The sequence below is a fragment of the Lapillicoccus sp. genome, assembly GCF_046595215.1.
GTDB lineage: Bacteria > Actinomycetota > Actinomycetes > Actinomycetales > Dermatophilaceae > Lapillicoccus.
Map to the genome: position 1 here is coordinate 1 of NZ_JBKJPP010000187.1, position 49,648 is coordinate 49,648.

The following is a 49,648-nucleotide window of genomic DNA, read 5'->3' on the forward strand; positions in this document are numbered from 1 at the left end:
GTCACGGTGGTCCAGCTCGGAGTTGGCGGCCGAGGCCACCGTTCGTGGGCTGGTCGAGGCGCTCGCCGGCCACGGTCCGTCCCCAACGACTACCAGAACCTCGACCACCTCGCCGAATGCGTCCTGGCCTTCCAAGACCGCTACAACCACGCAGCCCAGCCGTTCGACTGGACCCACACCAGAGACGACCTCAACGCCTTCCTGCGCCGACTCGACAACGACGCCGCATGACCCCCAACGAACTTACGACCACGACCACCAGTGAGGGGCTTCGCCTCTGACCGCCGAGGTGGGCGGCCGAGGATGCCTTGAGCCTCTCGTCAGGCGCTGTTTGTGAGCGGTCCGCGCCTGCATCAGGGCAAGCACCACCCGCCGCGCTCGAAGCCGGCCGGTCACTGATCTGGCTGGCACCCGCGCCTCTGTTATTAGGGCCACCTTCGCTTCGCTGAAATCCCGACCCGGAAGGCCTCGCCGGTCTCCCTACGCGACGTGGATCCCAACGCATCAGGGGTTGGAGCCAAACGCGGTCCTCTTGCCATGCTGCGCCGCGGACTTCCGAACGTCAATCAAAACTCAAGCTCAACGCCTCAGTTTGCGCCCCAAGGATCCCTAGCTTTCGCTCTCGGCCGCAGGGGACTACGATGTCGAATAGTAGGTCCGTCGTTGGTGAAGGAGAGAGGGACGAACGGGTGGCGGTTGTATGCGCTACCCGCCCATTTCGCCCTGATCAGCCCGGATGGAGCGCTTGACGAAAGACGAACCCGTAGCCGGGGCGCCACGCTTCTTGGCCCCATGATCGATGACCACCGGCTTGAGCACGGAAGCCGGGCCCATGTCACCCAACAAAAAGGACTCTTCCAGAATGAGAACCTCACTACGACTGATCGCCGTCGCTTCTGCCGCTGCGGTCGGGATCGTCATGGCTCCGGGGGCAGCCTCCGCCGACACGCTGAATGGAGCGCTTTTGGCGAGAAAGATGCAGGGGCACTCCAGCATGGCCGCTGCGATGCGCGCTCACCCCGAGATGGCCCGCATGATGGCCGCGGATGCGTCGATGGCCGAGGCGCGTCCGACGAGAGGTGCGTAACGGCTTAACCCGGCCCGGCCCAGTCCGGTGGTCTCCTTGAGCGTGGGATCTGAGGCCATCTGGCGCTCATAGGCTCGGCCACTGTGCGGCGGCGGGCCAGCGTTCCCGCCGTGAACATCGTCCTCTGTCGAACCCCGGCCGACGGCTGGGCACTCAGCCAAAATTTTCGGCGCGGACGAGTTGCGGTCATTGGTTGCCGAGCTCGCCGCCGCAGCACACTGAGCTAGGAGAACGTGATGTCGAGCGTGCGGTCGGTGCTGTTCGGGTTGCCTGACGCACGGCGGCTGGTCGCTGCCGTCAGGTTTGGCTTGGGGTGGTGTTGATGCAGCGGGCTGCGGTCCATCCGATGCCCGCCGCGAGCAGGAGTAGCGCGCCACCGAGGTAGTAGACGGCCTGGATCCCGAAGGCCGCAGCGAGCACCCCGCCGATGAGCAGGGAGATCAGCCGGCCGAGCTGCCACAACACGTCGAAGCTGGCGAAGATCCGGCCGCGGGCCTGTTCGGGGGTGTGGGCCTGTAACAGGGAGTTGAAGGTCACTGCTCCGCTGGAGGTGCCCAGGCCGTAGGCGGCGAGGGCGATCAGGGCCAGCGGGAGGGCGGTGAACGATGCCAGGAGGAGGTCCACCAGGCCCCGTAGGACGTACGGGCCGAACACGAACACCGGCCGTCGCGGGTCGCTGATTAGTCGGGTCAGCAAGAACGGCCCGAGCACGGCGCCGACACCGATCGCCCCGAGCAGTAGTCCGTAGCCGCTGGGGGCGAGCGCGAGGCGGTCGCGGGCGAGCACCACCAGCAGGGCGCTGGTCGCGCCCGCGGACAGGGCGGCGAGGAGCTGCCCGGCACCCAGTGCCCGCAGCAGCCGATCGGCGAGCAGAAGCCGGACCCCGGCGGCGGCGTCGGCGAAGAATCCCCGCCGTTTCGTCGGTAGTGGCGACGTGGGCAGCCGCAGTCCGGCCAGCAGGGCGGCGCTGAGCAGGAAGCTGGCGGCGTTGATTCCGAATGCTGGGCCGGCACCAAACCGGGCGTAGAGGATGCCCGCGATCGGTGCCAACACGATCTGGCTCAACACCGCGGCGGTCCAGATCCCGCTGTTGGCCGCGACCAGTTCTTCGTCCTTGACGAGGGCGGGCAGCGCGCTGCTGGCCGCGGGGTTGAACAGCACCGCCCCGGCCGAGAGCCCGAAGGCGATCACGTAGACCGCGATCAGGTGATGCCCGGCCAGCATCAGCGCGGCGGCCAGCACAGCGCGCCACAGGTCCGCCGCGATCATGACCGTCACTCGCGGCAGCCGGTCGACCAGGGTGCCCGCAACCGGGGCGAGCAGCAGCACCGGGACGATCTCGGCGACCACCACCGCGCTGACGCCGAGCGGGGACCCGGTCAGGTCGAACACCAGCAGCGCCAGCGCCACCGTTGCGAATACGTCGCCCCATTGCGACACGGTCCGCGCCGACCACAGTCGCCGGTAGCCGGGGCGGGTGAGGACCTGGGTCAGCCCGACCCGGCGGGAAGGAGCGCGGGTCATCCGCGGGTGACCTCTGCCGGTGCGGCGGGGTCGGCCCTCTTGCCTGTCGTGGATTCGATGATCTGGCAGATGACGGCGTCGTTGCCACCGCGGCGGGCGTCGGTGGCGGCCCGCCGCGCCGTCAGCAGGGACTGGCGCAGCCGCCGCAGGTTGGTGATTTTCTGGTCGATCTCGGCGAGGTGCCCGTCGAGGATCGCGGCGACCCGCTGGCAGGGCTGCTCCCCGCAGCGTTGCAGGTCGAGGATGTCCCTGATCTCGTCCAGGCCCAGATCCAAGGCCTTGGCGCGGCGAATGAAGTGCAGGACCGCGACGTCGTCGGTGGTGAATAGTCGGTATCCGGAGTCGGTGCGCTCGGCCTCGGGCAACAGTCCCCGACGTTCGTACAGCCGGATGGCTTTGGCGCTCAACCCGGTCAGCGCTGCTGCTCGCCCGACGGTCACCAACTGCATCAAAGCCCCTTCGCGTGGTCTGGCCATCGGCGCTTGACCTTACCCCGGGGGCAAGGTTGCAGAGTCGTTCCCGGGGCCACGCCAGCCGATCAGATCAGATCAATCAACCCGATCCACCGAGATGGCGCGCCCGGGACGGGTTGTCGCGTCCCCGCGGTGCCCGCAGACCTACGTTGCACCGCACCATCGAACGGCCCATCGGTAATGCGCCAAAGGAGAGTCGCGACGTGTCCAAGCCCGGGCTGCGGCCCACTTCACCGCGTGGGCTGCTGGCGCTGCTCACTGCGGCCGGGTTCTTGATCTTCGTTCAGGCATTCATGATCGCCCCGGTCCTGCCCCGTCTGGCGGAGGTGCTCGGGACCACCACCGGGATGGTGGGCTTGGCGGTGCCCGCGTACCTGGTGCCCTACGGGGGGATGACCTTGGCGTGGGGCCGTTGTCGGACCGGCTCGGGCGCGGCCCGATCATCCTCGGGTCCATGGTGGCGTTCATCGTGTTGACCGCCGCGACATCGGTGGTCGACAGCGCCGCCGGGTTCATCCGGATGCGGGTGGCCACCGCTGTCGGCGCGAGCGGAGTAGTGCCGATCGCGCTGGCCCTGATCGGTGACCTGTTCCCGTTCCACCAACGAGAGCGTGCCTTGGGGTGGTTGTTCGGGGGCATGGCCGGCGAGATCGCTGGGGGCTCGACAGCCGGTGCGCTGGCCGAATCGCCTTCGGCCGGCCGGGGCTGTTTCTCGCCGTCGCGGCCGGCGGCCTGCTGCTCCTGCTGCTGCTGCTCGGGTCCCGGGCGCCGGTAACGCGCCCTGCTGAGCAGTCGCCGCGGTCGACGCACCTCCAGCTACGTGCTGATCAACGCGGTGCTGCATTCCGGGGTCTACACATGATTGGGCCTGTACCCGAAGCAACGTTTCGGGCTCGGTGAGGTTGCGATGGGGCTGGCACTACAGGGCTACGGCATCCCCGGGTTCGTGCTCGGTCCGGTCATCGGTCGCGCCGCCGATCGGTCCGGGCGCGCCCGGATCATCCCCGGCCGGGGTCTTCGTGGGCGCACTGTTTGTGCTGCTGATGGCCCTCCCACTCCCGCTGCACGTCGGCAGCGCTGCGCCCGTTGCCGAGCCAGTAGTGAAGCGTCCGCGGTCGCTGGCCCGTAGGCACGGAAGTGCGCGACCAACGCGTGCGGCCCCGCATCGTCGAGATCCCACACCCCCGCCCAGCGCGCGTTCTCTTCGAGTCGCTGGAAGGTGTGCTGCCCGTTCCGGGGTGGACCGAAGCTCATGTCGCCCTGCCAGGTCAAGGGCTTGATCAGCGTGTCCGCGCCTTCGTCGAAGACGTGTCGCAGGTGCCGGTATGCCGCCGTGCGCGTCACCGCCGCACCCAGCTCGCGCGACGGTCAGCGGACCGTTCGCAAGTGCCTGGCGGACCGTCTCACGGAACGCCGGCCAGTCACCCGCCCCCAACTCGTAGTACTCCTGCCAGCTCGGCTGCTCCCACTGGCGACCGGCCGACCGCAGCGCGAGGTGGGCCCCGCCGTCCTCGGGTGAGAGGTAGGGCATCGCGCCCCGGAGCGCGAACGCCTGGATGAGCCTCCCGTCTTCGAGGGCACGGACGACCTCTCCGGCTCGCGAGTGGGCCCGCCGCATGCGGACGGCGAGCTCGGCCGCGCTGTCGTCCACCGCCAGGACCGCCCCGAGCCGGCGCACTACGTCGGCGACCGACTCACGTCCGACGGGCTCGAGCAGCTGCCGCTGCCTCACCCAGGCGAGGGCCTGCGACCAGGTGATCGACATCCGGGGCACGATGGTGAAACCCACCGACAGCCACCAGCGCCCTGGTCGCTTTGGGTCTCGCCCGCCGCCCGAGCCCGTCGCGACAGAGGTCCTGAGGCGCATCGGCCCGGAGCCGATGCCCGTTGGTCGCGTCGGGCCGACCGTTCGGCGCACCGCGGGACCCCGTTGCACAACAGTTACCCCTGAGGCCCCGGTGATCCGTGCGTCGCGTGGGTAGTGTCGCCCCACGGATGGCCGCGACGACGCGACAACGAGGGGAGACCGAGGTGCTGGAGCTCGACGGGGTGTCCGTGAGGTACGGACGCTCGGTGCAGGCCCTGCGTGGCGTCGGCTTCGAGGTGGCGGACGGAGAGGTGCTGGCCGTCCTCGGCAGCAACGGGGCCGGGAAGTCGACGCTCCTCCGGGCGATCTCCGGGACCCTCCCGCTGCACGGCGGGGCGCTCACGGCTGGCTCGATCACGTTCCGTGGCAGGCCGATCCACTCCCTCGACCCGGCATCCATCGTGCGCCTTCGACTGCTGCAGGTACCGGAGGGGCGACAGATCTTCGGCCGGATGAGCGTCGATGAGAACCTCCGCGTCGGCGGGCTCTCGGCCGACCCCAAGCGCCGGGAGGCCGCCCGGGGCCGCGTCTTTGAGCTCTTTCCCCGGCTGGAGGAGCGGGTCGACCAGCCCGGCGGCCTGCTCTCGGGCGGGGAGCAGCAGATGCTCGCCATCGGTCGCGCCCTCATGTGCGACCCCGCGATCCTCCTGCTCGACGAGCCGTCCCTCGGACTGGCCCCCCAGATGATCGACAGGATCGGCTCGATCGTCACCGAGATCAACGCCAGCGGCACCGCGGTCGTCCTCGTCGAGCAGAACGCGACGATGGCTCTGCGGGTGGCCCACCGGGCCGTCGTGCTCGAGGTGGGCGAGGTCGCCCTCAGCGGCACCGCCGAGGAGCTCGCCGCCTCCGAGGACGTGCAACTGCTCTACCTCGGCGGGCACGCCGAAAGCGCTGCCACCGCGCAGGCCGATCTCGAACGGGTGCGGCACACGTCGCGCCGTACGCTCTCGCTCTGGAGGGGCTGATGGCCACCGCCGCCCCCGCGCACGTCACGCCCGACGCCGGCCGTGACGTGCGCCCGCTGTCCGTCGAGGGGCTCACCATCCGCTTTGGCGGCATCGTCGCGCTGCAGGACGTCTCGTTCACCGTGCGACCGGGCACTATCCACGCCCTCATCGGCCCCAACGGCGCGGGCAAGTCGACCTGCTTCAACGCCATCACGGGCATCTACCCGCCCACCGAGGGTCGGATCCTGTTGGGGGACAAGGTCCTCACTGACACGCCGGCCCACCGGATCGCCGCGCTCGGCGTCGGCCGCGCCTTCCAGAACCTCGCCCTCGTCGGAAGCTCGAGCGTCCTCGACAACGTCATGCTCGGGAGGTACTCCCTTACCTCCGGGGGGTTCCTCGCCTACGGCCTGCGGTTGCCGTGGACCATGCGGGCCGAGCGCCGGCATCAGGAGCGCGCCGCCGAGATCTGCGACTTCATCGGCATCGCGGCGCACCTGCACAAGCCGGCCGGCGTGCTGTCGTACGGCGACCAGAAGCGCGTCGACATCGCCCGAGCCCTGGCCGTGGAGCCCACCATACTGATGCTCGACGAGCCCGCGGCGGGGATGAACTCCTCCGAGACTGCTGAGATGGCAGGACTGATCCACGACATCCGCGAGGGGCTTGGGATCTCGATCCTGTTGGTGGAGCATGACATGAGCCTCGTCATGGGCATCGCCGACCAGGTCACGGTGCTCGACTTCGGACGGCTCATCGCCGACGACGTGCCCGCGGTCGTGCAGAAGGACCCCTCCGTCATCCGGGCCTATCTCGGGGCCGAGGGCAGCCAGACGCACGATGCCCCCGCCGCGCCCGCATCGGCACCCCACCCCCAGCCCGACGAGAAGGAGACCCCCGCATGAGCACCCTCGTCCAGGTACTGCTTAACGGCACCGGTCGGGGCGCGATCTTCGCGCTGCTGGCCCTCGGTTTCGTCGTCATCTACAAGGCGACCGAGGTGATCAACTTCGCCCACGGGTCGCTCGCGTTGTTCGGTGGCTACCTCACCTTCGAGCTCAAGTCGCAGATCGGCTGGTTCGCCGGCGCGCTCTGCGGGGTGCTCGGCGCCGCGCTGCTGGGGTTCCTCCTCGAGCGGATCCTCCTCGCGCGCGCCCGGATGGCGTCCGAGGACTCGTTGGCCATCCTCACGATCGGGGTCGACATCTTCATCCTCACAGAGATCAGCCGCCGCCTCGGCACGGCGGCCGCCCCGTTCCTCGGCGACCCGTACCAGGAGATCCGCTTCACCGTCCTCGGAGCCAGCGTTGAGGGTCCGCAGATCGTCGCGCTGCTCACCGCCCTCGTCCTCATCGCGGTATTCTTCGCCGCGTTCCGCTGGTCGTCGTGGGGCCTGGCGATGCGCGCGCAGTCCGAGAACAAGGAGGCGGCGGCCCTCATGGGCATCCGCAGCTCGCGGGTGACCGCCAGCGCGTGGGCGGTGGGAGGTGCCCTCGCGGGCATCGCCATCCTCTTCATCGCGACCCTGCCCATCGCCGGAGGAGCGGGCCTGACGGCCGCACACACGATCGCCTTCGCGGCGTTCCCCGCGGCCATCCTCGGGGGGCTCACCTCGCCCGGTGGCGCCGTCGTCGGCGGCCTGGTCGTCGGTCTGGCCGAGGCATTCTCGCAGCAGTACATCAGCCAGGACTTCGCCAAGGTCGCGGTCTACCTCGTTATGCTCGTGGTCCTCGTCGCCCGCCCCTCGGGCCTGTTCGGGCAGGTGGAGCAGCGTCGTGTCTGACACCAGCGCACCCGCGACCGCATCCCCGACCCCGACATCCACCGCAATCGATTTCGGTGGCGCCCGCCGCGCCCGGCCCCTGCGCTGGGCCGGCTTCCTCCTGCTGGCCGTCGTGATGTTCCTCGCCCCGATCTACCTCCCGGGGCAGTACCTCACGGTCGGCACCTGGGTGATGACCGGCGCCGTCGGCGCGATGGGGCTGACCATGCTCATCGGGCAGGCCGGCCAGCTCTCCCTCGCCCACTCATTCTTCCTCCTCGTCGGGGGAGTGAGCTACGCCGTGCTCTCCGGCGACGGCTCCGACGGCTTCGTCGGCCTGCACCTGCCGACCTTCCTCGCGCTTGTGCTGGCCGTCGCGATCAGCGGCCTCGTGGGGGCGGCGTTCGCCCCGGTCTCCGGCCGGCTCAGCGGCATCTACCTCGGGGTCGCCTCGCTCAGCCTCGTCTTTCTCGGGTGGTGGCTGGCCCGCTCGCTCCCGAGCCTCGTCGGCCCGACGTCCAGCGGTCGCCAGGCGAACGACCTGCACCTCTTCGGGTTCAACTTCGGCGAGAAGTCGCCGAGCCTCTACATCCTCGACGTGCCGATCGGCCAGAACGAGCGCCTCTGGTGGCTCTACGCTGTCCTCGCCGCCATCGCGTATGCTGTCGCGCGCGGCGCCCTCCGGGGGCGCATCGGCCGTGCCTGGCGGGCCGTGCGCGACAACGAGGCCGCCGCGACGGTGATGGGTGTCTCGGTGGTGCGGCAGAAGGCGGTCGCCTTCGCCGTCTCGTCGGCGTATGCCGGGCTCGCCGGCGTCATGGTCGTCTGGTGGTACGACGGACTGCTCAAGCCCGACGAGGCCGCGGACGCCGGCACCTACAGCACGACCGTCGCCATCGCCTATCTGGCGATGGTCGTCATCGGCGGTCGTGGCTCCCTCGGCGGCGCCATCCTCGGATCGGGGATCGTCTTCGGCTTGCCTCTGGTCATCCCGCTGCTCACTCAGGGCGACGGCAGCGCGACCGCGGTCAGCGGCACCGACTTCTCCCCGGTCGTCGTGACAAACCTCGTCTACGGCGCCCTCGTCGTCCTCATTATCCTCTTCGAGCCCGGTGGCTTCGCCGGGATCGGCCGCAAGCTCGTCGCCCGGCTGCACCGCAGCTGATGGCGTCCGTCGGGCCCGCGCGCGGGCCCGATATCCCCCACCCCCCGGACACCGGTGTCCGGGGCACCAGAAAGGACAGCACCATGGGCAGTTCGAAGATCGCGAGATCGGTCGTCGTCTCGGCAGTGGCGGTCTCGGTGGCCCTCGCGGGCTGCAGCACCAAGGCCACGGTCGGCAGCGGCAGCGCCTCCGGCGGGCCGGGCGGGGTGAAGACCGACGTCGGGGTGACCGACAAGGAGATCACCCTCGGCAACCTCACCGACCTCTCAGGGGTCTTCAAGATCCTCGGCCTCGGCATCACCCAGGGCACCCAGATGTGGGCCGAGGACGTCAACGCCAAGGGCGGCATCTGCGGCCGGCAGATCAAGATCACCACCCAGGACCACGGCTACTCGGCCGAGAAGGCCGTCCCGCTCTACCAGCAGAGCAAGGGCCAGGTGCTCGGCTACGTCCAGCTCCTCGGCTCGCCGATCCTCGCCGCCCTGAAGAAGCCGATCACCGACGACAACATCGCCGCGGTGCCGTCGTCGTGGGCCTCGACCAACCTCGACGTCCCCGAGGTCGTCATGGTCGGCGCAACGTACGACGTCGAGATGGTCGACGGTCTGGCTTACCTCCTCAGCAAGGGGAAGATCATGGAGGGCGACACCCTCGGACACATCTACGTCGACTCGGAGTACGGCAAGAACGGCCTCAAGGGTTCCACCTACTTCGCCGACGCCCACAAGATGAAGGTCGTCCAGGCCGCGGTCACCTCGACCGACTCGGACCTGACGAGCGCCATCACCCAGCTCAAGAGCGCCGGGGTGAAGGCCATCCTCCTCACGACGACACCGGCCCAGACCGCCTCCGCAGTCGGCCAGGCGGCGGCCCAGGGTCTGGACGTGCCGGTGTTCGGCAACAACCCCACCTTCGCGCCCCAGCTGCTCGCCACCCCGGCCGCGGCCGCCCTCACGAGTGGCCAGTTCATCACCGTCGCGGGCATCCAGCCGTTCGCCTCCGATGCGCCCGTTGTCAAGGCCCTGGCCGCGAAGTACAAGGCAAAGTACACCGACACCCCGACCTTCGGGCCGCTCGTCGGCTACACCTTCGGCGAGACGTGGGGCCAGATCCTCAAGACGGCGTGCGACGCGGGCGACCTCACCCGCCAGGGGATCCTTAACGCCCGGGCCAAGACGATGGTCGACACCGGTGGTCTCGCGCCGGGGGTGCTCGACTTCACGAGCCTCGGCTCTCCGTCGACCCGCGCGGTGTGGATCATGAAGCCGGCCAAGGTCGAGGGCGGCCTTGAGCTCGTCGAGAAGCAGCCCTATACCGCCCCCGAGGCCGCGTCGTACAAAACGCCGTTCCAGAAGTGACGGCTCCCGTCCACCTCCCGTGACGTGAACGGGGGGGTGGGTCATCTTTCCCACCCCACCCCCTGCGCGGGAGACTCGCGGGGTGAGCTCCCAGCCTGGGTGGGCGGCTGCAGCGCATGTCGAATGGCTCCGTCGCGTCATCGACCGACAGACCATCGGTGCCTTGGCGCGCGGCCCGGTCCCTGGCCCACCAGTTGCCCAGCGTGCCCACGTTGACACCCAGCTCGCGGGCGACCTGGGCGATCGTTTTGCTGGACTCCCGGACGAACCGGACCGCGCCCTCGCGGAACTCCTTGTCGAGCTTCCGTCTCTTCTCTGGCATGGCATCTCCTCATAGCCGATGCCTCCACGATCCAGGGGGAACCTCACTCGATCACGAGTCTGGTAGCCGGTTGTGCGCCCAGAGGCGGACCAGCGCAACGGGTGTCCCCGATGGAGTGGTGTCAGTCCGCTCCCCGCGGGGACGTATCGATCTCGATCTCGATCCCGTTCCAGAACGCGACCCTGCCCTTGATACGACGGGCAAGCGGTGAGGGATGGCGGTAGGTGAAAGCTCCGTCTGGGACATCCTGTCCGTCGACGTGCACGTCGCAGTAGCTCGCGACGCCCTTCCAGGGGGGCAGACGGTCGTGGTACTGCTGGGTTGCAGGACTCCCTCGTGGACGCTGTGCATGGGGAAGTAGGCGATTCCCTCGACCGTGACAATGTCATCCGACGTGGCGACTTGACTGGACCCCAGCAGCGCTGAGGCGCTGGTCGTGCGGCGGATGGCGCGAGCCAGTCCCACGGTCGTTGCGATGGCGGCGCCGACAACGGAAAGGAGGAGCGCCTCGGCCACAGGGGTGCTCGATCCTTTCCACGTGGGTCCGTCCAGTCGACCAGAGGCCGACAGCACCCCGGTGAGTGCCAGGGCGGCGCTGAGCCCGGCCGCGCCGGAGAGGATGATGCGAGACCGCGCCGAATGGTCACCGGGTGCGCTGTCCTGGCCTACGATCCAAGGCCAAGCGGCGCCGAGGATCAGCGGCGCGAGGTGCCATGTGGTCGTGGGTCGCCAAGCGGCGAGCACGGACCAGACCACCGCGACAACCAGCGTCCAGGTGAGTCCCGGGTTGAGAATCGACCTCGTGCCGTCGCCCCCTTCGCGACCAGTCGCTGGTGTCGAGACGGACTCAAAGTCGGGTTCGGCGGCCCTGATCGCGTCGACCACCTCACGCACGGAGGGGTTCACCAGTGCCCGGTCGCCCACGAAGACGGTGGGCACCGTCTCGTCGCCACGCGTGGCCCCGCGCACCCGAGCCGCCGCGTCTGCCGAGGACCAGATGTCGTGCTCGATGGTCGCCACGCCCGCGCGGCTCAGGCCACGACGCAGGGAGGCGCAGGAGGGGCAGCCGGGCCGCCACATCACCTCGATGACGGTGGCGGTCGGGCTGGTCTCGGTCATTGCTCGTCCTCGACTGCGGGAGGTTGGTGTTCAGTGCGCGCGCTTGGCGCCCATGAGGAGGATGAGGCCCAGGAAGAGCCCGAAGATCAGGTGCTCGACGAAGAAGGTGCCGTAGCCGACGAGCACGGCCATGTTGGTGATCTGGTCCCCACTGTTGAAGATCGCGGCGGCCAGGGGGAGCCCCACGAAGGAGCTGACCACGAAGACGAGGCCGCCCCAGACGATGGCGGCGGCGACCAGAGCCATCCCGCGGATCCGGGTCAGGCTAGCGAGGACGCCGAAGCCGACGCCGTACATCGCGCCGACCATCATGTGGATGAGTGCTCCCAGGAGGGCAGGGCCGGCGAAGAACTCGAAGTTCGAGTCACCCATGGTGGCGCTCTTCATCGAGAACATCATGTCGGCCGGAGAGATGAAGACTGAAGCGATGTGGTAAAGCGGTGTGAAGAAGCCGGAGCCCTGGTAGGTCGCGGCGGCGATCATCGCGTAGGCGGCCATCATGAGCGACGCGATGACGCCCGCGACCGCGCCGATCAACGCGGCACGGGCGATGCGGGTTCCGGTGGTGGGGGCCTGGGTGTCGGTGCTCATGGTGTCCTCCGGGTGAAGTCGTGTCGATGGGCCGATCTGCCATGGGAACCCGGTGACCTAACTGTCAGCATCCCGGAGCTCCAGCGTGTGTCTGTAAACCGACCACGCTGCTTGGCCGATTGCGGGTCAGAGCGTCCGGACCCGCACCTGGACGTGGCCACCGCGCAAGCTCCAGGACTGCACGTCGTGTGCTGTTCGCTCGAGCAGAGTCCACGGACGCGCGTTGATGTCGGCGCCGCCCAGCCAACAGGCCAGACGAGCAGCCGGATCGAGAAACCGGGCCCAACCGTGGGGCGGCTCCATGTCGACGATTGCAGCGCGACCACCAAGGCGGGCCAAGGAGGTGGCCTGCCGCCACGCCTGGTCCCAGCTGGTCATCAGCGACAGCGAGAAGGTGAAGAGCACCGCGTCGGATGGCGCGCCGGGGGGCGTCCAGTCCGGTGGCACTTGATCGTCTTGCGTCGTGCCACCTCGAGCATCTCGCCGCTGTGGTCCACGCCGACAACTTGTCCGCTCCGACCGACGGCGGCGAGCAGGCGTGGGAAGTTGAGCCCGGTCCCGCAGCCGATGTCCAGCACCCGGGATCCCTCCCGCAGGTGCAGGGCAGGAATGGCACGCTCGCGACCGACTCCGTAGATCGGCGCCGCCGACACGGGCAAGTCCCGTGGAGTGATGTGACTCGTCACCGTGATTCTCTACGGGTTGTCAGTCAGTGCGGTCGGCGCGTCGGTCACCTCCTGAGCCGGTGTGTCGAGGGCGGTGGGTGCCGGCGGGGTGAGTTGGGCCATCGATTCCTCGGAGAGGTAGCGGCGCTCGGCGACCTGCCATTCGTCGTGGGCCTCGATCAGGACGCAGGTCGCCAGCCGGGTCAGGGCCTGGGGGTTGGGGAAGATCCCGACGACGTCGGTGCGGCGCTTGACCTCGCGGTTGAGGCGCTCCAGCGGGTTGGTCGACCAGATCTCGCGCCAGTGCGCCTCGGGGAAGTCCGCGAACGCGCTGATCTGCTCCTTCGCGTCGCGCAGCATCGTGGCGACAGCGGGGAACTGGGGTGACAGCATGGTCGCGACGATCTCGACGTGCTCGCGCACCAGCGGCCCGGTGGGTTGGGCGAAGATGGTCCGGATCGCCGCCGCGACCATCTCGGAGTGTCCCTTGGGCACCCGGGTCAGGACGTTCCTCATGAAGTGGACCCGGCAGCGCTGCCACCCTGCGCCGATCATCGTCGCGTCGATGGCGTTCATCAAGCCGCGGTGGTGATCGGAGATCACCAACTGCACCCCGGTCAGGCCCCGCTCCCGCAGCGAGCCCGCGCCTTGCCGTAGGTCGCGTCGAGGAAGACGAACGGGAAGGCCTGCTCGGACAGGTCCCGGCCGTTGAACGTCGCGACCTCCTCGTCCAGCTCCCCGCAGATCCTCGAGACCTCGGACTTGGAGATCCCCGACTCCGCCCCGAGAGCGGCGACCAGATCGTCGACCTTACGGGTCGAGACGCCGCGCACGTAGGCCTCCATCACCACCGCGTGCAACGCCACGTCGATCCGCCGCCGCGGGTGCAGCAGCGAGGGGAAGAAAGACCCGGTCCGGGTCCGGGGGATCTTGACCGTCAGGTCCCCGCTGGTGGTCGCGATCGTTTTCTCGCGGCTGCCGTTTCGCTGAGTCGTGCGGGCCTCGCTGCGCTGGTGCGGGGCCGCGCCGATGTGGGCCTGCGCCTCGGCGTCGATCAACGCCTGCAGGATCGTGTGCAGCAGGGTCCGCATCAGCGAACCGTCATCGGCGCTGCGCATCGCCTCGGTCAGCTCGAGCAGGGCAGACTCGTTCAGGGCCATCGGGTGATACCTCTTTCGTGAGTTCCTTGGTCGGTACTCACAGAGCCTCACGCGGTGGCCCCCTCAACGTCATGAGCGACACACACTCACCACCGATCAAGGACCCGAGTTACACCACTCCAGGGGACTTGATCCGCCGACACCGTGTCATACCACGAGGCCGGGTGCGTGTAGCGCGACATGGGACCCTTGCGTTTCGGATAGACGATGGGGCCGGCACTGAGCACCGGACCAGTAGGAGTGCCAGAACGGTGTCGGATCCGATGGTCTCAGCACCGCAAAGCGACGCGGGAAGCATTACCCGTGCTCAGCGGGTTTCCCAGTCGTGACGGCCCCTCGACCCCCCGATGACGCTACCCAGAAGTCGTCCTTCCGAGAGCTGGTGGAGCCCGAGATCGAGGTCCTGTTAAGGGTGGCACTCACCATCACCTCGAACCAGGCCGATGCCGAAGACCTCGTGCAGGAAACCCTGCTGCGCGCCTACCGGGCGATCGATCGCTTCGACGGCCGGCATCCGCGGGCCTGGCTGCTGACCATCCTGCGCAACACGAACGCCAACATGCACCGCCGCCAGCGGCCGGGCACGATCGGCGACTGGGAACTCATCCGGACCGCCAGGCCGGCCTTCGGCAGGGTAGAGCTGCCGAGCGCCGAGGACAGCTTCGTGGACCACGAGATGCACGCGGACCTCGACGCAGCCGTCCGCGCCCTCGACCCCCGCTTCCGGGCTGCTCTCATCCTCGTAGACGTTCACGACCTGAGCTACGCCGAGGCAGCCGCGGTCATGGGGGTCCCCGTCGGCACGGTGATGTCGCGACTAAGTCGCGCACGTGACCGCGTCCGCACGTCGCTCCGATTCAGCCCACTCACCCGAGGAGACCTGTCATGACTGGGACTCTGCGTCAGATGCTGACCTGCAAATGGTCCGCGCGCCGCATCCAGCGCTATCTCGACGCTGACCCTGCTGCCCGGCTGACGCCCGGAGAGATCTCGCGACTCGAGGGGCATCTCGCGACGTGCGAGAAGTGCACCCAGGTCGCCACTGAACACCGTGCCCTGCACCGGGCGCTCTCGCTGTGGTCAGGCGGAACGGGCGTCGACCCTCGATCGGTCGACCGGGTCCGACACTTCCTGTCCACCATCAACGACGAGGACACCGCGTGACCATCGGCCAGCCGACCATTGCCGCCTCGCAGGACGAGCCGTGGGACCTTCTGGTCGTCGGGGGCGGGACAGCCGGGATCGTCGGTGCGAAGACCGCCGCGCGGCTCGGTGCCCGGGTCCTCCTTGTGGAACGCGAGCGCACCGGGGGTGACTGTCTGTGGACCGGCTGCGTCCCGTCCAAGGCGCTCTTGGCCGCCGCGGGCGTCGCCGCCAGCGCTCGCACGGGGCATAAATTCGGCATCGGGGTCGCGGCGGTCTCCGTCGACTTTGCGAAGGTGATGGAGCATGTGCGAGCGACGATCCAGCACATCGCGCCGGTCGATTCTGTCGAAGCACTCGAGAAGGCGTCGGTCTCTATCCGCACCGCAACAGCCCGGTTCACCGGGCCGGACTCGGCCGAGATCGACGGGACGCCCCTGAGGTTTCGTCAGGCACTCGTCGCCACCGGTGCCTCACCGGCGCTTCCTTCCATCCCCGGCCTGAGCGACGTCGACTACCTGACCAGTGCCACTGTCTGGGGGCTGAGCGAGCTCCCCGCTGAGCTGGTGGTTCTCGGCGGCGGGAGCATCGGCTGCGAGCTGGGCCAGGCCTTCGCCCGCCTCGGCAGCAAGGTCTCTGTGGTCGAGGGCGCACCCCGGATCCTGCCTCGCGAGGACCCTCTCGCGGCAGCGGAGCTCGCCCGCGCCCTGGTCGACGACGGCGTCGACCTCCACACCGGCTCAGGAGTCGCCAGGATCGAGCCCACCGCCTCAGGGTGCGGGGTGCTCCACCTCGAGAGCGGGCAGCAGGTGCCGTTCTCGTGCCTCCTGGTCGCTGTCGGACGAGCGCCATGCACCGGCGACGTCGGGCTGGCTGCCGCGGGTGTCGAGGTCGATGACCGCGGCTTCGTCGTGGTCGACGCCCTCCTGCGTACGACCAATCCGCGCATCTGGGCTGCCGGGGACCTCACTGGCCATCCTCAGTTCACCCACACCGCGGGTGTGCACGCGAGCCTGGCCGCGTCGAACGCCATCCTGGGGGTACGCCGTAAGGTCGACCTGACCGCGGTGCCCCGCGTCACCTTCACCGACCCCGAGGTCGCCGCAGTCGGACTCGAGACCGATCGGGTCCCTCCCGGGCTGCGCACCATCGACTGGTCCCACTCCCACGTCGACCGGGCCGTCGCGGAGGGAGCGTCGGGAGGTTTCACCCGTCTCGTCATCGACAATCGCGGCCATGTCCTCGGTGCCACGGTGGTGGGACCGCGAGCAGGGGAGACCCTCGGTGAGCTGACCCTGGCCATCGCCCGGGGACTCACGACCCGCGATCTAGCCGGCGTGACCCACGCCTACCCCACCTACAACGACGGACCGTGGAATGCCGCGATCTCCGACGTCCAGGACCAGCTCGAACGCCCCGCCGCCCAGCGTGCCCTGGGCGCGCTGTCCCGGGCGCGTACATGGTGGGTGAGCCGGGACCACTGACTGGACTGGTCGGCGCGTGACACCGCCGAGATCAGCGAAGTCCGTTGGTCGTTCACGAGACGTGCCTCAAGCCCGCCACGATGCGCTGGGCAGCGCTGACACCGACGACGGCCGCCCACACAGTGGCAATCACCCCGGCGCGGGCGGGGATGACAAGCCACAACGAGTGCACGGCAATGGCCTCGGTCCCCTCCGCGAGAACTCCGAGGAAACTGAGCGAGCGACCATCCGCACGTCGCCGTCCGGTCCGTTCGGCTATGGAGGAGAACGCCAAGAACGCCGTTCCATTGAGGTAGTAGGCCAGAAGGACCAACAGGAAGGGCAACCATTCGGTGCCGAACTGTCGTGTGGCACCGATGGCTACCCCGACCACGGTCGCGCCGTACACGGCAAAGTCGGCCGTGATGTCCAGGAAGCTGTCGGCCTCGGAACCGTGAAATCTGTGTTGCCGTGAGTGGCTTCGCGGCGCCGGCGAACAAGGGGGCCGTCACGTCCGTCCATTGCACGGGGGAACAGCCACAGTCCCAGCGCCCGGTGTTGGCCAACCAATGCTGCACCGCAGCCGCGGCCTCGATCACCGGGTCCTTGGTGGGTGTTCCGCGAAGGACGCGAATCTCCCACCAGCCGTAGTGGGCGACGTAGACGCCCACGAGCAGCAGCACACCACCCGGCGGTGGGAACGACCCGGCCCAAGCGGCGAGCGCCGCGGACGAGCGACTGCTGCGCCAGCGCCAGGCGAGCGCCGCCGTCCCCACCACCAGGGCAGACTGAGCGCCCTGGGGTTTTCCATGCTGTCCTTCCAGCCGGCCGCCCGTAAGGGTGACGAAAGACGATGGACGGGAGGTGACTACCGCACGGTCGGCATCGACGACGTCTGGGGCCGGCTCGAGGCCGGTCTCGGCCAGCGCGTCGCCTGGCAGGCGTTGCAGCTCGGGCAACCCCCGCTGCAACCGCACCGCGTTCGGCATCCGCGTCGATGGCCGCTGGGTGCCGATGTTCGACCCCGACAGCAGCGACGACCCGGCCACCCGGGACTGCGCCTTGGCCACCTCGGCGGCGTGAACTTCGGCGGCACGCCGCCCACCCTGCTGGTGGCGAAGCTGGTGCGGGTTCTCGCCCGGCATCCCAGCGCCGTGAAGGTCGCACTCGGCTGGGTACGCCGTCTGGTCCGGCGGTCGGGAGGGGTACCACGGCTCGTGTCGGCCTGGCGCCGAGGTCGCGTCACCCCGATGACCTACGTGGTGCACCACTTCATGGACGCCGCCGACGTAGTACCGGCCTGGCGGCTGATGCAGGAGGGCCGAGTCGCCGAGGACCCGGCCGTACGGGTGACAGAGGAGCGGCTGTCGGCCTGCACCTGCGAGATGGCCCACCCCGAGACCGCTGAGCTCGTTTCCCCCTGCGTCCAACACTCGGTCCTCGACCCCGGCGAGAACGAGCAGCTGCGCCAGATGCTCCCGCTCAGGGTCCTCGGGTCGGGTTCACGGAGCGCTTGAAAGACCTCGTTGAACGACGCGGTGTCGTCCTCAGCGAGCGGCGACATCCGGGGGCAGTCGACCCGAGACTCCGGTGGCGTACATGTCGAGCGAACACGTGGACCACGTTCTTCCCAGTGTCGACCATCCCGGCAGTCCGGACGGTCCCCGACGCCCAGGCCTGCTGATCTTCGATGTCAACGAGACGCTCTCGGACATGTTGCCCATGGTGAAACGGTTCGAGGACGTCGGCGCCCCGGCCCATCTGTCAACCACCTGGTTCGCGGGGCTGCTGCGCCATGGCTTCGCGCTCACCGCTGTCGGGGCCAGCGACTCGTTCGCCCACATTGCGGCCGAGTCGTTGCGGGTCAGCCTTCACGGCCTCCCCCTGAAGCGTGGGACCGCGGAAGCTGTCACCCACATCGTGGACGGATTCGCAGCCCTTCCGGTCCATGCCGACGTGCCTGACGGCATCAGAGCACTCAGGGGTCTCGGGATCCGGCTGGTGACCCTCGGCAACGGGTCGGCCTCCATTGCCGAGGGGCTGTTCGACCAAGCCAACATCCGCGAGCACTTCGAGCGCTTGCTGACGGTGGAGGACGCCGGCCGCTGAAAGCCCGCTCCCGATGCCTATGCGTATGCATTGCAGCAGTGTGGTGTGGACCCGATGGACGCGATGCTGGTCGCGGTCCACCCCTGGGACATCGACGGGGCCTCCCGTGCGGGACTCGCCACGGCGTGGGTGAGCCGTACTGGTGGGCCCTATCCGGAGTACTTCAGAGCCCCTGACCTCCGGGCGGGGTCCCTGATCAACCTCGCCGACCAGCTGCGCTGAGCGGATGACGCAGCCCCCGGCAGTGCCGGAGCGTCGAGGAGTCTGCCTATGCCTGCGGAACAACGCGGCCGATCGACCTAGTTCAACAGTAGCCACCGTGTGGTCGGCCGCCGTCACTATCGACGGCTCGACCGCGCGGGTGGACCATCGTGGATCGGACTCTGAGAACGGTCCTTCGGTTCGGTTCGGTTCGGTTCGGGCGTCGGGAAGCGTGGATTGGAATGAACTCGTTCACACTGAGGGTGGGCTCAGGGTCCTGGCCGTGACCGCGCAGCAGATGCGCGAGGTCGACCGGGTGGCCGTAGAGGAGATTGGTCCGAACCTCCACCAGATGATGGAGAACGCCGGTCGAAGCCTGGCATCGGTCTGCATGACGATGCTGGGGGAGCGCTGGGCCGGTCGTCCCGTTGTCGTGGTCGCCGGAACAGGAGGCAACGGGGGCGGCGGCATCTGCGCTGCCCGGCATCTGGCGAACCATGGGGCTGACGTCACGGTCGTGGTCTCGGACAGTCGGCGCCTGACCGGCGTTCCTGCCCAACAACTCGCCGCCTACCGGGCCACCAACGGTCGGATCGCCGACCCGCGAGACCTCAGCTCGCTTCAACCAGCTCTCACGGTGGACGCGTTGCTCGGCTACAGCCTCGAGGGGCGCACCGCACGGCGTGGCCGACGACCTGGTCGGGTGGATGTCGAACAGAACGGCCCTGGTGGTGGCACTCGACGTTCCTCAGGGATGGGTGCCTCGACCGGCCACGCCCCGGGGAGCCACATTCGCGCGACCACCCACGGTGACGCTCGCACTTCCCAAGACCGGCCTCCCCGTCGGCGCTGTCGGCGAGCTCTGGGTGGCCGACATCGGCATCCCGCGGGGCGTCTTCGAACGAACGGGGGCCGAGTGCCCACCAGCAGGACTCTTTTCACAGGGATACACCGTGCGTGTGACACGCACCGGAAGGATGCACCTCACGAGTGAGTGCCGCCCGAACGACGACGTTGTTCGGGCGGCACCCGTCAGTGACTCGAGCGTGGAAACCCGACGGTCAGAGCGCCGGAGCGGCCGGGAGGTCGAGCTCGGTCTCGATGAAGTGGTTGAAGTAGTTCGTGAGCAGGTTCAGGGTGACGTGAACGGTCAGCTCGGTGAGCTGCTCATCGGTCCACCCCGCTTCGAGAGCGGCCTGCCAAACAGTGTCTTCGACAGATCCGATGTTGGTGGTGTACTGGCGGGCGAGGGTGAGCAGGGCGTCGAGCTTGGCGTCGAACTCCGCGCCGCCCCGTCGGATGGCGATCATCTCGTCGTTGGTGAGGCCCGCGGCCTTGCCTCCTCCGGTGTGGGCGGCTTGGCAGTAGTTGCACTCGTCGGCGTTGCCCACGGCCAAGGCGATCGCCTCCCGGGTGCGGGCGTCGAAGGACCCGTAGTCGGCAATGACCTGCTGGATGGCGATGTAGCTCTGGAGCACGGCTGGCGAGTGCGCCATCTCGCCGTGAATGTTCAGGACTTTGCCGAACTTCGCCTCCAGTGCCTTCAGCTCGTCGCGGCTCTGCTCTGGGGCGCTCTCGGTCGTGTGGACGGGAATGCGGGCCATGGGTGTTTCTCCTGTGCGTAGTGGACGCGTGGCTGACGTGGGTACAAGCGATCGGTGTCCCGCCTACGTCCCGGAGTGTCGCCTGGACGACACTGTTGGCCAGCCCCGGTCGTGGGACACGGAGGAGAAATGATGCGCAAGCGTGAAGAGCAGTCGGCTGCCTTTCGTGACGCCCTGTGGGTCTCGCGTTGCGTGGGTCGTGCGGAAACGACCCCGCTGCGTCTTGAGGACGTCGAGGGCCTGGCTCGCTTCATCGACGTGCGAACGCTGGCTGCGGGCGAACCGCTCCTGCGTGTGGGGGAGGTGCCAGCCGCGGTGTGCATCGTCCGTGACGGATGCCTGGAGCTGGCGGTACATGGCTCAAGTGGACGGATGGTCATCCAGACGCTGCGAGCAGGTGACATCGACGGTGACATCCAGATCCTGCTCGGGATGCCGATGCCATATGAGACCCGAGCGAACACCGAGACCACCTGTCTCATGGTGGGTCGCCGTCACTTCGAAGAGCTCCTGGCCACCCATCCCCAAGTGTCGCGGCGGTGGCTGACGAGCGTGTCCCAACGTCTCGCGCGATCGCACTCCCGGTTGACCAGTCTCCTGGGACAGCCTCTCGAGATCCAGGTCGCCCACCTGCTTCTGGAGGAACGCGTGGAGGACGTGGTGTCCCTGCCCCAGACAACCGTGGCCGCGCTGCTCGGTGTCCGCCGCCCCTCGGTGAACCGCGTGCTCCGCAAGTTTGCTCGCAGCGGCTTGGTCGAGATCAGCTATGGCAAGGTGCAGATCCTCGACGCCGCAGCGCTGGGCGGCCTCACGGCCAAGCAGTAGTCCGCGGGTTGTGTCATCGAGGTCACACTCCGCGTCGCCGTGTGGCGCGTTTCGGGGGTTCCCTGGAAACGGGGGCGCCCACCTCCGGCCCGAGGAGGCAGGTGATGACGACCGCGTTCGTGCTCTCCGGTGGAGCGAAACCTCGGGGCCGCCCAGGCGGGCACGCTGGCAGCGCTGGGTAAGGCCGGGATTCGCCCAGACCTGATCGGGGGCACCTCGGCCGGCGCCGTGAACGGGGCCCTGAGGCGCCTGCGCAGCAGTCGAGCACGCGCCCGGCAAGGTCCTCATCGATCAGCGAGAAGAACGCCTGGTACTCCAGGAACGAGCGAGACGTGACCAGCATGCTGTCGATGGTAGGGAAGACGACGCTTTCCGCCCGCACGCGTCTCAACTCAACACCGTGTGGCTGCTGGGACTAGGGACCTTTGGACCTGTTGCGTGCCGGTGCAGGGCGTCAGAGTGAGGGTGACCCACTCGAGACAACCGATACGGAAGAAGTCACGTCATCATGACCGCCGCCCCGCTCCGCACCACCCGCGCCACCCACGAGGAGCCCACCGAAACGCGGACGGCAGGTGTCGGCCACGTCTGGCTGGCTGTCACCCGCGTCGGTGTCGGTTTCATCTTCCTGTGGGCCTTCCTCGACAAGATGTTCGGCCTTGGATATTCCACGCCGGCTGCCCGTTCCGTCCTGAACGGCGGTTCGCCGACCAAGGGCTTCCTGTCGAACGTCGACGTCGGACCGTTCCAGGACTTCTTCCGCTCGATCGCGGGAGCGCCCGTGGTGGACATCCTGTTCATGCTCTCTCTCCTCGGGATCGGCGTCGCCATGATCCTCGGAGCAGGCCTGAAGATCGCCGCCATCAGCAATGCCGTCCTCATGCTGGGTATGTGGGCCGCCGAGTGGCCATTGGCCAAGTTGGCCTCTGACGGCAAGGCGAGCGGCTCGACCAACCCGTTCATGGAGTACCACGTGGTCTACGGACTGATCGGCATCGTCTTCGCCTACTTCGCCATCAACTCCAGGTATGGCCTCGGACACTGGTGGAGCAAGCTCCCCATCGTCCGCAAGCACCGGATTCTCCTCTGACTGGAGTCAGCTCGCAGAAGGGACTCGGTTGCCGCCCGCAGGTGGGGCGGCAACCGGGTCCGTTCCCTGATCTCGAACCGGAGCGAACCATTCGACAGGTGACCGCGCTTGTCTGACCGCGTTGACTGACAGGGCAGTTGGGGTCTCACCGGACCGCGGCTCCCACGGCATACCTGGGTGGTGTCCGACTGCACCGTCGGGGACGGGCGGATCGTCGAGATCGCGCATCCGCGGCGCCCGGCGCACACCGGCTCAGGATCTCTGCGCGCGTTCGGCGCCTTGTGTGCGCAGCGACTCCACGGTCCTGGTGACCCGGTTGGCCCTGGTCTCGGGCTTCTTGGCAGCCAGCACCGCCTCGATGTAGCGCCGCTGGTGGCTGTAGGACAGCTCCTCGAACCGGGCGCGCGCGTCCGAGCACTCCGCGAGCGCCGCCGCGAGGTCCTCCGGGACGGCCATGGTCCGCGGGTCCGTGTCGTGCTCTACGTCGACCTCGAGCAGGTCGCCGGCCGACACGCCCGCCCCCGCCCGCGCCTCGGCGTTGACCCCGAGCAGGAAGCGGCCGCCCATCGACGCGATGCTCGTGCGCCAGGTGTACCCGTTGATCGTCGCTCTCACCGGCGGGTGCCGACCGGCTCCGAGTGCGTCCACGATCCCCTCGGGCACCTCGACTCCGGTGGCGGTGCGCCCATGGCTCTCCAGCTCGGCGTGGAACCTCATGACCCGAGTATGCCGTGGTGGCCGGGTGAGCGGTCGGTTCCCAAGCGCCTTCCCGACTAGGCTGCTCCCGTGGCCGAGGACAGCGCGCAGCGGGTGAGTGACCGCGTCCTCACCCTCCCCAACATCCTGTCCATGCTGCGTCTGCTCGGCGTCCCGCTCTTCATCTGGCTCCTCGTGGGCGACCAGATCGTCTGGGCCTTCGTCGTGCTCACCCTGTCGGGGATCTCGGACTACCTCGACGGCAAGATCGCCCGTCACTTCGACCTCGTCTCGCGTCTCGGCCAGCTGCTCGACCCGCTGGCCGACCGGCTCTACATCCTCAGCACCCTGATCGCCCTGGCCTGGCGCGAGATCCTGCCGGTCTGGCTCGTCGTGCTGCTGTTGGGCAGGGACCTCTTCATGGGCATCCTCATCATCGTGCTCAAGCGGGTCGGCCAGACCGGCCTGCCGGTGCACTTCGTCGGCAAGGCGGCCACGTTCAACCTCCTCTACGCCTTCCCGGTGCTGCTGCTCTCCCACATCGACGGGACCGTCGGCGACATCGCCCGACCGATCGGGTGGGCCTTCGCCTGGTGGGGGATCGTCCTCTACTGGATGGCTGCTGGCCTGTATGCCGTGCAGGCCACCTGGTTGCTTCGCGGCCGCTCGGCGACCACCGGTGACACCGGACACGGGCTGCGGTGAGCAGATGAGCGCCCCCGACCGGCGGCCCGACGCCTCGATGACCTTGCTGACCGAGATGATGCAGCGACCGCTCGACCCCGGGTATGCCGCGGCAGCAGGCCGCCGAGAGGCGGACGGACTCCCGCCGGCCACCGGCACCCGCAGCGCGCTCCTCATCGCGACTGCTGTCGTCATCGGTTTCCTGCTCATCGTTGCCGCCCATGCCCTGCGACCCTCGGGCACGACCGCATCACGCGACAAGGCACAGCTCATCGAGCAGATCCAGGGCCGACAGGAGCAGAGCGACGCCCAGTCCGTGACCGCGAACGGGCTGCGCAGCGAGGTCGCCGCCTTCCAGAAGGCCGCCTTGGGCACGGAGCAGTCAGCGCTCACCGACGAGCTGGCGCGGCTGGGCCTGCTCACCGGTGAGCTCCCCGTGGCGGGCCCGGGCCTCACCTTGACGATCAACGACGCCCCGGCCACCGCAAAGGGGGACGGGGGCGTGGACCCCCGGACCAGTGACGGGTTCCTGCCGGGCCGGGTCACCTCGCTCGACCTGCAGCTGCTCACCAACGGGCTCTGGCAGGCCGGGGCCGAGGCGATCTCCGTCAACGGCCAGCGGCTGACCGCCCGCTCCGCGATCCGCTTCGCCGGTGAGGCGATCCTCGTCGACTACCGCCCGCTGAACCCGCCCTACGTCATCAGCGCCATCGGCGATCCCCAGACCCTCTCGACCCGCTTCGCGCTGACGACGGCGGGCAGCTACCTCACGGCGCTCGGGGACACCTACCGCATCCCGTCGACGCTGACGTCCGGGGAGCGGGTCGAGGTGCCGCGCAGCTCCACGCTCGGCCTGACGTTCGCGCGGTCGGACCCGCCCGGCATACCCTCGTCGTCGTCCGCCACGACACTGGGCGGCCCCGGCTCGACCACCGCCCCCCGCGCGACTTCGCCCGCCCCCCAGCCCCCCACCTCGGAGACGACACCGTGATCCCCGCCCTCGGACTGCTCTTCGGCGTCGTAGCCGGGTTGCTGCTGCACCCCGCGGTGCCCCTCTGGCTGCAGCCCTACCTGCCGATCGCGGTCATCGCCGCCCTGGACGCTGTCTTCGGCGGTGTCCGCGCCGTCCTCGACGGGATCTTCAACGACAAGGTCTTCGTCGTCTCGTTCCTGTCCAACGTCGTCGTCGCGGCGTTCATCGTCTTCCTCGGCGACCAGCTCGGCGTCGGCGCCCAGCTCTCCACCGGGGTCGTCGTCGTGCTCGGGGTCCGGATCTTCTCCAATGTGGCCTCCATCCGTCGTCACCTCTTCCACGCGTGAGCGGTGACCCAGCCATGAGCCCCGACCCGACCACACCCGAGCCGGACCGTCCGGACCCACCGACCCCGGACGCACCGACCCCGGGCGCCGGGCAGTCGTCCGCCTGGCGACGCCTCGGCCGGATGTCGGCTCCCCGGCGCACCAAGGCCCAACTCCTCGGGGCCGTCCTCGCCCTCGTCCTGGGGTTCGCCATCGCCACCCAGGTCCAACAGACCCAGGTGGGTGGGCTGGAGACGATGCGTCAGGACGACCTGTTCCGCGTCCTCGGTGACGTCAACCAACGCTCGTCCCGGCTCGACCAGCAGGTCCGTGAGCTGCAGTCCCAACGGGACCAGCTGGCCAACGGCGCCGGGAGCAGCCAGGCCGCGATCCAGCAGGCCCAACGCCGTCTCGACGCCCTGCGGCTGCTCGCCGGGACCGCACCAGCCCAGGGGCAGGGCATTCGGCTGACGATCACCGACCCGGAGGCCAAGGTCACGGCTCCGATGCTGCTGGACGTGCTGGAGGAGCTGCGTGACGCCGGGGCCGAGGTGGTGCAGTACGGCCAGAACCGGGTCACGGCCGGCTCCTTCTTCGTCACGGTCGGCACCGACGTGCAGATCGACGGCCAGCCCCTGCAGCGGCCCTTCGTCATCCTCGCGATCGGGGACAAGCAGACCCTCGCGTCGGCGATGAGCATCCCCGGCGGCATCGTCGAGACGGTCCGTCGCCAGGGAGCCACCGCTGCGGTCGAGCAGCTCGACACGGTCCGGGTGGACGCGTTGCAGACGCCGCGCACGCCTCGTTACGCTCAGCCCGTGCCGGAAGCGGCCACCCCGACGAAGTGAGCCCGACGACGTCACCCCCACGACGCAAGCACGACGAAGAGTCCCCACGCACCCCGACGCCCAAGGAGCGACATGAGCGAGCTCGACTATCCCGACACCCTGCACTACACCTCGGACCACGAGTGGGTGCAGGAGACCGAGGGCGGACGCGTGCGGATCGGCATCACGTCCTTCGCTCAGGACGCCCTCGGAGACGTCGTCTACGTGTCCCTGCCTACGGTGGGGGACACGGTGACCTCGGGGGAGACGTGCGGCGAGGTCGAGTCGACCAAGTCCGTCAGTGACATCTATGCCCCGGTCTCGGGGGAGGTGACGGCCGTCAACGTCAGCCTCGACTCCGCGCCGGAGCTGGTCAACTCCGCGCCCTACACGGACGGGTGGATGTATGAGCTGCAGCCCAGCGACGACGGTGCCCTCGCCGGCCTCATGGACGCGGCAGCCTATCGGGCCAGTATCGACTGACTCCTCGCGCTGGGGTTCCCCACATTTCCTCCCGGTGTGTCTGCCCGGTGATCTAGGGTTCGAGACATACCGAGCAACGAAGGAGAGTTCGCCAGATGTCGGAAGAGACGCCGCGACACAGTGACCCGACGACCATGCGGTTCCAGGGCGTGGGCGAGCACGAGAAGAACGACAACGAGGGCCGTGGCCTCTCCGCCGAGGACCATGCCACGATCGAGGCGCTGCGTCCCGGCACGGCCCTGCTCGTCGTCCTGCGCGGCCCGAACACGGGGGCCCGGTTCCTGCTCGACGACCCGGAGGTCAGCTCCGGCCGACACCCGGACAGTGACATCTTCCTCGACGACGTGACCGTGTCGCGCAAGCACGCCCTCTTCGTGCAGGAGGGGGAGGGGTTCGCGGTCAAGGACGTCGGGTCCCTCAACGGCACCTACGTCAACCGCGAGATCGTCGACCACATGGCGCTCCGCACCGGCGACGAGGTCCAGATCGGCAAGTTCCGGCTGGTCTACTACGCCGGCAAACGCTGAGCGTGTCGCCCCGACCCCGGGCCACGACGTCCATCGGTGGGGTGCTGCACGAGCTGCGGGCGGACTTCCCGGACGTCAGCATCTCCAAGATCCGCTTCCTCGAGGCGGAGGGCCTCGTTGCGCCGCAACGCACGCCGTCCGGCTACCGCACCTTCTCGGCCCAGGACATCGAGCGGCTGCGCTACATCCTCGCCGCCCAGCGCGACCGGTTCTGGCCGCTCAAGGTCATCCGCGAGGCCCTGGACGCCCTGGACCGGGGGTTGACGCCGCCGACCGACGAGCCAGGCGCCGGGCAAGGTCGACCACGGCCGCCGGCGCCGAGCGTCGATCCGGACCTGCCGACGGCCGCCGAGCTGGCGCGACCCGCCCCGCTGCGCCTGACTGCAGCCGAGCTGCAGGAGGCAGCCGGGCTCGACGGCACGACCTTCGAGGCGCTGCAGACCTTCGGGCTGCTACGACCCGGCACGGACGGCCACTTCGACGCCGCCGCGCTGGACGTGGCCCGGGCGGCGGGGGCCCTGGCCGGTTACGGCGTCGAGCCACGCCACCTGCGGCCGTTCCGGACGGCCGCGGACCGTGAGATCGGCCTCGTGCAGCAGATCGTCAGCCCCTCCCGGGCCGGATCGGGCGCTCGGCGAGCGCCGGACCCCACCGCCGAGGTCCTGCGTCAGTGCATCGCCCTGCACACGGCACTCGTGCGCGCCGGCCTGCCGCACTGACGCTTTCCCGAGCAGCCGCGGCATGCGCGAGCACCCGCGGGCATGCGCGGGCAGCGCCTCCGAAGGCTGGGTCGGGACCTCGGCCTCAGCGGGAGCCGAAGCGGGGTAACGTGGTGCCTGTGAAACCGGTCGATGTCCTCGGCGTGCGGGTCGAGATGCCCACCAACCAGCCGATCGTCCTGCTCCGGGAGCGGGACGGCGATCGATACCTGCCGATCTGGATCGGGGCCGCGGAGGCCACCGCCATCGCCTACGCGCAGCAGGGGGTCGTGCCCCCGAGGCCGCTGACCCACGACCTGATCAAGGACATCATCGAGGGCCTGGGTCACAAGGTCACCGAGATCCGGATCGTGGAGCTGAAGAACAAGGTCTTCTACGCGTCCTTGGTCTTCGACGACAACCAGGAGATCAGCGCCCGCCCGTCCGACGCGATCGCGCTGGCCCTGCGCACGTCGACCGAGATCTACGTGGCCGAGGCCGTCCTCGACGAGGCCGGTGTCGCACTCACCCCGGACGAGGACGACGAGGTCGAGCGGTTCCGGGAGTTCCTCGACCAGGTCTCGGCGGAGGACTTTGACAGCCCCGAGAGCCCCGAGCACCCCGACGTGGGCGAGATCCCGCCGCCCAAAGCCTAACTCTCGACTACAGGATTATGGTGACCATCGCGGCTGCGACACGCCCACGGCTCACCGTCCACCGGTCGTTGACGCTGCCCCCCGCGCCCCGTACCGTCAGAGGCGAACCACTCATCTGTAGTTACACGCAGGTCATCAGGAGGTCGCCGTGAATGCCACGGGAGACGCGACGCACGGAACCACGCACGTGCCCGTCGCCGCGCAGGGGATGCTCTTCGACGACGACCTGCCCCACCTCAGCGAGCACACCGGCTACCGGGGACCGACTGCGTGCAAGGCAGCCGGGATCACCTACCGCCAGCTCGACTACTGGGCCCGCACCGGGCTGGTCGAGCCATCCGTGCGCAGCGCCACCGGTTCGGGCACCCAGCGGCTCTACGGCTTTCGTGACATCCTCGTCCTCAAGGTCGTCAAGCGGCTGCTCGTCACCGGGGTCTCGCTGCAGCAGATCCGGGTCGCCATCGAGCACCTGCGCGAGAGGGGCGTCGACGACCTCGCCCAGATCACCTTGATGAGTGACGGCGCGTCCGTCTACGAGTGCACCTCGGCCGACGAGGTCATCGACCTCGTCCAGGGCGGCCAGGGCGTCTTCGGTATCGCGGTGGGCCGGGTCTGGCGCGAGATCGAGGGGACCCTCGCGGCTCTGCCCAGCGAGCGACCCGAAGACGAGACGCCGGCCGCTCACGCCGACGACGAGCTCAGCGCTCGACGGCTCCGCAAGACCTCCTGACCCGGGCCCGCGCGGGCTCGGCTGGTAGGCTGGGATCTGCTGCATAACCCATGTGGGAGAGCCCTCGGGACGGTCGCAGGCCGTCAGCCGGGGCGCCGAAGGGGCAACACCCCGGAACCTCTCAGGCGCCAGGACCACGCGGGTGAGGCAACTCTGGAGCTCCGCACCGCGGTGGTCGACAGAGGGGGAACCGCTTGTCCGCGACGACCGCGACCCCGAGGAGCCCCTCATGTCCACCGACACGACCCCATCCGTCCAGCACCTGCACGCGGCCCCGCCCGCGGCGGACGCCGCTGCTGACCTGAGCGTCGACCGGGCAATGAACGCCTCGGTGCACGCCGGGCTCGCGCCGTTCGTCCAGCGGCACATCGGCCCCACCCCGAGTGACGTCCGCGAGATGCTCGCGATCGTCGGTCAGCCGTCGCTCGACGCGCTCGTCGCGGTGGCGGTGCCCGGCAGCATCCGGGCCGAGCGGGCCCTCCAGCTCGACGCGGCCCCGTCCGAGAGCGCCGTCATAGCCGAGCTGCGGGCGTTGGCCAGTCGCAACATCGTGATGCGCTCGATGATCGGTCTCGGCTACTACGGCACGGTCGTCCCGCCGGTCGTCCAGCGGAACGTCCTCGAGAACCCCGCCTGGTACACCGCCTACACGCCCTACCAGCCAGAGATCTCGCAGGGCCGCCTCGAGGCGCTCCTCAACTTCCAGACCGTCGTCAGCGACCTCACGGGCCTCGACCTCGCGGGTGCCTCCCTGCTCGACGAGAGCACGGCCGTCGCCGAGGCGATGACCCTGATGCGCCGCTCGGCGAAGTCGGCCGAGGACGCGGTCCTGCTCGTGGACCAGCACGCGTTCCCCCAGTCGATCGCGGTGATGCAGACCCGGTCTGCGCCGCTCGGCATTGACCTCGTGGTGGCCGACGTCGCCGGCATCGACTCCGTGGCAGCCCTGCGATCCGCAGCCGGCGAGCGGGACGTCTTCGGCGTCGTCGTCCAGTACCCCGGCGCCGACGGCGAGATCCGCGACATGCGGGCGCTCACCGCCGCCGCCCACGAGCACGGCGCGCTCGTCACCGCCGCGGCCGACCTCCTCGCGCTGACCCTCATCGTCCCGCCGGCCGAGTGGGGCGCCGACATCGCCGTGGGCACCACCCAGCGCTTCGGGGTCCCGATGGGCTTCGGCGGGCCGCACGCGGGTTACATGGCGGTCCGGTCGGGGCTGGAGCGCTCGATGCCCGGCCGCCTCGTCGGGGTCTCCGTCGACGCCGACGGCCACCCGGCATACCGGCTGGCCCTGCAGACGCGCGAGCAGCACATCCGCCGCGAGAAGGCGACCTCCAACATCTGCACGGCGCAGGTGCTGCTCGCCGTCATGGCGAGCATGTATGCCGTATGGCACGGCCCGGACGGCCTCGCCGCCATCGCGCGCCAGGTGCACGACCGTGCCAGGACCCTCGCGGACGGCCTCCGCGCCGGCGGCGTCGACGTCGTGACCACCACCTTTTTCGACACGGTCACGGTCACCGTCCCCGGGCAGGCGGGGACGGTCCGTGACGAGGCGGCGTCGCGGGGCGTCAACCTGTTCCAGGTCGACGACGACACCCTGTCGATCAGCGTCGACGAGACGACGACCGGCGACGACCTACGCGAGGTCTGGGGCGCGTTCGGCGTCACCGGCCCCGAGCCGGAGCGGGCCACCGGCGACCCGGTGTGGGGGAGCGAGTTCGCCCGCACGTCGGACTACCTGACCCATCCCGTCTTCCACTCCCACCGCAGCGAGACGCAGATGCTGCGCTATCTGCGCCGTCTCTCCGACCGCGACTTCGCCCTCGACCGGGGCATGATCCCGCTGGGCTCGTGCACGATGAAGCTCAACGCGACCACCGAGATGCAGGCCGTCACGTGGCCCGAGTTCTCGCAGCTGCACCCATTCGCCCCGGCGGACCAGAACGAGGGGATCCGCGAGCTCGTCGCCGACCTGTCCGCGTGGTTGTGCGAGATCACCGGCTACGACGCGGTCTCGCTCCAGCCCAATGCGGGCTCGCAGGGTGAGTTCGCGGGGCTGCTCGCCATCCACGCGTTCCACGAGGCCAACGGACAGAGCCAGCGACGGGTCTGCCTCATCCCGGCCAGCGCCCACGGCACGAACGCCGCGTCCGCCGTGATGGCCGGGCTCAAGGTCGTCGTCGTCAAGACCGACACCGAGAGCGGCAACATCGACCTGGACGACCTGCGATCCAAGGTCGCCCAGCACGCCGACGACCTCGCGGCGATCATGGTGACCTACCCGTCGACGCACGGGGTCTACGAGGACACCATCGGCGAGCTGTGCGCGCTCGTCCACGACGTCGGCGGCCAGGTCTACGTCGACGGCGCCAACCTCAACGCCCTCGTCGGGCTGGCCCAGCCCGGGAAGTTCGGCGCGGACGTCTCGCACCTCAACCTCCACAAGACGTTCTGCATCCCGCACGGCGGTGGCGGTCCGGGCGTGGGTCCGGTGGGCGTGCGCGCCCACCTCGCGCCCTACCTGCCGAACCACCCGCTGGCGGCGGAGGCCGGGCCGGACACCGGCGTCGGTCCGGTCGCCGGCGCACCCTACGGATCGGCCGGCATCCTGCCGATCTCGTGGGCCTACGTGCGGCTCATGGGTGGGGCGGGGCTGACCCGGGCCACGGAGATCGCCGTGCTCAACGCCAACTACGTCGCGGCGCGTCTGCGTGACCACTTCCCGGTCCTCTACTCCGGGCACGAGGGCATCGTCGCCCACGAGTGCATCCTCGACGTCCGGGAAATCACCCGCCAGACGGGCGTCACCGTCGACGACGTGGCCAAGCGCCTGGTCGACTACGGATTCCACGCCCCGACAATGTCCTTCCCCGTCGCCGGAACGCTCATGGTCGAGCCGACCGAGAGCGAGGACAAGGGGGAGATCGACCGGTTCTGCGACGCGATGATCGCCATCCGCGGCGAGATCGACGCGATCCTGCGCGGCGACGTGGCGGTGGCGGACTCCGTGCTGCGACATGCCCCGCACACGGCCCTGTCGATCGCGGGCGAGTGGGACCACCCCTACGACCGGATCGTCGCAGCCTTCCCGGTCGGGGTCTCGGCTGCGGACAAGTACTGGCCCCCCGTGCGCCGCGTCGACGGCGCCTACGGCGATCGCCACCTCGTCTGCGCCTGCCCGCCGCCCGAGGCCTTCGAGGACTGACCTCCGTCGGCGGGGGGTATCTCCCCGGCTGCGCGCCCCCTCCTCACCACAGAAGGTCCCGCCACACGATGCGGGCCGGTGAGGATCGAGGTGACGGTCATGAGCGGTGTCGAGCAGGCCGGCGCGCCGGTCGCCCGGCTGCGGTATGCCGTGTCGGCTGGACTCCGCCGGGGCTCGGGTGCTCGTGGGCCCGTCCACCCAGGTCCGACCGCACCGGCCGTCACGACGGGCCAGCTCGTGCTGGGCCAGCTGCTGGGGGTCCTAGGCGTCAGCATCATCGACGCCCTCGGGCGACTGAGCGGGGGTGCGCCCGGTTACCGGCGGCAGAACGAGGCCCTGCTGCCCGTGCTCCCGCGACGCTTCTCGGCCGTCACGACCGGCCCGCCCCGGGACAGACGACGGACCACGCCGGCGATGCTGGCCCTCCCGGGGGCGCGGGCCCCGGGAGCCTGACCGCCCCCGCCCCGGGCCCCATCCTGCCGCGACCGAGATCGGGCGCCGCCTGAGACGGAAGTCGGGTCGGGTTTCCGCACCGACGCCTGAGAGCTGATCCGCTGCGTCATCTCGGAGACCTGTCGCCCCTGGGGGGCCACAGGTCTCCGAGATGCCTCCGAAGCCAAGCACGGTGGGCCCGTCGAACTCCGACTCGACGTGGAGGCGTTGCGGATCGCGTGCAGCGCGTCCTCCGGGAGCGGGTCAGGCGGCAGGCGCGTCGACGCCGACGACCCGCACGCTCGAACCCGTCTGCTGCTTGGAGACACTGATCTGGGCCGGAATCCGGGTGCGGAGGTCACTGACGTGGCTGACGACGCCGACGGCGCGTCCGCCCTCCCGGAGTCCGTCCAGGACCGTGAGGACCTGTTCGAGGCTCTCGTCGTCGAGGGTGCCGAAGCCCTCGTCGATGAACAGGGTCTGCAGGTCGAAGCCACCCGCCTCCTCGCGGACGGCGTCGGCGAGCCCGAGGGCCAGCGCGAGGGAGGCCATGAACGACTCGCCACCCGACAACGACGACGTGTCACGCACCTGTCCGGTCCACAGGTCGCGGACGACGAGACCCAGGCCACTGCGCCGCCCTCCCGCGGCGAGCTCGTCGGAGTGCTGCAACTGGTAGCGACCGTCGCCCATGATGGCCAGCCGCTCGTTGGCCAGGACGGCGACCTTCTCGAGCCGGGCGGCAAGCACGAAGGACGTGAGGCGCATCCGCATCGAGTTGTTGCCCGACAGCCCGGCCACCGTGTCCGCGAGGTCGGCGAGCTGGTCGGCGGCGGCAGCGGCCGGGCCCAGGGCCCGCACCTGCTCGGCGAGGACGACGGCGAGGTGACCGAACGCGCGATCGGACTTGTCCGACAGGGTCTGGCGCTGCTGGGCCTGCCTCAGTCTGCCCCGCGCAGCGACGACCTCGGCCTCGGTCGCCTCGAGATCCACGGGCGGCTGATCCATGGCCGACCTGACGTGCTCGTCGGACAAGATGGCGACAAGGGCGGCGTGCTCGTCGTCGACGGCCTTGAGGTGACGGCGCAGCTCGCGCACCGCGTCTGCGGGAAGAGCTGCGGCACGAGCCTGGTCCGGGTCAGGGAAACCGTTGGCAGTCAACGACGTCAGGGTCCCGGCATCGGCGGCGACCTGCTCCACGAGGACCTCGCTTTGTGCCGACAGTGCGGCGAGCAGGTCGCCCGCGTCGTGCAGGACGCGCTCGTGGTGGGCCCCGGTCCGGGTGAGTGGGCCGGGATCCGTGGGGACCAAGGCGCCGGAGCCTGCCACGGTGGCGCGCGGACCAGCCTGGTCGTCGACCGAGGGGCCCGCGTGCACAGCGGGCAGGCACGGGCACGATGCGGCATGGGCGGCCTCGAGCCCAGCGACCTCGACGCAGACCCGCGTCAGCTGCGCGGTCAGCTCGGCTCGGGTGGCCTGGTGCCCGGCCACCTCTGAGAGCAGGTCCTGGGACCGGCTGACCAGTCGGGCCTGTTCCTGCTCCGACTGCAGCACCCCGCTCGTGGCCGACTCGAGCCGGGCCGCCTGACGACGCGCCTCGCCGAGCCGTGCGGTCGCCCCCTGCAGGGAGTCCGAGAGCTGGGTGTCATCCAGCTCTGCCACCCGGATCCCGCGCCCCGCCCCTGCCGAGACCGCCGTCGTGGGGCCGAGCGGCTCAACGGTCTCGTCCTCGACCAGATCGGCGGTGCGGGTGGCCACAAGCTGCTGCTGCGCTGTGAGCTTCGCGGCCTGAGCCATCGAATCGGATCGGCGCTGCTGCCAGCGCAGCTCAGCTGCGGCCACGTCTTCCACCGTGACCGCGTCGCCGTCCGATGCAGGGACGGGGTGCTCGAGCGCGCCACAGACGGCACAGGCCTGCCCGTCGACGAGCGTGCGAGCCAGCTCTCCAGCCATGCCGTCCAGTCGGGCCTGCTGCACCTGCTGGTAGCCGTCGCGGGCGTCCTGCTCGGCGTCCCGGGCGGCGCGGACGAGGTCGCCGAGGCGCTCGGCCGCCGTGGCGGCCCGGCGCAGGTCGAGCCTCAGTCGCTGGACCTGCTCCAGCCGCTCGACCTCGCGCAGCGTCGACTCGACCTCACTCCGCGCGGCGTGCGCTTTCGCCTGTGCAGCAACCAATCCGGCATGGAGGGCCACTCGGACGGTGGCCACGTCCGCCTGCACCGCCGCCTGCGCCCGGGCGGTCTCGAGCGCCGAGGTGACCTCCTGGATCCGTCCCTGCAGCCCGTCGAGCCCCCGCGTGGCACGAACCGCTTCGGCCAGACCCGAGCCGTGCTCCGTCAACGCGTCGACCCAAACCTGCACCGCGGCGAGCTGCGCGCCCGCCACGTCGAAGTCCGTCAGCCGGCCCCGCACCATCGCCAGCTGGGCCGTCACGGCCTCCACCCGGGCACGTACCCGAGCGGACGCGCGCAGGTCGCCGGCGACCGCGTCGGCGCGGGTCGCCGCGTCCAGACGGTCGACCTTCTCCCGATGGGCCACCGCGTCGTCCTCCAGCAGCGCGAGCGCGGCCTGCGCTGCGGCGCCGCGGCGTTGCCGGTCGGCCATGCGCTCGGCGTCAGCCCGGGCCTGCTCCGCGGCCCGCGACGCGGCATCGGCCGCATCGAGCCTGGTCAAGGCGCCCGCGGCGTCGGTCGCCAGCACGACGCGCACCGCGTCGAGGGCCGCGGGGAGGTCCTCCAAGGGGATCGAGACCCAGTCGGGAACCGTGTCGAGCAACCCCGGCGCCACCTCGGCGGCCACGTCCGCCAGCCGGGCCAGGTCGGTCCCCAGCACCGCCCGCGCCGTGGCGACCTCGCTGGCCCGCACCCGTCGCTGCTCGACCAGCCACGCCTCGACGCCGGCATAGGCGGAGATGTCGAAGAGCCGCTCGAGCAGGGCACGGCGCTCGTCGGCGCTGGCTCGCAGGAAGGCGGCGAACTCGCCCTGGGGCAGCAGGACGACCTTGCTGAATTGGGCCAGCCCCATCCCGAGGACCTCGGTGACGATCTCACCCACCTCGTCGGCGCGAGTGCTGCGCACGACCCACCTGCGGTCGACGTGCTCCTCGAGCACCACGCTGGCCTGGGTGCGCGTCTCCCCCTCGCCGCGCTTCTTGGGCCGCATGAACTCGGGGCACCGGGTGATCCGGAAGCGCCGGGTGCCGCTGGTGAAGTCGACGCTCACGGACGGCACGACGTGGCGCTCGGCGTGGTCGCTGCGCAGCGACCGCCCCCCGGTGCGCGCGCCCGGCACCCCGGCATACAGTCCGAAGCAGATCGCGTCGAGCAGGCTCGTCTTGCCTGCCCCCGTCGGGCCCTGGATGAGGAACAGCCCGGCCCGTCCGACGGCGTCGAAGTCGACCTCGACCGTGCCGGCGAAGGGGCCGAAGGCGGTGACCGACAGGTGGTGCAGCCTCATGCGGCCCCCTCGTCGCCGAGGCCGAGCCCGGGGAGCATGGCGCCGAGCTCGTCGGCGCGTTGCGCCCGCGCCACCCGGGACCCGTCGAGGGCCTGACGCAGCAGGGCCTGCTCGCGCAGTGACGCGTTGGCCCCGCCCCGCACGTGGGCAAGGAAGTCGCAGCACACGTCGTAGTCGTCGGTGCGGGTGCCGAGGCGAGCGGCATAGGTGCTCACCGGCGCCAGCGTGCCCTCGGGCTCGAACCGCAGGACGAGGGTGTGCGGAAAGCGGCGCCTCAGCCGGTCCATCGCCCCGAGCGGACGGATGGCGTCGGTGAGGGTGACCTGGCAGTATGCCGTCTCGGCGACGCCGAGCGCCGGGTCACCGAGCAGGTCGTCGAGCCGGCCGCACAGCAGTCGCAGGGACCGCCCGACCGGCGCCTCGACCAGCGTCGTGCGCACCCGGGACCCGTCGAGGTCGACCAGCCAGCTGCCCTTGGTGTGTCGGTGCTCGCTGAACGACATCGCGACGGGGGAGCCGGAGTAGTGGACCCGCTCGGAGAGGCGCTGCGACCCGTGCAGGTGACCCAGGGCGACGTAGTCCGCGGCGGCGAAGACGTCGGGGTGGACGGCGCTGACCCCTCCGACGGAGATGTCCCGCTCCGACTCGCTCGTCGCGCCCCCGGTGACGAAGGCGTGGGCCATGACCACGGACGGGCCAGGCCGCCGTGCGAGGTCGGCCCGGACCCGCGTCATCGCCGCCCGCAGGACACCCGCATGGGTGCGCTCCGCCGCGCCGAGCACCCCCGCGCTGGTGGCAGGCTCGAGGTAGGGCAGGGCGTGGACGGCGACGTCCCCGACCAGGACCGGGTCACCGATCGAGGAGAGCGACGAACGGATGTGCAGGCCCGCACGGGAGAGCAGCCCAGCCGCGAAGCCCAGCCGGATCGCGGAGTCGTGGTTGCCGCTAGACAGAACGACCTGGGCGCCCGCGTCGATGACCCGGGTCACCGCCTCGGAGAGCAGGGTGACCGTGTCGGGCGCGGGCAGGGCCCGGTCGTAGACGTCCCCGGACACCAGCACCGCGTCGACCTGCTCCGAGCGCACCGTCTCGACGAGGTGGTCGATGAACTGCGCCTGCGCGTCGAGCAGCCCCACCTGGTGGAAGGCGCGTCCCAGGTGCCAGTCGGAGGTGTGGATCAGTCTCACGCTCTCGAGGCTATGCGGGGCGACCGACAGACCCCGGGAGGTCTCCGGGCGCGCCCACGGGCATTCCGCCACCCCGTCGCGGCCGGTGGGCCCACGGCATACGCTCGCGTCATGGGAACCGAGGTCAACGCCGCGAGCTTCACCCGGGAGCAGCGCCAGCACTACCGCGAGAAGGTGCGGGTCGGCCTGGACGTCTTCGAGCAGATGCTGGCGCACAGCCGGTTCGAGTTCGAGAAGCCGATGACGGGCATGGAGATCGAGCTGAACCTCGTCGACACCGACTACCTCCCGAAGATGGACAACGCCGAGGTCCTCGCCGCGATCGAGGACCCGGACTACCAGACCGAGCTGGCACGCTTCAACATCGAGTTCAACGTCTCGCCGCGGGAGCTGGCCGGGCGGGCCGGGCTCGACCTCGAGGCCGACCTGCGGGCGTCCCTGAACGAGGCGGAGCGGCGCTGCGCCGAGGTGGGCTCGCACATCGTCATGATCGGCATCCTGCCCACCGTGATGCCCGAGCACTTCGACGGCGACTGGATGAGCGCCAACACCCGCTACCAGGCCCTCAACGACGCGGTCCTCGCCGCCCGCGGCGAGGACATCTACCTCGACATCGACGGGTCGTCGGGGGAGCGGCTCAACCGGTATGCCGACTCGCTGGCTCCCGAGTCGGCGTGCACCTCGGTGCAGCTGCACCTGCAGGTCGAGCCGGCGCAGTTCGCCGCCCACTGGAACGCCGCCCAGGTGCTGGCCGGACCGCAGCTCGCGCTCGGCGCCAACAGCCCCTTCTTCTTCGGCAGGCAGCTTTGGCACGAGACGCGCATCGAGCTGTTCACCCAGGCGGCCGACACCAGGTCGGTCGAGCTGAAGAACCAGGGCGTCCGGCCGCGGGTGTTCTTCGGGGAGCGGTGGATCACCTCGATCTTCGACCTCTTCGAGGAGAACGTCCGCTACTTCCCGGCGCTGCTGCCCGAGCTGTCGGACGAGGACCCGGTGGCCGTCCTCGAGGCCGGCGGCGTGCCCGAGCTGGCCGAGCTGCGGCTGCACAACGGCACGGTCTACCGCTGGAACCGCCCGATCTACGACATCGTCGGCAACCGCCCGCACGTGCGGGTCGAGAACCGGGTCCTGCCGGCCGGGCCGAGCATCATCGACACGCTGGCCAACTCCGCCTTCTACTACGGCGTGCTGCGCATGCTCGCCCAGGACGACCGCCCCGTCTGGACGAAGATGAGCTTCGTCGCCGCCGAGGAGAACTTCCTCTCCGCAGCCAGGGACGGCATCGACGCGCGGCTCTTCTGGCCGGGGCGTGGGGAGGTCCCCGCGACCGAGCTCGTGCTGCGCCACCTGCTGCCGCTGGCCCACGAGGGACTCACGCAGTGGGGTGTGGACGCCGAGGTGCGTGACCGGTTCCTCTCCGTCATCGAGGGCCGGTGCCTCAGCGGGACCAACGGGGCCTCGTGGCAGATCGACGCTGTCCGCCGCTTCGAGGAGCGGGGCACCGACCGGGTCGAGGCCCTGCGCCGGATGCTCGCGCTCTACAGCGCGAACATGCACGAGAACACCCCCGTCCACACCTGGGAGCTGCCGTAACGCTCAGGCGGGCGCGACCTGGTTCCACGAGCGGATCGCCGGCCGCTCGCGCTCGTGCTCGAGCACGCTCACCGATCCGGCGTCGAGGAGCAGCTGCGCGCCCATCCGCGGCTCCTGGCGCAGGAAGACCGTGGCGAGGACCCGCAGGTGGTGCCCGTGCCCGACCAGGGCGACGTCCCCGTCCATGAGGTCGTCCTCGACGTCGGCCAGCACGGCCGCTGCCCGCGCGGCGACGGCCTCGACGGTCTCACCGGGAGTCGCGCCGGGCACGACGCCGTCCGTGAAGACCGTCCAGGGACGGCCGAGCCGCTCGCGGATCTCGCTCGTCGTCAGGCCCTCGTAGCCGCCGTAGTCCCACTCGACCAGCCGGTCGTCGACCTCGGTGTCGACGAGCCCGGCCAGCGCGGCCGTCCGCACGGCCCGCTCGAGGGGCGAGGTGAAGACCCGCGCGAAGGTCCGACCGGCCAGGAGGGTGGCGACCCGACGCGCAGCGGCCGCACCCTCGCTCGTCAGTGGGACGTCGGTCAGCCCGGTGTGCTGCCCGGACCTCGACCACGCGGTCTCTCCGTGCCGGACGAGCACGAGGTGGCCTCGCGGTCCGGGCGGTCCTGCGCGGGTCGGGACGGAGGCGTCGGGGGCGGTGCTCACGCACCGCACTCTACGGCGGAGGAAAGGGCCGTGGGACGCTGGCAGCATGGACCTCGCCCACCGCATCATCAACGTCTTCACGCTCGGGTCGGACCCGTTCTCGGGCAATCCGCTGGCCGTCTTCGAGGATGCCGCCGAGCTGTCGGGAGAGCAGATGCAGCAGCTCGCCCGCCAGCTCAACCTCTCGGAGACGACCTTCGTCACCAGCCTGGACCCGGGAGACGGGCTCGACGCGACGGTCCGCGTCTTCACCCCTGACTGCGAGCTGCCGTTCGCCGGGCACCCCACTCTGGGAACGGCATACGTCGTCGCAGATCTCCTCGGGCAGGGGACGTGTGAGGTGCTCCTTGGTATGCCGGCGGGCCGGGTCGCCGTGTCCCTCACCGCCGGGGTGTGGACGTTGACCGCCCCGGTGGCGCCGTCGGTGCGCGACGTCCTGGCCACCGCCACCCAGCTGGCGGAGATGGTCGGTCTCGATGCGGATGACCTCGCGGAGGGGTCGCGGTGGGTGGACACCGGAGTCGAGCAGCTCGTCCTGCCCGTGCGCTCCGTCGAGGCGGTCCGCCGTGCGGCCGCCGACCCCCGGCGGCTCAGGGCCCACGGACGGTCCCCGTTGGGTGAGTCCATGGTCTACCTCTGGGCCGAGGCGGGAGAAGACGCCGCGACGGGAGAGGACACCGTTGAGGCGCGCCTGTTCTTCACCCAGGGCACGGGAGTCATGGAGGACCCCGCCACCGGGTCGGCCTGCGCCAACCTCGGGGGCTGGTTCCACGACCGCGGGGAACGCGGACTGCATCGAGCGGTGCGTCAGGGCGAGGCGGTGAGCCGTCCGTCGCAGCTGCGGCTCGAGGTGACCGGCGACGGCGCCATCCGGGTCGGCGGCACGCTCCACCAGCTCGGCACCGGCGTCATCCGGCTGTAGGAGGGAGACTGCCGGTATGCCGACGTTCGCGTGCTTCCTGCGGGCCGTCAACGTCAAGCCCAGGTGGGTCAAGATGGAGCTCTTGCGAAAACACTTGTCCGACAACGGTTTCACTGCTGTCGAGACCCACATCCAGAGCGGCAACGTGCTCGTGACGACCCCGATGCGCAGCGTCGCCCGGGTGCAGGCATCCGTCCACGACCTGTTGTCAACCGAGTTCGGCTTCGACATCCCGGTCATCGTCCGGACGCCGGCGCAGCTGAGCGCCCTGGCGAAGGAGGTGGACGGCCTGCCGTCTCCGCTCTCTGCGGAAGCGCGGGTCTACGTCACGCTGGCCGCCGGGCCCCCCGACCCCGCTGGGGTTGTGGCGCTGGACGGGTGGCACCAGCCGGGGGAGCGGGCGGAGGTCCGTGGCAGCGACGTGGTGTTGTGGTTGGACGTGCCGTCGCACGAGGCAAAGCTGACGAACGCCCGGATCGAGCGTCTGGCAGGCACCCCCGTCACCACGCGCGACCTCAAGGTGATCCGGGCCCTGGCGGAGAAGTGGGGTGCGTGACAATCGGTCGCACCGACAGGCGAGAGGTGTGTCGTGTCGACGCCGTGGCCCTATCCTACGGAAGAGCCCGCGGGTTGAGCAGGACTGCCCCTGACCGAAGGAGACCAGCCATGACCGACGAGGCGTCCGGCACGAGGCTGGGAAGCACCTTCCGGCTGATGTATCGCAGCCGCGACCGGCTGGCCCCTGAGGAGCGCGACTCCGAGCTCGGGGACCTCTTCGCCACGGCCCGGTCCAACAACGAGAAGCGCCGCATCACCGGTGCGCTGCTGCTCGCCGGGGACTGGTTCATCCAGGTTCTCGAGGGCAAGGAAGCCGACGTCAGGGCCCTGTTCGCCAGCATCGAGCACGACCCGCGGCACGACTCGGTGGAAACGCTCGACGCCGGGCCGGCGAGTGAGCGGGCCTTCGCGCACTGGTCGATGGCCAAGGTGGCCGTGGATGGTGAGCCCGACCTCCCGCTGATCGCCGTCGTCGGCGAGATCTCACCCTCGACCGGACGCCGGACGTCGCAGGAGCAGGACCGCGTGCTCGACCTCATGCGCGCGGCAGCGAGGAACGTCCCGTCGCCTGAGTGAGGCCAACCCCCGTCGGCCACGCGGTCGGCGAGCCGCATCGCGACCGTCCGACCGTCCCGCATCCAGCGTGCCCGGAATAGCGCGCCGCGCGAGGTGGTTGACCGCGGCAGCCCAGTAATTGAATGATAAATTGCTTTGGAGAGGACTCGACATGCAGTTCGGAATCTTCACCGTCGGGGACGTCACGTTGGATCCGACCACCGGCCGGACGCCGACGGAGCACGAGCGACTCATGGCGACGATCACCATCGCCCGTAAGGCCGAGGAGGTCGGGCTGGACGTCTTCGCGACGGGGGAGCACCACAACCCTCCGTTCATGTCGTCCGCGCCGACGACCACGCTGGCGCACATCGCCGCCCTCACCGAGCGGATCATCCTCTCCACGTCGACCACCCTCGTCACGACGACGGACCCGGTGCGCATCGCGGAGGACTACGCGACCCTGCAGCACCTGTCGGGGGGGCGCACCGACCTGATGATGGGCCGGGGCAACACCGGCCCGGTGTATCCGTGGTTCGGCAAGGACATCCGCGACGGCATCCCCCTGGCCGTCGAGAACTACGCCCTGCTCCACCGCCTGTGGCGCGAGGAGGTCGTCGACTGGCAGGGGAAGCACCGCACCCCGCTGCAGGGCTTCACCTCCACACCCCGCCCGCTGGACGGCATACCTCCCTTCGTGTGGCACGGGTCGATCCGCAGCCCCGAGATCGCGGAGCAGGCGGCGTACTACGGCGATGGCTTCTTTGCCAACCACATCTTCTGGCCGGCGTCGCACACGGCACAGATGGTGGGGCTCTACCGTCGCCGGTTCGAGCACTACGGCCACGGCCGTGCCGACCAGGCCATCGTCGGGCTCGGCGGGCAGGTCTTCATGCGCAAGAGCTCGCAGGACGCGGTGCGCGACTTCCGCCCCTACTTCGACAACGCGCCGGTCTACGGTCACGGGCCGTCGATGGAGGACTTCACCAGCCAGACCCCGCTGACCGTCGGATCACCCCAGGAGGTCATCGAGAAGACGCTCGGCTTCCGGGAGTATGCCGGTGACTACCAGCGCCAGCTCTTCCTCGTCGACCACGCGGGGTTGCCGCTCAAGACCGTGCTCGAGCAGCTCGACCTGCTCGGCGAGGAGGTCGTGCCGGTGCTGCGCAAGGAGTTCGCCGCGCTGCGCGCCGACGGGGTGCCCGACAACCCGCCGACGCATGCCGGCGTCAAGGCCGCACGCGCGACGTCCACGGCGCCGGCCGACCCGTCCGTCGGTGCCACCGTGGGCGCCGGTCGGTCATGAGCACCCGCACCGTGGCGGTCGTCACCGCCGGCCTGAGCCAGCCGTCCACCAGCCGGCTGCTCGCGGACCGGCTCGCTACGGCGACCGAGCGGGGTCTCGGGGCGCGAGGCCACAACGCCGTCGTCGAGCTGTTCGAGCTGCGCGAGCACGCGCACGCGATCACGAACAACCTGCTCACCGGGTTCCCCGGCGAGGAGCTGCAACAGGTCGTCGACTCTGTGCGTGGGGCGGATGCGCTCATCGTCGTGTCACCGATCTTCAACGCCTCCTACAGCGGACTCTTCAAGTCGTTCTTCGACGTGATCGAGGCGGGCTCCCTCGACGCCAAGCCGGTGCTCATCGGCGCCACGGGAGGCACGGCGCGCCACTCCCTGGCCCTGGAGTTCGCGATGCGACCGCTGTTCGCCTACGCGCGGGCGAGCGTCGTACCGACAGCGGTGTTCGCGGCCGCCGAGGACTGGGGCGACGGTGACGCGAGCACCGGGCTCGCGGCGCGGATCGAGCGGGCGGCCGACGAGCTGGTGGGGCTGGTGCTCGGCTCGCACCCGTCGGCGCCGGCGGACCCGTTCGACGACGTGACACCCTTCGCCCGACTTCTCTCCGGCGAGGGGTGAGCTGGGGCTGAGCCGGGCCCATGGTGCGGGCAGATCTCGGCGCGGCGCTCAGATCGCGAGGGCTGCTTCGGCGAGGACGAGGGACTCCCACTCGGTCGTGAGACAGCCGAGGTGGGCCTGCGTCGACAGGCTGCGGATGACGGTGCCAGGGCCGTCAAGCTCCAGGCGATGGCTCCCCGGGGACGACGGCATGCCGGGTGCCCGCCTCCCGAGCACGCTCACCGTGTCGATGACGCGAGCCGGGCCGAGGACCCCCGTGCGGGGTCGGGCGGGCCCGAGGTCGAGGTCCTCGGCGAGGAGGGGGGCGCCGGTCGAGCAGGACCCTGGTGCGCTGGGTGAGGACACCCCCCCGCTCACCGGCCCGACCCAGGACGAGGCACTCTCGCAGCATCGCCACGGACCCCCCGGCGAGGTCGAGGTGCACGTCACGGGTCACGTCAGCCCCGGCCGCGACGACGAACGGCTCACCCTGCCAGGTCAGGTGGACGCGGGGTCCAGTCGGACGCCGACCTGCCAGCGCGCCGAGTCGCCGAGCATTTAGTGGGCCACCGTGCCTGCGGGTTCGACGACCTGGAGCCTCATCCCCGCCCCGACCGTGATCGAGACGGTGATGTCGTCCCCAGCCAGCAGCAGGGCTCCTTCGGCGACGAGGGCGACCCGCGCGGACGTGGGACCGTGGGCGAGCACGCGCGCCCTCAGGTGACCACGGCCCCCGGGACCGTCGCCGGACAGCCGCAACCGGGCCCGGCCGCCACGGGGGTCGGCCGTGACCTCTACGGCGGTGTGGCTCACCCCGTCCCCGCGTGGTGGTGGTGCGGTGCCATCGGGACGGGATCCTGCGGAACCATCGCCCCGCTGCGGAAGAGCGCGACCTGATCGCGCATCCACGTCATCAGGGCGGCCACGGTGGACGGGTCGGTGTTGGAGAGGCCGAGGACGGGACGTCCCCCGCGGGTGGCGGCCCCCTCGGCCACCATGAGGCCGGCGTCGACGCGGACGTGGACCGCGAGATCGGTCTTGTTGACGACGAGCAGGTCCGCGCGGGCGATGCCGGGCCCGCCTGTGCGGACGACGTCGCCGCCCCCCGCGACGTCGAGGACGAAGATCTGGACGTCGACCAGGGCAGGGGAGAAGGTCGCGGTGAGGTTGTCGCCGCCCGACTCGACGACGACGAGGTCCAGCGGGTCGAAGTCGGCTTGGAGGTCCTCGACGGCCATGAGGTTGGCCGTGATGCCATCACGGATGGCCGTGTGCGGGCACGCGCCGGTCTCGACGGCTCGGATGCGTTCCGGCGCAAGGACGCCCGCGGCGCGCAGCATCCGGGCATCCTCGTCGGTGTAGATGTCGTTGGTCACGACAGCCATCGACAGCTCGGTGCCGAGGTCACGGCAGAGCAGCGAGATGAGCGAGGTCTTGCCGGTGCCCACCGGTCCGCAGACCCCAGTCTCAGGGCGCGGGTGCCTCCGGTGGCGTGGGGGGAGAGCGCCGGCTCAGGCACGGAACAGCCTCCTGGGGTGACGGCGTGGGTCTGCGCCCACGCCTCGATCAGCGGAGCCGACGGGGCCGGCAGGTCGTCGGGGTCGGTGTGGCCGACGCAGTGGGGGACCAGCGACTCGATCTCGGGGGTCAGCTCGAGGACCGACCGCGCAGCGTCCATCGGGTCACCGGGGTTCAGCTTGAGCGAGTGTCAGGACAGGCCGGTCACGGTCCCCTCGTCGTCGATGTCGATCCGCCCGGACGCCGGGTGCCTGGGCAGTCCCGGCATGGTCAGGACCTCTCCCGTGACGAGGACGATGAAACCCGCTCCGGCGCTGAGTCGCGCCTCCCTGACGTCGACGAGGTGCCCCGTGGGCGCCCCGCGGGCCGACGGGTCGGTGGAGAAGGAGTACTGCGTCTTGGCGATGCACACCGGCAGGTGCGCGTAGCCGTCCGCCTCGATCTGGGTCAGCTGCTTGCGCGCCCGGGGGGTGAAGGTGACGCCAGCCGCTCCGTAGACGCGGGTCGCGACCGCCTCCGCCTTGTCCTCGACCGACCCGGCGTCGTCGTAGGCGAAGCGGAACGTGGACGGCTGCAGCGACCCGAGGACGTCGAGGACCCCCTGCGCGAGGGCCGTGGCACCGACCCCACCGTCCGCGACGTGGGTCGCGACGAAGGCCGCGCAACCGAGGTCGCCGACGATCTTCTCCACGAGCTCGAGCTCGTCGCGGGTGTCGCTCGGGAAGCGGTTGAGCGCCACGACCACGGGCAGGCCGAACACGTCACGCATGGTGCGCAGGTGCCGCTCGAGGTTGACCGCCCCACGCTGGACTGCCCCGAGGTCCTCGTCCCCGAGGTCGGCCACCGCGACGCCGCCGTGGTATTTCAGGGCCCGGACCGTCGCGACCAGGACGACGGCGTCGGGACGCAACCCGCTCTCGCGGCACATCAGGTCGACGAACTTCTCGGCGCCGAGGTCGGACCCGAACCCGGCCTCCGTCACGACGACGTCGGCCAGCCCCATCGCCGCCCGGGTGGCGATGACCGAGTTGCACCCGTGGGCGATGTTCGCGAAGGGCCCTCCGTGGACGAAGGCGGGGGAGTGCTCGAGGGTCTGGACGAGGTTGGGGGCCAGGGCGTTCTTCAGCAGCACTGTCATCGCGCCCTCGGCGGCGAGGTCCCGGGCATGGACGGGGGCCTTCGCGCGGGTGTGGGCCACGACGATGCCGCCGATCCGCTGCTTGAGGTCGGCAAGGGACTCGGCGAGGCAGAAGATCGCCATCAGCTCCGACGCGACGACGATGTCGAACCCCTCCTCACGGGGATAGCCGTTCGGCACCCCGCCGAGTCCGACGACGACCTGTCGCAGCGCCCGGTCGTTGAGGTCCACGGCGCGCTTCCAGGTGATCGTGCGGACGTCGATGTCGAGCTCGTTGCCGTGGTGGACGTGGTTGTCGATGAGGGCGGCCAGCAGGTTGTTCGCTGCGGCGATGGCCGCGAAGTCACCCGTGAAGTGCAGGTTGATGTCATCCATGGGCACGACCTGCGCGTAGCCGCCACCCGCAGCCCCGCCCTTGAGCCCGAAGACCGGCCCCATCGACGGTTCGCGCAGAGCCGCGGCGGACCGGGTGCCGAGCAGGCGCAGCGCATCGGTCAGCCCGATCACCGTCGCGGTCTTGCCCTCGCCTGCGGGGGTGGGGGAGAGGGCGGTGACGAGCACCAGCCGCGCACCCGGCCGCGGTGGCAACGACACGGCATACGCGAGGTCGATCTTGGCCTTGTCGTGGCCGAAGGGCACCAGCACGTCCTCGTCGAGCCCGAGCGTGTCGCGAGCCACCTCGGTGATGCGCCGCACGTGCGCCGCGTTCGCGATCTCGCCATCCGACAGCATCACGCCACTCCCTCACCGTCCCCGCGGGTGGGGGAGCACAGGCCGAGCGTATGCCGCCGACGTCCGCGTCCGAACACGCGCCGCCGCGACCGGGTCCCTGGACCTGTCCACCGGGTAGCGTCGTGCCGTGCCTCGTGCGTTGATCCTTGGAGGGACCGGGCTCGTCGGGCGAGCCGTCGCTCGACGACTCGTGAGGTCCGGCTGGCAGGTGGACGTCACTGGTCGCGACCCCATACGCCTGCCCGCAGAGGTGGCCGCGGCGGGGGGGTCGTTCATCCGCGCGGACCGGGCAGACCCCAGAGAGCTCCATGGCGCCCTGGGCGGCGGGGCGGACCTGGTCGTGGACTGCCTCTGTTACACCGCCGCCGACGCACGACGCCTCGTGCCACTGACGCGGGACGTCACTTCCGTGGTGATGATCTCGAGCAGGGCGGTCTACGTCGACGGGGCGGGCGACCACGTGAACTCCGAGAAGGTGCCGGTCTTCGATCGCGCGGTCACTGAGGCGCAGCCGACCATGCTCCCCAGTGACGCCGACCCGAACTCGCGTGAAGGGTATGGCGCGAACAAGGTTGCGGCAGAGCAGGTCCTGCTCGACAGCGGCCAACCGGTCACGGTCCTGCGGCCATCACGGATCCACGGCGCGGGAGCCAAACGGCCGCTGGAGTGGGTCTTCGTGAAACGAGTGCTCGACCGCAGGCCGGCGGTGCTGCTGGCCCACGGCGGCGCCGGTGCGGACCACCCGACTGCTGCGGCCAACCTTGCCGCCCTCGTCGAGGTCGTCGCGGCGGACCCCGGTCGCCGGATCCTCAACTGCGCCGACCCGGACGTGCCGACCGGCCGCGAGATCGCCCGGACCATTGCCACCCATCTCGGCCACACCTGGGACGAGGTCCTCCTCGACGACGCGGACCCGGAGTGGCTCGGGCGCCACCCCTGGGACACCAGGCCGCCGTTCATCCTCGACCCGACTGCCGCTGCCGACCTCGGCTACGTCCCCGTCGGGGACTACGCCGCGACGGTGGTCGAGGAGCTCGACTGGCTCGTCGCGGGAGCCACCGGGGTGGGGGAGCGCGGTGGGGCCCGGCTCCCGGCGGGCCTCGACGAGGAGTTCTTCGCGGCCTCGTTCGACTACGCCGCCGAGGACGTCTTCCGTGCTGGCTGCGCCGCTCGATGACGGTCGACCCGGTGGCCTCTGCCGCACCAAGGGGTCTCGACCTCGGTTCCGCGGGTTCGGCTACCTCAGGCCGAGCACATCGCTCAGGTCACAGGTCGTCGGTCGCTCGACCTGCTCGAACGTGCAGGACCTCGGTTCGCGGTCGGGGCGCCACCGGACGAACTGGGCGGTGTGGCGAAAGCGCGCGCCCTCCATGTAGTCGTAGCGCACCTCGACGACGCGCTCGGGGCGCACCGGCGTGAAGGCGAGGCTCTTGCCGCCGTTCCACCGGCTTCCGTATGCCGTGCTGCCGGGTTCGCGCTCGTGGTTCGCCCGCGCCCACGGGTGGTCGTCGAACGTCGTCACCAGCGGCGCGAACCCGGTCAACAGCGTTCTGCGCGTGGACATCGGCAGCGCCCCGATGACCCCGACCGAGGCGAGGTGGCCGTGGTCGTCGTACAACCCGAGCATCAGCGAGCCGATGGCGTCAGGAGCCGAGCTGTGCAGCCGATAACCGGCGACCACGCAGTCGAGCGTCCGGACGTGCTTGATCTTGGACATGACGCGTTTGTCCGGTTGGTAGCTCTGATCCGCTCGCTTGGCGATCAGTCCGTCAAGGCCGGCGCCCTCCAGCTCGTCGAACCACGTTGCTGCCAGGGCCTCGTCGTCGGTGATCGGGGTGAGGTGGACCGGGGGAGCGACATCGCCGAGCGCGTGCTCCAACAGCGTCCGCCGCTCGCTGAAGGGACGTCCGGTCAGGTCCTGGTCGCCGAGGGCGAGCAGGTCGAAGGCCACGAACCGGGCGGGCGTCTCGGCGGCCAGCCTCCGGACCCGGCTCGCAGCGGGGTGCAGGCGCAGCTGCAGCGTCTCGAAGTCGAGGACGTGACGCTCGGGGTCGATGATGATGATCTCCCCGTCGATGACGGCACGCTCGGGAAAATTCGTCCGCACGGCCTCGACGATCTCGGGGAAGTATCGCGTCATCGGCTTCTCGTTGCGACTGCCGATCTCGACCATGTCCCCGTCCCGGAAGATGACCGACCGGAAGCCGTCCCATTTCGGTTCGTACAGCTGACCTGGCGGGATGTCCCTGACGGGCTTGGCCAGCATCGGCTTCACCGGCGGCATGACGGGCAGGTCCACCTCGCCATCCTTCACCAACCCGGGGGAGCGGTACCACGATTCCATGGTGCCCGGCGTCGAGTCCCGACGGCGACGGAGGGATGTGCCGGGGTTCACGACGTTCTGGACGACCTCGTGCTGTCCCGGACACATCGATTCACGGCGGCGGCGCTGGTGCGCCTGGTCCAACAACGCCGGGTCGCTGCGTCTGGAGCACACCCGGGCGCGCGACGGCGAGGACACCGACCCCACGCAGGAGGCCAGCAGCCTGCTCGAGGACGAAGATGAGACCGACGTGGAGGTGGCGGCGACCACCTCCGAGGACCTGGCCAAGCTCGCCCCACGAGGACCTCCTCGGTACGCCAGCAGGTCGAGGATGCCGACCCCACCCTCGACGCGGACGTCGCCCGCGTGGTTCTCCGACAACTGCCCCCTGCCGCGGCTGAGCC

The 49,648-nt window shown here is 70.1% G+C and carries 55 protein-coding genes, 3 pseudogenes and 1 riboswitch; of the genes and pseudogenes, 36 read left to right on the plus strand and 22 right to left on the minus strand.

What is annotated here, in order from left to right:
- The coding region (locus tag ACLL9L_RS15875) for a hypothetical protein (RefSeq protein ID WP_411285627.1) at positions 1 to 231 on the plus strand (231 nt) is incomplete at its 5' end.
- A gap of 474 nt (positions 232 to 705) precedes the next feature.
- Here ACLL9L_RS15875 and ACLL9L_RS15880 read toward each other — a convergent pair.
- The 4 genes from ACLL9L_RS15880 to ACLL9L_RS15895 form a co-directional block, all read right to left on the minus strand.
- Positions 706 to 921 carry a hypothetical protein gene (locus tag ACLL9L_RS15880; protein ID WP_411285628.1) on the minus strand — a complete coding sequence of 72 codons (216 nt, stop codon included), beginning with the start codon at positions 919 to 921 and terminating at the stop codon, positions 706 to 708.
- A 93-nt stretch (positions 922 to 1,014) separates the two neighbouring features.
- Complete coding sequence (locus ACLL9L_RS15885; RefSeq protein WP_411285629.1) at positions 1,015 to 1,146, minus strand: hypothetical protein; 132 nt, start codon at positions 1,144 to 1,146, stop codon at positions 1,015 to 1,017.
- Between the two features lie 238 nt (positions 1,147 to 1,384).
- Entirely contained in the window at positions 1,385 to 2,611 is a 1,227-nt protein-coding gene (locus tag ACLL9L_RS15890; RefSeq protein ID WP_411285630.1) for an MFS transporter, read from the minus strand.
- Complete coding sequence (locus ACLL9L_RS15895) at positions 2,608 to 3,060, minus strand: MerR family DNA-binding protein (protein ID WP_411285631.1); 453 nt, start codon at positions 3,058 to 3,060, stop codon at positions 2,608 to 2,610. The genes ACLL9L_RS15890 and ACLL9L_RS15895 overlap by 4 nt, the downstream gene beginning before the upstream one ends.
- A 427-nt stretch (positions 3,061 to 3,487) precedes the next feature.
- Between ACLL9L_RS15895 and ACLL9L_RS15900 the strand changes: the two genes are divergently transcribed.
- Positions 3,488 to 3,859, plus strand: a complete 372-nt coding sequence (locus tag ACLL9L_RS15900) for an MFS transporter (protein ID WP_411285632.1) — start codon at positions 3,488 to 3,490, stop codon at positions 3,857 to 3,859.
- A 144-nt stretch (positions 3,860 to 4,003) separates the two neighbouring features.
- Here the strand turns inward: ACLL9L_RS15900 and ACLL9L_RS15905 are convergent, their stop codons facing one another.
- Positions 4,004 to 4,951, minus strand: a complete 948-nt coding sequence (locus ACLL9L_RS15905) for a DNA glycosylase AlkZ-like family protein (RefSeq protein ID WP_411285633.1) — start codon at positions 4,949 to 4,951, stop codon at positions 4,004 to 4,006.
- A gap of 164 nt (positions 4,952 to 5,115) precedes the next feature.
- On the opposite strand from ACLL9L_RS15905, the gene ACLL9L_RS15910 reads away from it, so the two are divergent.
- From ACLL9L_RS15910 to ACLL9L_RS15930, 5 genes are all read left to right on the plus strand, one after another.
- Positions 5,116 to 5,919 (plus strand): ABC transporter ATP-binding protein, encoded by an 804-nt coding sequence (locus ACLL9L_RS15910; RefSeq protein WP_411285678.1) that lies wholly within the window; start codon positions 5,116 to 5,118, stop codon positions 5,917 to 5,919.
- A complete protein-coding gene (locus ACLL9L_RS15915; RefSeq protein WP_411285634.1) occupies positions 5,919 to 6,806 on the plus strand; it encodes an ABC transporter ATP-binding protein in 888 nt (295 codons plus the stop codon). The genes ACLL9L_RS15910 and ACLL9L_RS15915 overlap by 1 nt, the downstream gene beginning before the upstream one ends.
- Positions 6,803 to 7,684: a branched-chain amino acid ABC transporter permease gene (locus tag ACLL9L_RS15920; RefSeq protein WP_411285635.1), complete on the plus strand. Its 882-nt coding sequence runs from the start codon at positions 6,803 to 6,805 to the stop codon at positions 7,682 to 7,684. The genes ACLL9L_RS15915 and ACLL9L_RS15920 overlap by 4 nt, the downstream gene beginning before the upstream one ends.
- Positions 7,677 to 8,828 carry a branched-chain amino acid ABC transporter permease gene (locus ACLL9L_RS15925; RefSeq protein ID WP_411285636.1) on the plus strand — a complete coding sequence of 384 codons (1,152 nt, stop codon included), beginning with the start codon at positions 7,677 to 7,679 and terminating at the stop codon, positions 8,826 to 8,828. Before ACLL9L_RS15920 ends, ACLL9L_RS15925 begins: the two co-directional genes overlap by 8 nt.
- A gap of 83 nt (positions 8,829 to 8,911) precedes the next feature.
- Positions 8,912 to 10,186, plus strand: a complete 1,275-nt coding sequence (locus ACLL9L_RS15930; protein ID WP_411285637.1) for an ABC transporter substrate-binding protein — start codon at positions 8,912 to 8,914, stop codon at positions 10,184 to 10,186.
- Here the strand turns inward: ACLL9L_RS15930 and ACLL9L_RS15935 are convergent.
- From ACLL9L_RS15935 to ACLL9L_RS15960, 6 genes and pseudogenes are all read right to left on the minus strand, one after another.
- Positions 10,086 to 10,508, minus strand: coding sequence for a transposase (locus ACLL9L_RS15935; protein WP_411285638.1), 423 nt, complete (start codon positions 10,506 to 10,508; stop codon positions 10,086 to 10,088). The genes ACLL9L_RS15930 and ACLL9L_RS15935 overlap by 101 nt on opposite strands.
- Positions 10,509 to 10,629: 121 nt before the next feature.
- Positions 10,630 to 10,773 (minus strand): DUF427 domain-containing protein, encoded by a 144-nt coding sequence (locus tag ACLL9L_RS15940; RefSeq protein WP_411285639.1) that lies wholly within the window; start codon positions 10,771 to 10,773, stop codon positions 10,630 to 10,632.
- A gap of 659 nt (positions 10,774 to 11,432) precedes the next feature.
- A pseudogene (locus ACLL9L_RS15945) lies at positions 11,433 to 11,627 on the minus strand (glutaredoxin domain-containing protein); the annotation flags it as partial.
- Positions 11,628 to 11,657: 30 nt separating this feature from the next.
- Positions 11,658 to 12,218: a hypothetical protein gene (locus ACLL9L_RS15950; RefSeq protein ID WP_411285640.1), complete on the minus strand. Its 561-nt coding sequence runs from the start codon at positions 12,216 to 12,218 to the stop codon at positions 11,658 to 11,660.
- Positions 12,219 to 12,595: 377 nt separating this feature from the next.
- Positions 12,596 to 12,904 carry a class I SAM-dependent methyltransferase gene (locus ACLL9L_RS15955; protein WP_411285641.1) on the minus strand — a complete coding sequence of 103 codons (309 nt, stop codon included), beginning with the start codon at positions 12,902 to 12,904 and terminating at the stop codon, positions 12,596 to 12,598.
- 9 nt (positions 12,905 to 12,913) lie between these two features.
- Positions 12,914 to 14,043: pseudogene (locus ACLL9L_RS15960) on the minus strand (transposase).
- Between the two features lie 382 nt (positions 14,044 to 14,425).
- Here ACLL9L_RS15960 and ACLL9L_RS15965 point away from each other — a divergent pair.
- From ACLL9L_RS15965 to ACLL9L_RS15975, 3 genes are read left to right on the plus strand one after another with little or no spacing between them, the layout of a single operon-like run.
- The gene (locus ACLL9L_RS15965) at positions 14,426 to 14,932 is read left to right on the plus strand and encodes an RNA polymerase sigma factor (RefSeq protein WP_411285642.1); all 507 of its coding nucleotides are present in this window, start codon (positions 14,426 to 14,428) and stop codon (positions 14,930 to 14,932) included.
- On the plus strand, positions 14,929 to 15,207 hold the full coding sequence (locus ACLL9L_RS15970; protein ID WP_411285643.1) for a zf-HC2 domain-containing protein: 279 nt from the start codon (positions 14,929 to 14,931) through the stop codon (positions 15,205 to 15,207). The genes ACLL9L_RS15965 and ACLL9L_RS15970 overlap by 4 nt, the downstream gene beginning before the upstream one ends.
- Entirely contained in the window at positions 15,204 to 16,670 is a 1,467-nt protein-coding gene (locus ACLL9L_RS15975; protein WP_411285644.1) for a dihydrolipoyl dehydrogenase family protein, read from the plus strand. Before ACLL9L_RS15970 ends, ACLL9L_RS15975 begins: the two co-directional genes overlap by 4 nt.
- A gap of 52 nt (positions 16,671 to 16,722) precedes the next feature.
- Here the strand turns inward: ACLL9L_RS15975 and ACLL9L_RS15980 are convergent, their stop codons facing one another.
- Positions 16,723 to 17,058 carry a hypothetical protein gene (locus ACLL9L_RS15980; RefSeq protein WP_411285645.1) on the minus strand — a complete coding sequence of 112 codons (336 nt, stop codon included), beginning with the start codon at positions 17,056 to 17,058 and terminating at the stop codon, positions 16,723 to 16,725.
- 400 nt (positions 17,059 to 17,458) lie between these two features.
- On the opposite strand from ACLL9L_RS15980, the gene ACLL9L_RS15985 reads away from it, so the two are divergent.
- The 4 genes and pseudogenes from ACLL9L_RS15985 to ACLL9L_RS16000 all read left to right on the plus strand — a co-directional run bounded on the left by ACLL9L_RS15985 (position 17,459) and on the right by ACLL9L_RS16000 (position 19,953).
- Positions 17,459 to 18,166 carry a hypothetical protein gene (locus ACLL9L_RS15985; protein WP_411285646.1) on the plus strand — a complete coding sequence of 236 codons (708 nt, stop codon included), beginning with the start codon at positions 17,459 to 17,461 and terminating at the stop codon, positions 18,164 to 18,166.
- Positions 18,167 to 18,362: 196 nt separating this feature from the next.
- Entirely contained in the window at positions 18,363 to 18,758 is a 396-nt protein-coding gene (locus ACLL9L_RS15990; protein WP_411285647.1) for a hypothetical protein, read from the plus strand.
- A gap of 12 nt (positions 18,759 to 18,770) precedes the next feature.
- A pseudogene (locus ACLL9L_RS15995) lies at positions 18,771 to 18,980 on the plus strand (haloacid dehalogenase type II); the annotation flags it as partial.
- Positions 18,981 to 19,356: 376 nt separating this feature from the next.
- Positions 19,357 to 19,953, plus strand: coding sequence for an NAD(P)H-hydrate epimerase (locus tag ACLL9L_RS16000; protein ID WP_411285679.1), 597 nt, complete (start codon positions 19,357 to 19,359; stop codon positions 19,951 to 19,953).
- Positions 19,954 to 20,020: 67 nt separating this feature from the next.
- Here the strand turns inward: ACLL9L_RS16000 and ACLL9L_RS16005 are convergent, their stop codons facing one another.
- Positions 20,021 to 20,563, minus strand: a complete 543-nt coding sequence (locus ACLL9L_RS16005) for a carboxymuconolactone decarboxylase family protein (protein WP_411285648.1) — start codon at positions 20,561 to 20,563, stop codon at positions 20,021 to 20,023.
- Between the two features lie 132 nt (positions 20,564 to 20,695).
- Between ACLL9L_RS16005 and ACLL9L_RS16010 the strand changes: the two genes are divergently transcribed.
- From ACLL9L_RS16010 to ACLL9L_RS16020, 3 genes are all read left to right on the plus strand, one after another.
- Positions 20,696 to 21,388: a Crp/Fnr family transcriptional regulator gene (locus ACLL9L_RS16010; RefSeq protein ID WP_411285649.1), complete on the plus strand. Its 693-nt coding sequence runs from the start codon at positions 20,696 to 20,698 to the stop codon at positions 21,386 to 21,388.
- 129 nt (positions 21,389 to 21,517) lie between these two features.
- Positions 21,518 to 21,724, plus strand: a complete 207-nt coding sequence (locus ACLL9L_RS16015; protein WP_411285650.1) for a patatin-like phospholipase family protein — start codon at positions 21,518 to 21,520, stop codon at positions 21,722 to 21,724.
- Between the two features lie 172 nt (positions 21,725 to 21,896).
- Positions 21,897 to 22,478, plus strand: a complete 582-nt coding sequence (locus ACLL9L_RS16020; RefSeq protein ID WP_411285651.1) for a DoxX family protein — start codon at positions 21,897 to 21,899, stop codon at positions 22,476 to 22,478.
- 252 nt (positions 22,479 to 22,730) lie between these two features.
- Here the strand turns inward: ACLL9L_RS16020 and ACLL9L_RS16025 are convergent, their stop codons facing one another.
- Positions 22,731 to 23,195, minus strand: a complete 465-nt coding sequence (locus tag ACLL9L_RS16025; RefSeq protein WP_411285652.1) for a YdeI/OmpD-associated family protein — start codon at positions 23,193 to 23,195, stop codon at positions 22,731 to 22,733.
- 69 nt (positions 23,196 to 23,264) lie between these two features.
- Between ACLL9L_RS16025 and ACLL9L_RS16030 the strand changes: the two genes are divergently transcribed.
- The 11 genes from ACLL9L_RS16030 to ACLL9L_RS16080 all read left to right on the plus strand — a co-directional run bounded on the left by ACLL9L_RS16030 (position 23,265) and on the right by ACLL9L_RS16080 (position 32,739).
- The gene (locus tag ACLL9L_RS16030) at positions 23,265 to 23,879 is read left to right on the plus strand and encodes a CDP-alcohol phosphatidyltransferase family protein (RefSeq protein ID WP_411285653.1); all 615 of its coding nucleotides are present in this window, start codon (positions 23,265 to 23,267) and stop codon (positions 23,877 to 23,879) included.
- A 4-nt stretch (positions 23,880 to 23,883) separates the two neighbouring features.
- The gene (locus ACLL9L_RS16035) at positions 23,884 to 24,849 is read left to right on the plus strand and encodes a DUF881 domain-containing protein (RefSeq protein ID WP_411285654.1); all 966 of its coding nucleotides are present in this window, start codon (positions 23,884 to 23,886) and stop codon (positions 24,847 to 24,849) included.
- Positions 24,846 to 25,178, plus strand: coding sequence for a small basic family protein (locus ACLL9L_RS16040; protein WP_411285655.1), 333 nt, complete (start codon positions 24,846 to 24,848; stop codon positions 25,176 to 25,178). Before ACLL9L_RS16035 ends, ACLL9L_RS16040 begins: the two co-directional genes overlap by 4 nt.
- A gap of 14 nt (positions 25,179 to 25,192) precedes the next feature.
- Entirely contained in the window at positions 25,193 to 26,005 is an 813-nt protein-coding gene (locus ACLL9L_RS16045; RefSeq protein WP_411285656.1) for a DUF881 domain-containing protein, read from the plus strand.
- A gap of 72 nt (positions 26,006 to 26,077) precedes the next feature.
- Positions 26,078 to 26,467, plus strand: a complete 390-nt coding sequence (gene gcvH, locus ACLL9L_RS16050; protein WP_411285657.1) for a glycine cleavage system protein GcvH — start codon at positions 26,078 to 26,080, stop codon at positions 26,465 to 26,467.
- 95 nt (positions 26,468 to 26,562) lie between these two features.
- On the plus strand, positions 26,563 to 26,994 hold the full coding sequence (locus tag ACLL9L_RS16055; RefSeq protein WP_411285658.1) for an FHA domain-containing protein: 432 nt from the start codon (positions 26,563 to 26,565) through the stop codon (positions 26,992 to 26,994).
- Positions 26,995 to 26,996: 2 nt separating this feature from the next.
- On the plus strand, positions 26,997 to 27,713 hold the full coding sequence (locus ACLL9L_RS16060) for a MerR family transcriptional regulator (RefSeq protein WP_411285659.1): 717 nt from the start codon (positions 26,997 to 26,999) through the stop codon (positions 27,711 to 27,713).
- 119 nt (positions 27,714 to 27,832) lie between these two features.
- The gene (locus ACLL9L_RS16065; protein ID WP_411285660.1) at positions 27,833 to 28,348 is read left to right on the plus strand and encodes a bifunctional nuclease family protein; all 516 of its coding nucleotides are present in this window, start codon (positions 27,833 to 27,835) and stop codon (positions 28,346 to 28,348) included.
- Between the two features lie 208 nt (positions 28,349 to 28,556).
- Complete coding sequence (locus ACLL9L_RS16070; RefSeq protein WP_411285680.1) at positions 28,557 to 29,078, plus strand: MerR family transcriptional regulator; 522 nt, start codon at positions 28,557 to 28,559, stop codon at positions 29,076 to 29,078.
- Positions 29,079 to 29,121: 43 nt separating this feature from the next.
- Positions 29,122 to 29,225, plus strand: a riboswitch (glycine riboswitch).
- A gap of 172 nt (positions 29,226 to 29,397) precedes the next feature.
- A complete protein-coding gene (gene gcvP / locus ACLL9L_RS16075) occupies positions 29,398 to 32,286 on the plus strand; it encodes an aminomethyl-transferring glycine dehydrogenase (RefSeq protein ID WP_411285681.1) in 2,889 nt (962 codons plus the stop codon).
- A 99-nt stretch (positions 32,287 to 32,385) separates the two neighbouring features.
- Positions 32,386 to 32,739, plus strand: a complete 354-nt coding sequence (locus tag ACLL9L_RS16080) for a hypothetical protein (RefSeq protein ID WP_411285661.1) — start codon at positions 32,386 to 32,388, stop codon at positions 32,737 to 32,739.
- A 243-nt stretch (positions 32,740 to 32,982) separates the two neighbouring features.
- Here ACLL9L_RS16080 and ACLL9L_RS16085 read toward each other — a convergent pair whose 3' ends face one another.
- Positions 32,983 to 36,171: an AAA family ATPase gene (locus tag ACLL9L_RS16085; protein WP_411285662.1), complete on the minus strand. Its 3,189-nt coding sequence runs from the start codon at positions 36,169 to 36,171 to the stop codon at positions 32,983 to 32,985.
- Positions 36,168 to 37,358, minus strand: coding sequence for an exonuclease SbcCD subunit D (locus ACLL9L_RS16090; protein ID WP_411285663.1), 1,191 nt, complete (start codon positions 37,356 to 37,358; stop codon positions 36,168 to 36,170). The genes ACLL9L_RS16085 and ACLL9L_RS16090 overlap by 4 nt, the downstream gene beginning before the upstream one ends.
- A 111-nt stretch (positions 37,359 to 37,469) precedes the next feature.
- On the opposite strand from ACLL9L_RS16090, the gene ACLL9L_RS16095 reads away from it, so the two are divergent.
- Complete coding sequence (locus ACLL9L_RS16095; protein WP_411285664.1) at positions 37,470 to 38,951, plus strand: glutamate--cysteine ligase; 1,482 nt, start codon at positions 37,470 to 37,472, stop codon at positions 38,949 to 38,951.
- A gap of 3 nt (positions 38,952 to 38,954) precedes the next feature.
- On the opposite strand, the gene ACLL9L_RS16100 is transcribed toward ACLL9L_RS16095, so the two are convergent.
- Entirely contained in the window at positions 38,955 to 39,599 is a 645-nt protein-coding gene (locus ACLL9L_RS16100) for a histidine phosphatase family protein (RefSeq protein ID WP_411285665.1), read from the minus strand.
- Between the two features lie 46 nt (positions 39,600 to 39,645).
- Between ACLL9L_RS16100 and ACLL9L_RS16105 the strand changes: the two genes are divergently transcribed.
- The 5 genes from ACLL9L_RS16105 (at position 39,646) to ACLL9L_RS16125 (ending at position 43,554) form a co-directional block, all read left to right on the plus strand.
- The gene (locus ACLL9L_RS16105) at positions 39,646 to 40,521 is read left to right on the plus strand and encodes a PhzF family phenazine biosynthesis protein (RefSeq protein WP_411285666.1); all 876 of its coding nucleotides are present in this window, start codon (positions 39,646 to 39,648) and stop codon (positions 40,519 to 40,521) included.
- A gap of 16 nt (positions 40,522 to 40,537) precedes the next feature.
- A complete protein-coding gene (locus ACLL9L_RS16110; RefSeq protein ID WP_411285667.1) occupies positions 40,538 to 41,077 on the plus strand; it encodes a DUF1697 domain-containing protein in 540 nt (179 codons plus the stop codon).
- 110 nt (positions 41,078 to 41,187) lie between these two features.
- Positions 41,188 to 41,655: a BLUF domain-containing protein gene (locus ACLL9L_RS16115; RefSeq protein WP_411285668.1), complete on the plus strand. Its 468-nt coding sequence runs from the start codon at positions 41,188 to 41,190 to the stop codon at positions 41,653 to 41,655.
- Between the two features lie 151 nt (positions 41,656 to 41,806).
- Positions 41,807 to 42,940 (plus strand): LLM class flavin-dependent oxidoreductase, encoded by a 1,134-nt coding sequence (locus ACLL9L_RS16120; protein WP_411285669.1) that lies wholly within the window; start codon positions 41,807 to 41,809, stop codon positions 42,938 to 42,940.
- Complete coding sequence (locus ACLL9L_RS16125; protein WP_411285670.1) at positions 42,937 to 43,554, plus strand: FMN reductase; 618 nt, start codon at positions 42,937 to 42,939, stop codon at positions 43,552 to 43,554. Before ACLL9L_RS16120 ends, ACLL9L_RS16125 begins: the two co-directional genes overlap by 4 nt.
- Before the next feature lie 48 nt (positions 43,555 to 43,602).
- On the opposite strand, the gene ACLL9L_RS16130 is transcribed toward ACLL9L_RS16125, so the two are convergent.
- The 4 genes from ACLL9L_RS16130 to ACLL9L_RS16145 form a co-directional block, all read right to left on the minus strand.
- Positions 43,603 to 43,899: a hypothetical protein gene (locus tag ACLL9L_RS16130; RefSeq protein WP_411285671.1), complete on the minus strand. Its 297-nt coding sequence runs from the start codon at positions 43,897 to 43,899 to the stop codon at positions 43,603 to 43,605.
- 192 nt (positions 43,900 to 44,091) lie between these two features.
- Positions 44,092 to 44,346, minus strand: coding sequence for a hypothetical protein (locus ACLL9L_RS16135; RefSeq protein ID WP_411285672.1), 255 nt, complete (start codon positions 44,344 to 44,346; stop codon positions 44,092 to 44,094).
- Entirely contained in the window at positions 44,343 to 44,981 is a 639-nt protein-coding gene (gene ureG, locus ACLL9L_RS16140; RefSeq protein ID WP_411285673.1) for an urease accessory protein UreG, read from the minus strand. Before ureG ends, ACLL9L_RS16135 begins: the two co-directional genes overlap by 4 nt.
- A gap of 260 nt (positions 44,982 to 45,241) precedes the next feature.
- Positions 45,242 to 46,921 carry a formate--tetrahydrofolate ligase gene (locus tag ACLL9L_RS16145; RefSeq protein WP_411285674.1) on the minus strand — a complete coding sequence of 560 codons (1,680 nt, stop codon included), beginning with the start codon at positions 46,919 to 46,921 and terminating at the stop codon, positions 45,242 to 45,244.
- 127 nt (positions 46,922 to 47,048) lie between these two features.
- Here ACLL9L_RS16145 and ACLL9L_RS16150 point away from each other — a divergent pair, with 127 nt between their 5' ends.
- Positions 47,049 to 48,098 (plus strand): NAD-dependent epimerase/dehydratase family protein, encoded by a 1,050-nt coding sequence (locus tag ACLL9L_RS16150; protein WP_411285675.1) that lies wholly within the window; start codon positions 47,049 to 47,051, stop codon positions 48,096 to 48,098.
- Between the two features lie 60 nt (positions 48,099 to 48,158).
- Here ACLL9L_RS16150 and ACLL9L_RS16155 read toward each other — a convergent pair whose 3' ends face one another.
- A complete protein-coding gene (locus ACLL9L_RS16155; protein WP_411285676.1) occupies positions 48,159 to 49,220 on the minus strand; it encodes an ATP-dependent DNA ligase in 1,062 nt (353 codons plus the stop codon).
- A gap of 43 nt (positions 49,221 to 49,263) precedes the next feature.
- Between ACLL9L_RS16155 and ACLL9L_RS16160 the strand changes: the two genes are divergently transcribed.
- A partial coding sequence (locus ACLL9L_RS16160) for a hypothetical protein (RefSeq protein WP_411285677.1) occupies positions 49,264 to 49,648 on the plus strand: 385 nt, incomplete at its 3' end.

Bases quoted from the DNA above. Each gene is read 5' to 3' on its own strand.
- ACLL9L_RS15895 (WP_411285631.1), bottom strand. From the start codon at position 3,060: ATGCAGTTGGTGACCGTCGGGCGAGCAGCAGCGCTGACCGGGTTGAGC.
- ACLL9L_RS16055 (WP_411285658.1), top strand. From the start codon at position 26,563: ATGTCGGAAGAGACGCCGCGACACAGTGACCCGACGACCATGCGGTTC.
- ACLL9L_RS16115 (WP_411285668.1), top strand. From the start codon at position 41,188: ATGACCGACGAGGCGTCCGGCACGAGGCTGGGAAGCACCTTCCGGCTG.
- ACLL9L_RS16020 (WP_411285651.1), top strand. From the start codon at position 21,897: ATGACCGCCGCCCCGCTCCGCACCACCCGCGCCACCCACGAGGAGCCC.
- ACLL9L_RS16005 (WP_411285648.1), bottom strand. From the start codon at position 20,563: ATGGCCCGCATTCCCGTCCACACGACCGAGAGCGCCCCAGAGCAGAGC.
- ACLL9L_RS16085 (WP_411285662.1), bottom strand. From the start codon at position 36,171: ATGAGGCTGCACCACCTGTCGGTCACCGCCTTCGGCCCCTTCGCCGGC.
- ACLL9L_RS16095 (WP_411285664.1), top strand. From the start codon at position 37,470: ATGGGAACCGAGGTCAACGCCGCGAGCTTCACCCGGGAGCAGCGCCAG.
- ACLL9L_RS16120 (WP_411285669.1), top strand. From the start codon at position 41,807: ATGCAGTTCGGAATCTTCACCGTCGGGGACGTCACGTTGGATCCGACC.
- ACLL9L_RS15915 (WP_411285634.1), top strand. From the start codon at position 5,919: ATGGCCACCGCCGCCCCCGCGCACGTCACGCCCGACGCCGGCCGTGAC.
- ACLL9L_RS15890 (WP_411285630.1), bottom strand. From the start codon at position 2,611: ATGACCCGCGCTCCTTCCCGCCGGGTCGGGCTGACCCAGGTCCTCACC.
- ACLL9L_RS16105 (WP_411285666.1), top strand. From the start codon at position 39,646: ATGGACCTCGCCCACCGCATCATCAACGTCTTCACGCTCGGGTCGGAC.
- ACLL9L_RS16000 (WP_411285679.1), top strand. From the start codon at position 19,357: ATGCTGGGGGAGCGCTGGGCCGGTCGTCCCGTTGTCGTGGTCGCCGGA.
- ACLL9L_RS15985 (WP_411285646.1), top strand. From the start codon at position 17,459: ATGCTGTCCTTCCAGCCGGCCGCCCGTAAGGGTGACGAAAGACGATGG.
- ACLL9L_RS16045 (WP_411285656.1), top strand. From the start codon at position 25,193: ATGAGCCCCGACCCGACCACACCCGAGCCGGACCGTCCGGACCCACCG.
- ACLL9L_RS15930 (WP_411285637.1), top strand. From the start codon at position 8,912: ATGGGCAGTTCGAAGATCGCGAGATCGGTCGTCGTCTCGGCAGTGGCG.
- ACLL9L_RS15950 (WP_411285640.1), bottom strand. From the start codon at position 12,218: ATGAGCACCGACACCCAGGCCCCCACCACCGGAACCCGCATCGCCCGT.
- ACLL9L_RS15935 (WP_411285638.1), bottom strand. From the start codon at position 10,508: ATGCCAGAGAAGAGACGGAAGCTCGACAAGGAGTTCCGCGAGGGCGCG.
- ACLL9L_RS16010 (WP_411285649.1), top strand. From the start codon at position 20,696: ATGCGCAAGCGTGAAGAGCAGTCGGCTGCCTTTCGTGACGCCCTGTGG.
- ACLL9L_RS16035 (WP_411285654.1), top strand. From the start codon at position 23,884: ATGAGCGCCCCCGACCGGCGGCCCGACGCCTCGATGACCTTGCTGACC.
- ACLL9L_RS15990 (WP_411285647.1), top strand. From the start codon at position 18,363: ATGTTGCCCATGGTGAAACGGTTCGAGGACGTCGGCGCCCCGGCCCAT.
- ACLL9L_RS15970 (WP_411285643.1), top strand. From the start codon at position 14,929: ATGACTGGGACTCTGCGTCAGATGCTGACCTGCAAATGGTCCGCGCGC.
- ACLL9L_RS16025 (WP_411285652.1), bottom strand. From the start codon at position 23,195: ATGAGGTTCCACGCCGAGCTGGAGAGCCATGGGCGCACCGCCACCGGA.
- ACLL9L_RS16080 (WP_411285661.1), top strand. From the start codon at position 32,386: ATGAGCGGTGTCGAGCAGGCCGGCGCGCCGGTCGCCCGGCTGCGGTAT.
- gcvH (WP_411285657.1), top strand. From the start codon at position 26,078: ATGAGCGAGCTCGACTATCCCGACACCCTGCACTACACCTCGGACCAC.
- ACLL9L_RS16070 (WP_411285680.1), top strand. From the start codon at position 28,557: ATGCTCTTCGACGACGACCTGCCCCACCTCAGCGAGCACACCGGCTAC.
- ACLL9L_RS15880 (WP_411285628.1), bottom strand. From the start codon at position 921: ATGACGATCCCGACCGCAGCGGCAGAAGCGACGGCGATCAGTCGTAGT.
- ACLL9L_RS16125 (WP_411285670.1), top strand. From the start codon at position 42,937: ATGAGCACCCGCACCGTGGCGGTCGTCACCGCCGGCCTGAGCCAGCCG.
- ACLL9L_RS16145 (WP_411285674.1), bottom strand. From the start codon at position 46,921: ATGCTGTCGGATGGCGAGATCGCGAACGCGGCGCACGTGCGGCGCATC.
- gcvP (WP_411285681.1), top strand. From the start codon at position 29,398: ATGAACGCCTCGGTGCACGCCGGGCTCGCGCCGTTCGTCCAGCGGCAC.
- ACLL9L_RS15905 (WP_411285633.1), bottom strand. From the start codon at position 4,951: ATGCGCCTCAGGACCTCTGTCGCGACGGGCTCGGGCGGCGGGCGAGAC.
- ACLL9L_RS15885 (WP_411285629.1), bottom strand. From the start codon at position 1,146: ATGGCCTCAGATCCCACGCTCAAGGAGACCACCGGACTGGGCCGGGCC.
- ACLL9L_RS16110 (WP_411285667.1), top strand. From the start codon at position 40,538: ATGCCGACGTTCGCGTGCTTCCTGCGGGCCGTCAACGTCAAGCCCAGG.
- ACLL9L_RS15920 (WP_411285635.1), top strand. From the start codon at position 6,803: ATGAGCACCCTCGTCCAGGTACTGCTTAACGGCACCGGTCGGGGCGCG.